Origin of the sequence: Mycobacterium asiaticum, assembly GCF_001673365.1 — a bacterium.
Classification (GTDB): Bacteria; Actinomycetota; Actinomycetes; order Mycobacteriales; family Mycobacteriaceae; genus Mycobacterium; species Mycobacterium asiaticum_A.
On the sequence record NZ_LZLS01000040.1, the window covers coordinates 1 to 56,893 of the forward strand.

58 protein-coding genes and 2 pseudogenes (1 of these 60 cut by a window edge) are annotated in these 56,893 nt (G+C 65.3%); 46 read left to right on the forward strand and 14 right to left on the reverse strand.

What is annotated here, in order from left to right:
- From eccCb to A5634_RS04175, 9 genes are all read left to right on the forward strand, one after another.
- Positions 1-2,512, forward strand: a 2,512-nt coding sequence (gene eccCb / locus A5634_RS04135; RefSeq protein ID WP_065142815.1) for a type VII secretion protein EccCb, incomplete at its 5' end; no start/stop codon positions are given.
- Positions 2,509-3,711, forward strand: coding sequence for a type VII secretion-associated protein (locus A5634_RS04140; protein WP_065142816.1), 1,203 nt, complete (start codon positions 2,509-2,511; stop codon positions 3,709-3,711). The genes eccCb and A5634_RS04140, both read left to right, overlap by 4 nt.
- Before the next feature lie 40 nt (positions 3,712-3,751).
- Positions 3,752-4,060 (forward strand): WXG100 family type VII secretion target, encoded by a 309-nt coding sequence (locus A5634_RS04145; RefSeq protein WP_065142817.1) that lies wholly within the window; start codon positions 3,752-3,754, stop codon positions 4,058-4,060.
- Entirely contained in the window at positions 4,060-4,362 is a 303-nt protein-coding gene (locus A5634_RS04150) for a WXG100 family type VII secretion target (protein WP_065142818.1), read from the forward strand. Before A5634_RS04145 ends, A5634_RS04150 begins: the two co-directional genes overlap by 1 nt.
- A 183-nt stretch (positions 4,363-4,545) precedes the next feature.
- Positions 4,546-4,989 carry a 50S ribosomal protein L13 gene (rplM, locus tag A5634_RS04155; RefSeq protein ID WP_065142819.1) on the forward strand — a complete coding sequence of 148 codons (444 nt, stop codon included), beginning with the start codon at positions 4,546-4,548 and terminating at the stop codon, positions 4,987-4,989.
- Entirely contained in the window at positions 4,986-5,441 is a 456-nt protein-coding gene (gene rpsI / locus A5634_RS04160; RefSeq protein WP_081290188.1) for a 30S ribosomal protein S9, read from the forward strand. The genes rplM and rpsI overlap by 4 nt, the downstream gene beginning before the upstream one ends.
- Positions 5,442-5,559: 118 nt before the next feature.
- Positions 5,560-6,897 carry a phosphoglucosamine mutase gene (gene glmM / locus A5634_RS04165; RefSeq protein ID WP_065142820.1) on the forward strand — a complete coding sequence of 446 codons (1,338 nt, stop codon included), beginning with the start codon at positions 5,560-5,562 and terminating at the stop codon, positions 6,895-6,897.
- Between the two features lie 43 nt (positions 6,898-6,940).
- Positions 6,941-7,228 (forward strand): type VII secretion target, encoded by a 288-nt coding sequence (locus A5634_RS04170; protein WP_065142821.1) that lies wholly within the window; start codon positions 6,941-6,943, stop codon positions 7,226-7,228.
- A 2-nt stretch (positions 7,229-7,230) separates the two neighbouring features.
- A complete protein-coding gene (locus tag A5634_RS04175; protein WP_065142822.1) occupies positions 7,231-8,520 on the forward strand; it encodes a hypothetical protein in 1,290 nt (429 codons plus the stop codon).
- A gap of 14 nt (positions 8,521-8,534) precedes the next feature.
- Here the strand turns inward: A5634_RS04175 and A5634_RS04180 are convergent, their stop codons facing one another.
- The 3 genes from A5634_RS04180 to A5634_RS04190 are packed head-to-tail and all read right to left on the reverse strand — an operon-like array spanning position 8,535 to position 10,786.
- Entirely contained in the window at positions 8,535-9,578 is a 1,044-nt protein-coding gene (locus A5634_RS04180) for an LLM class F420-dependent oxidoreductase (protein ID WP_065142823.1), read from the reverse strand.
- Positions 9,579-9,602: 24 nt separating this feature from the next.
- Positions 9,603-9,950, reverse strand: a complete 348-nt coding sequence (locus A5634_RS04185; RefSeq protein ID WP_065142824.1) for a nuclear transport factor 2 family protein — start codon at positions 9,948-9,950, stop codon at positions 9,603-9,605.
- Positions 9,947-10,786 carry a dienelactone hydrolase family protein gene (locus tag A5634_RS04190; RefSeq protein ID WP_065142825.1) on the reverse strand — a complete coding sequence of 280 codons (840 nt, stop codon included), beginning with the start codon at positions 10,784-10,786 and terminating at the stop codon, positions 9,947-9,949. Before A5634_RS04190 ends, A5634_RS04185 begins: the two co-directional genes overlap by 4 nt.
- A 187-nt stretch (positions 10,787-10,973) precedes the next feature.
- Between A5634_RS04190 and glmS the strand changes: the two genes are divergently transcribed.
- From glmS to groL, 16 genes are all read left to right on the forward strand, one after another.
- Complete coding sequence (glmS, locus tag A5634_RS04195) at positions 10,974-12,839, forward strand: glutamine--fructose-6-phosphate transaminase (isomerizing) (protein ID WP_065142826.1); 1,866 nt, start codon at positions 10,974-10,976, stop codon at positions 12,837-12,839.
- 13 nt (positions 12,840-12,852) lie between these two features.
- Positions 12,853-13,695 carry a DUF4436 domain-containing protein gene (locus A5634_RS04200; RefSeq protein WP_065142827.1) on the forward strand — a complete coding sequence of 281 codons (843 nt, stop codon included), beginning with the start codon at positions 12,853-12,855 and terminating at the stop codon, positions 13,693-13,695.
- 24 nt (positions 13,696-13,719) lie between these two features.
- Positions 13,720-14,598, forward strand: a complete 879-nt coding sequence (locus A5634_RS04205; protein ID WP_253861475.1) for a DUF4436 domain-containing protein — start codon at positions 13,720-13,722, stop codon at positions 14,596-14,598.
- On the forward strand, positions 14,595-15,434 hold the full coding sequence (locus A5634_RS04210) for a DUF4436 domain-containing protein (RefSeq protein WP_065142828.1): 840 nt from the start codon (positions 14,595-14,597) through the stop codon (positions 15,432-15,434). The genes A5634_RS04205 and A5634_RS04210 overlap by 4 nt, the downstream gene beginning before the upstream one ends.
- A gap of 12 nt (positions 15,435-15,446) precedes the next feature.
- Positions 15,447-16,169 carry a rhomboid-like protein gene (locus tag A5634_RS04215; RefSeq protein WP_065142867.1) on the forward strand — a complete coding sequence of 241 codons (723 nt, stop codon included), beginning with the start codon at positions 15,447-15,449 and terminating at the stop codon, positions 16,167-16,169.
- Positions 16,170-16,228: 59 nt separating this feature from the next.
- Positions 16,229-17,644 (forward strand): bifunctional ADP-dependent NAD(P)H-hydrate dehydratase/NAD(P)H-hydrate epimerase, encoded by a 1,416-nt coding sequence (locus A5634_RS04220; protein WP_065142868.1) that lies wholly within the window; start codon positions 16,229-16,231, stop codon positions 17,642-17,644.
- Positions 17,645-17,667: 23 nt separating this feature from the next.
- Positions 17,668-19,053: a glutamate decarboxylase gene (locus tag A5634_RS04225; RefSeq protein ID WP_155769352.1), complete on the forward strand. Its 1,386-nt coding sequence runs from the start codon at positions 17,668-17,670 to the stop codon at positions 19,051-19,053.
- A gap of 139 nt (positions 19,054-19,192) precedes the next feature.
- Positions 19,193-20,332, forward strand: coding sequence for an alanine racemase (alr, locus tag A5634_RS04230; protein WP_065142830.1), 1,140 nt, complete (start codon positions 19,193-19,195; stop codon positions 20,330-20,332).
- 67 nt (positions 20,333-20,399) lie between these two features.
- On the forward strand, positions 20,400-21,464 hold the full coding sequence (locus tag A5634_RS04235; protein WP_253861479.1) for an alpha/beta fold hydrolase: 1,065 nt from the start codon (positions 20,400-20,402) through the stop codon (positions 21,462-21,464).
- A complete protein-coding gene (tsaE, locus tag A5634_RS04240) occupies positions 21,457-21,915 on the forward strand; it encodes a tRNA (adenosine(37)-N6)-threonylcarbamoyltransferase complex ATPase subunit type 1 TsaE (protein ID WP_065142832.1) in 459 nt (152 codons plus the stop codon). The genes A5634_RS04235 and tsaE overlap by 8 nt, the downstream gene beginning before the upstream one ends.
- Positions 21,894-22,532 (forward strand): tRNA (adenosine(37)-N6)-threonylcarbamoyltransferase complex dimerization subunit type 1 TsaB, encoded by a 639-nt coding sequence (tsaB, locus tag A5634_RS04245; protein ID WP_253861480.1) that lies wholly within the window; start codon positions 21,894-21,896, stop codon positions 22,530-22,532. The genes tsaE and tsaB overlap by 22 nt, the downstream gene beginning before the upstream one ends.
- Entirely contained in the window at positions 22,529-22,993 is a 465-nt protein-coding gene (rimI, locus tag A5634_RS04250; protein WP_065142834.1) for a ribosomal protein S18-alanine N-acetyltransferase, read from the forward strand. Before tsaB ends, rimI begins: the two co-directional genes overlap by 4 nt.
- Positions 22,990-24,015 (forward strand): tRNA (adenosine(37)-N6)-threonylcarbamoyltransferase complex transferase subunit TsaD, encoded by a 1,026-nt coding sequence (gene tsaD, locus A5634_RS04255; protein WP_065142835.1) that lies wholly within the window; start codon positions 22,990-22,992, stop codon positions 24,013-24,015. The genes rimI and tsaD overlap by 4 nt, the downstream gene beginning before the upstream one ends.
- A 36-nt stretch (positions 24,016-24,051) precedes the next feature.
- Positions 24,052-24,414, forward strand: a complete 363-nt coding sequence (locus A5634_RS04260) for a hypothetical protein (protein WP_065142836.1) — start codon at positions 24,052-24,054, stop codon at positions 24,412-24,414.
- A 262-nt stretch (positions 24,415-24,676) separates the two neighbouring features.
- Positions 24,677-24,979, forward strand: coding sequence for a co-chaperone GroES (gene groES / locus A5634_RS04265; protein WP_011739140.1), 303 nt, complete (start codon positions 24,677-24,679; stop codon positions 24,977-24,979).
- Positions 24,980-25,071: 92 nt separating this feature from the next.
- Positions 25,072-26,691 carry a chaperonin GroEL gene (groL, locus tag A5634_RS04270; protein WP_065142837.1) on the forward strand — a complete coding sequence of 540 codons (1,620 nt, stop codon included), beginning with the start codon at positions 25,072-25,074 and terminating at the stop codon, positions 26,689-26,691.
- A gap of 93 nt (positions 26,692-26,784) precedes the next feature.
- Here groL and A5634_RS04275 read toward each other — a convergent pair whose 3' ends face one another.
- A complete protein-coding gene (locus A5634_RS04275) occupies positions 26,785-27,756 on the reverse strand; it encodes a LysR family transcriptional regulator (RefSeq protein WP_065142838.1) in 972 nt (323 codons plus the stop codon).
- A gap of 115 nt (positions 27,757-27,871) precedes the next feature.
- Between A5634_RS04275 and A5634_RS04280 the strand changes: the two are divergent.
- The 7 genes and pseudogenes from A5634_RS04280 (at position 27,872) to A5634_RS04310 (ending at position 34,624) form a co-directional block, all read left to right on the forward strand.
- Positions 27,872-28,744, forward strand: a pseudogene (locus tag A5634_RS04280) (SDR family NAD(P)-dependent oxidoreductase).
- 3 nt (positions 28,745-28,747) lie between these two features.
- A complete protein-coding gene (locus A5634_RS04285; protein ID WP_065142839.1) occupies positions 28,748-29,899 on the forward strand; it encodes a sulfotransferase family protein in 1,152 nt (383 codons plus the stop codon).
- A gap of 74 nt (positions 29,900-29,973) precedes the next feature.
- Positions 29,974-30,966, forward strand: coding sequence for a hypothetical protein (locus A5634_RS04290; protein WP_172831617.1), 993 nt, complete (start codon positions 29,974-29,976; stop codon positions 30,964-30,966).
- A 4-nt stretch (positions 30,967-30,970) separates the two neighbouring features.
- Entirely contained in the window at positions 30,971-31,795 is an 825-nt protein-coding gene (locus tag A5634_RS04295; protein WP_065142841.1) for a mycofactocin-coupled SDR family oxidoreductase, read from the forward strand.
- A 32-nt stretch (positions 31,796-31,827) separates the two neighbouring features.
- On the forward strand, positions 31,828-32,601 hold the full coding sequence (locus tag A5634_RS04300) for an SDR family NAD(P)-dependent oxidoreductase (protein ID WP_065142842.1): 774 nt from the start codon (positions 31,828-31,830) through the stop codon (positions 32,599-32,601).
- A gap of 66 nt (positions 32,602-32,667) precedes the next feature.
- Positions 32,668-34,209 (forward strand): adenylate/guanylate cyclase domain-containing protein, encoded by a 1,542-nt coding sequence (locus A5634_RS04305; RefSeq protein WP_065142843.1) that lies wholly within the window; start codon positions 32,668-32,670, stop codon positions 34,207-34,209.
- Positions 34,202-34,624, forward strand: a complete 423-nt coding sequence (locus A5634_RS04310; protein WP_065142844.1) for a Rid family hydrolase — start codon at positions 34,202-34,204, stop codon at positions 34,622-34,624. Before A5634_RS04305 ends, A5634_RS04310 begins: the two co-directional genes overlap by 8 nt.
- Before the next feature lie 22 nt (positions 34,625-34,646).
- On the opposite strand, the gene A5634_RS04315 is transcribed toward A5634_RS04310, so the two are convergent.
- Complete coding sequence (locus tag A5634_RS04315; protein ID WP_253861476.1) at positions 34,647-35,186, reverse strand: hypothetical protein; 540 nt, start codon at positions 35,184-35,186, stop codon at positions 34,647-34,649.
- A gap of 129 nt (positions 35,187-35,315) precedes the next feature.
- Here A5634_RS04315 and A5634_RS04320 point away from each other — a divergent pair, with 129 nt between their 5' ends.
- Positions 35,316-35,516 (forward strand): three-helix bundle dimerization domain-containing protein, encoded by a 201-nt coding sequence (locus A5634_RS04320; RefSeq protein WP_065142846.1) that lies wholly within the window; start codon positions 35,316-35,318, stop codon positions 35,514-35,516.
- A gap of 43 nt (positions 35,517-35,559) precedes the next feature.
- Positions 35,560-36,429 carry an alpha/beta fold hydrolase gene (locus A5634_RS04325; protein ID WP_065142847.1) on the forward strand — a complete coding sequence of 290 codons (870 nt, stop codon included), beginning with the start codon at positions 35,560-35,562 and terminating at the stop codon, positions 36,427-36,429.
- 55 nt (positions 36,430-36,484) lie between these two features.
- Here the strand turns inward: A5634_RS04325 and A5634_RS04330 are convergent, their stop codons facing one another.
- The gene (locus A5634_RS04330) at positions 36,485-36,907 is read right to left on the reverse strand and encodes a hypothetical protein (protein ID WP_216638711.1); all 423 of its coding nucleotides are present in this window, start codon (positions 36,905-36,907) and stop codon (positions 36,485-36,487) included.
- A 125-nt stretch (positions 36,908-37,032) separates the two neighbouring features.
- On the opposite strand from A5634_RS04330, the gene A5634_RS04335 reads away from it, so the two are divergent.
- From A5634_RS04335 to A5634_RS04345, 3 genes are read left to right on the forward strand one after another with little or no spacing between them, the layout of a single operon-like run.
- Positions 37,033-37,578 (forward strand): TetR/AcrR family transcriptional regulator, encoded by a 546-nt coding sequence (locus tag A5634_RS04335; protein WP_065142849.1) that lies wholly within the window; start codon positions 37,033-37,035, stop codon positions 37,576-37,578.
- A 41-nt stretch (positions 37,579-37,619) separates the two neighbouring features.
- Positions 37,620-38,543 carry an LLM class F420-dependent oxidoreductase gene (locus tag A5634_RS04340; RefSeq protein WP_065142869.1) on the forward strand — a complete coding sequence of 308 codons (924 nt, stop codon included), beginning with the start codon at positions 37,620-37,622 and terminating at the stop codon, positions 38,541-38,543.
- 9 nt (positions 38,544-38,552) lie between these two features.
- Positions 38,553-39,545: an alpha/beta hydrolase gene (locus tag A5634_RS04345; protein WP_065142850.1), complete on the forward strand. Its 993-nt coding sequence runs from the start codon at positions 38,553-38,555 to the stop codon at positions 39,543-39,545.
- Here the strand turns inward: A5634_RS04345 and A5634_RS04350 are convergent.
- Complete coding sequence (locus A5634_RS04350; protein WP_065142851.1) at positions 39,539-39,751, reverse strand: hypothetical protein; 213 nt, start codon at positions 39,749-39,751, stop codon at positions 39,539-39,541. The two genes, A5634_RS04345 and A5634_RS04350, sit on opposite strands and share 7 nt — an antisense overlap.
- A gap of 59 nt (positions 39,752-39,810) precedes the next feature.
- Complete coding sequence (locus tag A5634_RS04355) at positions 39,811-40,119, reverse strand: WhiB family transcriptional regulator (protein WP_065142852.1); 309 nt, start codon at positions 40,117-40,119, stop codon at positions 39,811-39,813.
- Between the two features lie 839 nt (positions 40,120-40,958).
- Here A5634_RS04355 and A5634_RS04360 point away from each other — a divergent pair.
- The 3 genes from A5634_RS04360 (at position 40,959) to A5634_RS30260 (ending at position 43,575) form a co-directional block, all read left to right on the forward strand.
- Positions 40,959-41,771, forward strand: coding sequence for a hypothetical protein (locus tag A5634_RS04360; RefSeq protein ID WP_065142870.1), 813 nt, complete (start codon positions 40,959-40,961; stop codon positions 41,769-41,771).
- 81 nt (positions 41,772-41,852) lie between these two features.
- A complete protein-coding gene (locus A5634_RS04365) occupies positions 41,853-42,428 on the forward strand; it encodes a sigma-70 family RNA polymerase sigma factor (RefSeq protein ID WP_065142853.1) in 576 nt (191 codons plus the stop codon).
- Entirely contained in the window at positions 42,421-43,575 is a 1,155-nt protein-coding gene (locus A5634_RS30260) for an anti-sigma-D factor RsdA (protein WP_065142854.1), read from the forward strand. The genes A5634_RS04365 and A5634_RS30260 overlap by 8 nt, the downstream gene beginning before the upstream one ends.
- A 1-nt stretch (position 43,576) precedes the next feature.
- Here the strand turns inward: A5634_RS30260 and A5634_RS04375 are convergent, their stop codons facing one another.
- A complete protein-coding gene (locus tag A5634_RS04375; RefSeq protein ID WP_065142871.1) occupies positions 43,577-43,990 on the reverse strand; it encodes a DUF5319 domain-containing protein in 414 nt (137 codons plus the stop codon).
- 179 nt (positions 43,991-44,169) lie between these two features.
- Here A5634_RS04375 and guaB point away from each other — a divergent pair, with 179 nt between their 5' ends.
- The 3 genes from guaB to A5634_RS04390 all read left to right on the forward strand — a co-directional run bounded on the left by guaB (position 44,170) and on the right by A5634_RS04390 (position 48,701).
- Entirely contained in the window at positions 44,170-45,759 is a 1,590-nt protein-coding gene (guaB, locus tag A5634_RS04380) for an IMP dehydrogenase (RefSeq protein ID WP_065142855.1), read from the forward strand.
- A gap of 11 nt (positions 45,760-45,770) precedes the next feature.
- The gene (locus A5634_RS04385; protein WP_065142872.1) at positions 45,771-46,898 is read left to right on the forward strand and encodes a GuaB3 family IMP dehydrogenase-related protein; all 1,128 of its coding nucleotides are present in this window, start codon (positions 45,771-45,773) and stop codon (positions 46,896-46,898) included.
- Positions 46,899-46,964: 66 nt separating this feature from the next.
- Complete coding sequence (locus tag A5634_RS04390; RefSeq protein ID WP_065142856.1) at positions 46,965-48,701, forward strand: GMC oxidoreductase; 1,737 nt, start codon at positions 46,965-46,967, stop codon at positions 48,699-48,701.
- Positions 48,702-48,714: 13 nt separating this feature from the next.
- On the opposite strand, the gene A5634_RS04395 is transcribed toward A5634_RS04390, so the two are convergent.
- Positions 48,715-49,614 carry a TauD/TfdA dioxygenase family protein gene (locus A5634_RS04395; RefSeq protein ID WP_065142857.1) on the reverse strand — a complete coding sequence of 300 codons (900 nt, stop codon included), beginning with the start codon at positions 49,612-49,614 and terminating at the stop codon, positions 48,715-48,717.
- Between the two features lie 31 nt (positions 49,615-49,645).
- A pseudogene (locus A5634_RS29185) lies at positions 49,646-49,822 on the reverse strand (hypothetical protein); the annotation flags it as partial.
- Between the two features lie 74 nt (positions 49,823-49,896).
- On the opposite strand from A5634_RS29185, the gene A5634_RS04400 reads away from it, so the two are divergent.
- Complete coding sequence (locus A5634_RS04400) at positions 49,897-50,478, forward strand: TetR/AcrR family transcriptional regulator (RefSeq protein ID WP_065142858.1); 582 nt, start codon at positions 49,897-49,899, stop codon at positions 50,476-50,478.
- 109 nt (positions 50,479-50,587) lie between these two features.
- Here the strand turns inward: A5634_RS04400 and A5634_RS04405 are convergent, their stop codons facing one another.
- The 3 genes from A5634_RS04405 to A5634_RS04415 all read right to left on the reverse strand — a co-directional run bounded on the left by A5634_RS04405 (position 50,588) and on the right by A5634_RS04415 (position 54,236).
- Positions 50,588-52,960 carry a glycoside hydrolase family 65 protein gene (locus A5634_RS04405; RefSeq protein ID WP_065142859.1) on the reverse strand — a complete coding sequence of 791 codons (2,373 nt, stop codon included), beginning with the start codon at positions 52,958-52,960 and terminating at the stop codon, positions 50,588-50,590.
- 11 nt (positions 52,961-52,971) lie between these two features.
- Positions 52,972-53,754 (reverse strand): beta-phosphoglucomutase family hydrolase, encoded by a 783-nt coding sequence (locus A5634_RS04410; protein ID WP_155769354.1) that lies wholly within the window; start codon positions 53,752-53,754, stop codon positions 52,972-52,974.
- An 83-nt stretch (positions 53,755-53,837) separates the two neighbouring features.
- Positions 53,838-54,236: a cold-shock protein gene (locus tag A5634_RS04415; protein WP_253861477.1), complete on the reverse strand. Its 399-nt coding sequence runs from the start codon at positions 54,234-54,236 to the stop codon at positions 53,838-53,840.
- Positions 54,237-54,446: 210 nt separating this feature from the next.
- Here A5634_RS04415 and guaA point away from each other — a divergent pair, with 210 nt between their 5' ends.
- Together guaA and A5634_RS04425 are read left to right on the forward strand one after the other, a co-directional pair.
- Entirely contained in the window at positions 54,447-56,024 is a 1,578-nt protein-coding gene (gene guaA / locus A5634_RS04420; RefSeq protein ID WP_155769355.1) for a glutamine-hydrolyzing GMP synthase, read from the forward strand.
- A 54-nt stretch (positions 56,025-56,078) separates the two neighbouring features.
- Positions 56,079-56,893, forward strand: partial view of a phytanoyl-CoA dioxygenase family protein gene (locus A5634_RS04425; protein WP_065142862.1) — the 5' portion only. 112 nt of this gene lie beyond the right edge of the window; only the first 815 of its 927 coding nucleotides appear in the window; its start codon is at positions 56,079-56,081; its stop codon lies beyond the right edge, outside the window.

Sequence of the window (56,893 nt, forward strand, 5' to 3'; positions counted from 1 at the left end):
GGCACACTCCGGCGCCCCGACAGCGCGTTCAGACTGGTTGGACATGCTGGGCCTAGGCGATTCTGATCCGGCCGCGCTGTGGCGGACCCGAGGTCGTCGCGACCGCTTGTGCGTCCCGATCGGCGTCAACCCCGAGGGCCAACCGGTGTACCTCGACATCAAGGAGGCCGCGGAGCACGGCATGGGCCCGCATGGCCTCTGTGTCGGAGCCACCGGATCGGGGAAGTCGGAGCTACTGCGCACGGTCACGCTGGGCATGCTGGCGCTCAACTCCCCGGAGGTTCTGAATCTGCTGCTGGTCGATTTCAAAGGTGGCGCAACCTTTCTCGACCTGGCCGAGGCGCCGCACGTCGCCGCGGTCATCACCAACCTCGCCGAGGAAGCACCGCTGGTCGCGCGGATGAGCGAAGCATTGGCGGGGGAGATGAACCGTCGACAACAGCTGCTGCGCGCGGCCGGATTCGCCAGCGTCTCGGCATATGAGCAAGGACGCGGCCCGGGTTCGGCGCCGCTGCCGACATTGTTTGTCATTGTCGACGAATTCTCCGAACTGCTCAGTCAGCATCCCGATTTCGCGGACATGTTCGTCGCTATCGGACGGCTGGGTCGGTCATTGGGAATGCACTTGTTGCTGGCCAGTCAGCGCCTCGACGAGGGCAGGCTGCGTGGACTGGAGGCACATCTGTCATACCGGCTGTGTTTGAAGACGTTGTCGGCCAGCGAGTCACGAGCGGTGCTGGGCACGGCGGACGCCTACGAGTTGCCCAACATTCCCGGTGTCGGCTTGCTTCGGACCGCGGGCGGCGGACTCATTCGGTTTCAGGCCGCATCCGTATCCGGTCTGACCCAGCCCACGCGCGCTGTCGAATCCAGCTCATTGGTGGTGCGGCCCTTCACCGCCGAACCCGTGGGAGCAGTCGCGCCTGCCGATGTCGCGCCGGGAATCTCCGTCGTCGCTTCGGTATTGGAACGGCTGGCGTCCCATGGGCCACCCGCACACCGGGTTTGGTTACCGCCGCTGGGCACCGCACCGTCGCTGGGCGCGCTGCTGTGTACCAGCCCGCCGGCGCATTTGCAGGTTCCAATAGGTGTGGTCGACCGACCGTACGAGCAGTGCCGCAGCCCGCTACTTGTCGATTTATCCGGTGCCGCGGGCAATGTCGCGGTCGTCGGTGCCCCGCAGTCGGGAAAGTCGACCGCACTGCGCACACTGATACTCGCGCTGGCCGCCACTCACGACGCGGTGCAGTTCTACTGCATGGACTTCGGTGGCGGAGGGCTGTCCGCGCTGCGGGATTTGCCGCAGGTGGGGGCAGTTGCCGACCGAGGCCAACCTGAGCTCGTCCGGCGCATGACCGCCGAAGTGGAGTCAGCGGTGCGGTCCCGCGAAGCTTACTTCCGCCGCCACGGGACGCTGGACTCGTTTCCCGAGATGTTCCTGGTCGTTGACGGCTGGGCTAGTCTGCGCCCGGAGTTCGAAGCGGTCGAAGAGTCGATCACCGCCCTTGCGGCTCAAGGACTTTCCTACGGGGTACATGTCGTGTTGTCGGCAACTCGTTGGGCGGAGATCAGGCCCGCGTTGCGGGATCAGCTGGGCAGCCGTATCGAGTTGCGGCTCGGCGATCCGGCGGACTCCGAACTGGACCGTCGGCGGGCTCGTGAAGTGCCCGGCGAGCATCCCGGCCGCGGCCTGACGCGCGATGGTTCGCACATGATGATCGCGTTGCCCACCGAAGTCGACGTGCGCCAAGACGGACCGCCGGCTCCGCCGATACCGCTGTTGCCGGCCCGCGTGGACTACCGCACGGTTATCTCGGAAAACGAGCATGCCGCCGCGATCCTGCTCGGCCTCGGCGAACGACTCGAACCGGTGGCCGTGGACTTCGAGCATCTATTGGTATTGGGAGACAACGGCTGTGGCAAGACCGCCATGTTGCGCACCCTTTGCCGGGAGATCGTCCGCACCAACACCATCGAACAGGCGCAACTGTTCATCGTCGATTTCCGGCGAAACTTGCTTGGCGTGTTGGAATCCGGATATCTCGGCGGCTTTGCGATGTCACCCGCTGCCTTGGGGACGCTGCTGCCGGGCCTGATCGACGTGCTGAGACAGCGGATGCCCGGCCCCGATGTCAACCAGATGCAGTTGCGGGACAGATCCTGGTGGAACGGACCGGAGCTCTACCTCGTCGTCGACGACTACGACCTGGTTGCCACCCCGGCCGGCAACGCATTACACGAACTGCTCGAATATCTGCCGTACGCAACGGATCTCGGACTTCACATCGTCGTGGCGCGCCGTTGCGGGGGAGCGGCGAGGGCATTGTTCGAACCGCTGCTCGCCGGACTGCGCGACTTCGGCTGTCTGGGACTGATGATGAGCGGGCGTGCCGAGGAAGGGGCGCTGCTCGGATCCAGGCCCCCGGTGCCGCTGCCCCCTGGTCGTGGCGTGCTGATCAGCGCTCCTGGCGTCGAACAGCTCATCCAGGTCGCCTGGAGCCCGCCACCGTGACCTCGCACCGCGCAGTCATTGCCGTCGGTCCCGACCGTGTCCGTCGATTGTGTTGCGGTGCAGGCGAAGTTGGCGCTGATGCGGCGGCGGCACTGGAGGCAGTCGACGACTCGGTGGTGCTGGTGGATGAGCGGCCGGTCGCGGTCGACGAGCTGTGGTCGAGCGTGCTGAGTTCGTTGGCCGCCGGGCACTGCGGCCTTGTCGTCGTGCATCCGTCCTGGTGGCCGGCGGCGCGCGTCGGCGTGGCGCGCAATGCCACGCGGACGCTCGGTGAAGACGTTGACGTACAACCGCGGTCCTGGTTGCTGTCGCAGCCGGGGTCCGAGGCACCGTCGGTCGTCGTGGAGATCGCCGACCGGTTGGTAGCTGTCACCGGGCTGGACGTCGTCGCGGTCTCACGCCGGCGCGGACCCGAAGTGGTCACCGAAGAAGTCGCCTCCATTGTCGCCAGGCGAGCCGCGACGATGCAGCGACCCGAGGTGTTGATCGATGCGCCCAGCGCGGTCGGCGACGCGGCACGGCTGGCGACGTTGATCGCCCGTGCAGTCCCGGAAGGCGCCACGATCATTGACGACGACGCATTGGGGCGTAGGGCTCGAGCCGCCACGATGATTCCCGCCGAGCCAGTCGCCGCGCAGGTGCCGCCACATGCGCGGGGGCGAGCGGTCGCGCGATTCGTCTGCGCGGGCATCGGCGTGTCGGCAGTGGCACTGGCGTTGTCTTTGCTTAGCGGCGAGGACCCGCGGCGCGCGGTCCTCACACCGGCGGCGCCCACCACGGTTCTGGTCGAAGGCAGGGTCGCATTGACAATTCCGGCGAACTGGCTCACCCAGCGCGTCGTCGCCGGACCCGGCTCGGCCCGGGTACAGGTCACCTCGCCAGCTGACCCCGAGGTGGCGTTGCACGTCACGCAAACACCGACGCCGGCAGAGACGCTGGCCGACGCCGCCGATCGGTTGAAACGTGCGATCCTCGCCGAGCCCGCTGGCGTGTTCGTCGACTTCAACCCCTCCGGTTTCCACGCAGGGAGGCCAGTGGTGACCTATCGCGAGGTCAGGGCCGTCCACGACGTTCGGTGGACGGTACTGGTCGATCGGTCGGTGCGGATCAGCATCGGATGCCAGAGCCGGCGCGTCGACCCGGACAGCATTCGCGAGACGTGCGAGCAAGCGGTGCGCTCAGCGCACTCGCTGGAATGAAAGTGGAACCAAAACGGGCACGCCAGCCGTCCAATCGAATATGACTACTTTGAACGCCGACTTCGACCTGATGCGCGCGGTCGCGGCCACCACCGATGCCCGCAACGAGGAGATCCGGACCATGCTGCACGCCTTCGTAGGCCGAGTGAGCAGCGTGCCGCCGTCAGTATGGGGCGGGCTTGCGGCCGCCCGATTCAAGGACGTGCTGGACCGCTGGAACGTCGAGTCGGCCCGCCTGTACCACGTCCTGGGCACTATCGCCGACACCATCCGCTGCAACGAGGCCGCCTTGCGCGAGGCGGGTCAGAGCCACGCCCAGCGCATCGCGGCCAGTGGGGGGAATCTGTGATGGCGGGCGAACCGGTACTTTCCTACAACTTCGACGCCATCGAATGCTCGGTCCGCCAGGAGATTCACACCACATCGGCCCGGCTCAATGCCGCGCTGCACGAGCTGAGGTCTTCGATCGCGCCGCTGCAACATTTGTGGACCCGCGAGGCAGCCGCTGCCTACCAGGCCGAACAGCTCAAATGGCACCAGGCGGCCACCGCACTCAACGAGATACTCGTCGAGTTGGGGCACGCGGTCCGCGACGGCGCCGACGAGGTGGCCGGCGCCGATCGTCGGGCTGCCGGCGGTTGGGCGCGCTAGTCATTTTGACCTGCGGGGATGCCCCTCGGTAAGCTGCACCGTTGGCGTGCGGGTACCTCCGGGTACTTCGGATTCCAGGGTTCCTCGGGTCTACGTCGGTCGCCGAGACGAACCCCAACCGCACGTCTGACCGGCACCCGGGTCGCACCGGGATCCAACCCGAGAGAAAAGAAGGTAAGCGCTGTGCCTACATACGCGCCCAAGGCGGGTGACACCACGCGCTCGTGGTACGTCATCGACGCCACGGACGTAGTGCTTGGCCGCCTTGCCGTCGCAGCTGCCAATCTGCTGCGCGGCAAGCACAAGCCGACGTTCGCGCCCAATGTCGACGGTGGTGACTTCGTCATCGTCATCAACGCCGAGAAGGTCGCCATCAGCGGCGACAAACTGCAGAGCAAAATGGCCTACAGCCACTCGGGTTATCCCGGCGGTCTGCGCAAGCGGAGCATCGGTGAGCTGCTGCAAAAGCACCCCGACCGGGTGGTGGAGAAGGCGATCGTCGGCATGCTGCCCAAGAACAAGTTGAGCCGACAGATCCAGAAGAAGCTTCGTGTCTACGCCGGCCCGGAGCACCCCCACACCGCTCAGCAGCCGGTTCCGTACGAGATCAAGCAGGTGGCACAGTGACCGAAACCAGTCTGGAAACCACCGAAGTGACCGAGACGGTGGTCGAGAGCGAGTCGTTCGTGTTCGAGCGCCCCATCCAGACCGTCGGCCGCCGCAAGGAGGCCGTGGTGCGGGTGCGGCTGGTGCCCGGCAGCGGCAAGTTCGACCTCAACGGCCGCAGCCTGGAGGACTACTTCCCGAACAAGGTGCACCAGCAGCTGATCAAGGCTCCGCTGGTCACCGTCGAGCGGTTGGAGAGCTACGACATCTACGCGCTGCTGCACGGCGGCGGCCCGTCCGGCCAGGCCGGCGCGCTGCGGCTGGGCATCGCCCGCGCCCTGATCGTGGCGAACCCCGAGGACCGTCCGGCGCTGAAGAAGGCCGGCTTCCTCACCCGTGACCCGCGCGCCACCGAGCGCAAGAAGTACGGGCTGAAGAAGGCCCGCAAGGCGCCTCAGTACAGCAAGCGCTGATCGGCGACCACTTTTTGGCTGCGAGCGGGTGTCGCTCGGCGTGTCGCGGGTATAAGACGCACGCTCGCAGCCAACAGTGGGTATCTGCAATGTCGCTATCTGTGAGAGGTTTGTCCGCATGGGTCGACTATTCGGCACCGACGGCGTCCGCGGAGTCGCCAATCGTGAGTTGACCGCCGAACTGGCGCTTGCGCTCGGCTCCGCGGCGGCGCGGCACCTGGCGAGCTCGGCGGGGCCTGGACGTCGCGTTGCGGTCATCGGTCGCGATCCGCGAGCCAGCGGCGAAATGCTGGAGGCCGCGGTGATCGCCGGCCTGAGCAGCGAGGGTGTCGACGCGCTACGGGTCGGGGTGCTCCCGACACCGGCGGTGGCCTACCTGACCGGTGCGTACGACGCCGACTTCGGCGTAATGATTTCGGCCTCACACAACCCGATGCCGGACAACGGCATCAAGATCTTCGGTCCCGGCGGCCACAAACTGGACGACGACACCGAGGACCAGATCGAGAACCTGGTTGCCGCCGGGCCCGGTTTGCGGCCCGTCGGCGCGGAAATCGGCCGCGTGATAGACGCTGCGGACGCCGCCGAACGCTATCTGCGCCACGTCGGCAAGGCCAGCACCAATCGGCTTGACGGTCTCACCGTCGTCGTCGACTGCGCGCATGGCGCGGCCTCCGAGGCGGCGCCGAGTGCTTATCGCGCGGCCGGAGCGCGGGTCATCGCCATCAACGCCGAGCCCAATGGTCTGAACATCAACGACGGGTGCGGTTCCACCCACCTGGACGCGCTGCGCGCGGCGGTCATCGCTGAGGGTGCCGACCTGGGTCTGGCGCACGACGGTGACGCCGACCGCTGCCTGGCCATAGATGCCAACGGTGAACTCGTCGACGGCGACACCATCATGGTGGTGCTGGCCCTGGCGATGAAGGACGCCGGCGAGTTGGCCTCCGACACGCTGGTCGCGACGGTGATGAGCAACCTTGGGTTGCACCTGGCCATGCGTGCGGCCGGCGTGACGGTGCGTACCACCGGCGTCGGCGACCGGTATGTCTTGGAAGAGTTGCGGGCCGGCGAATACAGCCTGGGTGGTGAGCAATCGGGTCACATCGTGATGCCGGCGCTGGGCTCCACCGGTGACGGCATCGTCACCGGACTTCGGCTCATGACCCGCATGGTGCAGACGGGTTCGTCATTGGCTGCGTTGGCATCGGCGATGCAGACGTTGCCGCAGGTGCTGATCAACGTCGAGGTCGCCGATAAGGCCGCCGCCGCCGCGGCACGCTCGGTACAGACCGCGGTTGCGCAGGCCGAGGCCGAACTCGGCGATACCGGTCGGATTTTGTTGCGTCCCTCGGGAACCGAGCCGCTGATCCGCGTCATGGTGGAAGCTTCCGACGAGGAGATCGCGCAGCGGTTGGCTACCAGCGTGGCCGACGCGGTCAGCACTGCCGACTAAATCTTTTTGGAACCTAGACGCCGTTCGCCGCGTCGAACTAGGTATGAGAGTTGAAAGTGCTGCGCTGTACCGGATCGCTGACCGAATTTCCGCGGCGGCCGGGCAAATCGATGATGCGGTAGGAAATCACCTGTCGCACTTGAGTTTTTGTGGAGCCCGCGCCGGCCGCGAATATGCTGAATACGGCGCTGCGGTGCGCGCCGGGCTGGACGGACTGGCCGCCGACCTTTCGCAGTGGTCCCGGGCGGCGCAGCAGATCGCGCTCGCATTGCGCGCCGGTGTCGACCGCTACCAGGACGCCGAGCGGTATGCCGCCGCCCGGATCGACTGACCGTGGCCGAGTGGTTTGATGTCAGCGGGCGGCTGGCGGAAGGACTGCCGGCGGTGGAGCACACGCAGAGCTATGTAAGCGCCTGCCACGATCCAACTCCGATCCGCGATCTGTACTCCAGTGAGGACGGCCTTGATCTTCGCGCGCTCGACGCCGACTGCGCGGCGCTGCGCGCGGCCGCCGCCCTTGCGGCCGAAGCGTTGCGCTTGCAGCGGGATCAACTCGCTGCCGTGCCGGGGGTATGGGCGGGGGCGGGTGCGGACTCCGCGGTTGCGTTCCTGCAGCGTCATTGCGATGCAGCCGTCGCGGTGGTCGCCGAAATCCGGGCGGCGGCCCGGCGGTGCGAGTCGTTGCGAGACGGCTTGTGGGATCTCGTCGACGCAAAGGTCGCGACCGTTATCGCGATCGACGACCGCACGCTGCCGCACCAGCCGGTATGGCTGGCCGCGGCCGCGGCGGCTACCACCGAAGCGGCGGCCCAGAATATCGTCAACCAACAAATAAAGCCGTACGTGGACAACGATATTCGCCACGACTGGCTCACTGCCATGCACTCGAACCGAGCGGGCGTCACGGCCTGCTACGACACGGTCACCGACCAGTTCGCCGCCACGCCGCGAGCACACTTCGAAAGCCCCGTCGACTTCGGTCCCAGCAGTCCGCCACCGCGGTCGCCTGGCAGTCCGGCGCCCGTGGCGGCGGCCGTCGCACCGGCTACATTTTCCCGACCGTCGGTGTCGGCGCCGGTGCAGACGCCGAATTCGCCGCTGGTGCAACCGGAATGGGGGCAGGGGGTGAGCGAGTCCTCCGGCATGGCGAGTGTGGACAGCGGCCTCGGTGACGGCGGCGAGCTTGACAGTGCGGATGGGTCCGGCGGTGCCGGTGGACTCGGCGGTGCCGGTGTGCTCGGTGGCCTCGCGAGCCGCATTGTGCAAGCGATAGACAGCCTGTTGGGAGCGGCCACCGATCAAGCCGGCTACGCGGACGAACCACTGGACGAAGAAGGCGAACAGGACGATCCGGACGAGCCAGAACCCGGTCAGACCGAAAAGCCCGAAGCGACAAAAGCATTCGAGCCCACCGGGCGCGTCGGCGGTCCGGTCACAGTAGCCGCTCAACCGGTGCCGGAGGCGCCACGACCGGTGCCGGAGGCGTCACCGCCGCCGGTGCAGGCCGGGGCGCCGCCGGTGCAGGGCGCCGAGCCCGTTATCGCGCCGGCCAGACCGCCGCTTCCGCCGGGGGCAACGCCGTGCGAGATCGCCGCCAACGAACTGCCGCAGGCCGGCCAGTGAAACTCAGCTGCGCATCAGTGCGATCGAAGCTCCAACAACTCCTCGACATAGCGCACCGCTTCGCGAGGGTCTGCCGTGGCCGGTCGGACCATCAACGTGGTCACCCCAGCCTCGGCGAACACGCTCAACCGCTCGGCGACGAAGCCGCGCGGGCCGATCAGCGACACCCCGCGGACCAGTTCGTCGGGCAACGCCTCGATCGCCTCCCGTTTGCGGCCGGCCAGGTACAGCTCCTGGATACGGTCGGCAACCTCGCCGAAGCCGTATCTGGTGGCCAAATCGTGGTAGAAGTTACGACCCTTGGCGCCCATGCCGCCGATGTAGAGGGCCAGTTGCGGCTTGATCCACGCAAACCGGTCATCGACATCATCGCCGAGGGCCAACGAGGTGCCGACCATCACGTCCAGCGGCCCCAGCGCAGGATCCCGCTTGGCACCGCCGGCCGCCAGCGCTTCGCCCCACACCAGATGTGCCTTGTCCGGATAGAAGAACGCCGGCTGCCAACCTTCGGCGATTTCCGCCGTGAGTTCGACGTTCTTGGGGCCCAGTGCCGCGATCGATATCGGAATTCGTTCTCGCACTGGATGATTGATGAGGTGCAGTGCCTTTCCCAAGCCCGTCCCGCGGTCTGCCGGCAGCGGGATCTGGTAGTGCTTCCCGTCGTACTCAAGCCGCTCCCTGCGCCACACGCGCCGACAGATTTCGACCGCTTCGCGGGTACGGCCCAGCGGGGCGTCGAACTCCACGCCGTGGAAGCCCTCGATCACCTGTGGCCCGGAGGTGCCGATCCCGAGGTGGAATCGGCCGTCGGAGACGTAGTCCAGACCCGCGGCGGTCATCGCCAGCAACGTCGGCGTGCGGATGTACAGCGGCAGCACTCCCGAGGCGAGTTCGACGGTGTTAGTCTTGGCCGCCAAGAAACCCAACTGGCTGATGGCGTCGAACGCGTACGCCTCGGCCACCACGGCAAGGTCGATGCCGAGCTTTTCCAGTTCGACCACGCGTTCGACGGCCTCGTGGAATCCGCCCGAGTAATCCAGTGCTATCCCGATGCGCATCAACGACACTTACCACGGGGTCACCTACCCCGAGGAGGTACCCGTCCAGTACTCGGCGAATCGCCGGCCGTCGGCGGCAAGGCGCAGAATGTCATTGCCGGTGAAGCCAACCGAACCATCGGGGGCCTGCCCGGACCCGGCCCACCGGGCGGCCACCCAATCGCCGTCGCGAAACGGACCGATCTCCACGGTAAAAGTCAAGTCCGTCAACATATTTCGCGTCTGGGCGACGATCTGTTCGAGTTCGTCGGGGCCGTGAATGTCGCGGTCCGGCCAGTGACCGACGAAGTCGTCGGTGACGATCTCAGCGGCGATGGGTCGTCCGGCCCACAGTTCTGTGATCCAGCGTTGATACAGGTCGTGGACGGTCATTTGAGCAGCGCCACGATCTTCTCTTCGGGGGTCACCGGCGGCGCTTCGAGGTCTACTGCATCGGTCTTGGGCAGCGTCACCTCGGGGTCGGCGAAGTCGCGGTAGGTCTTGTCACCAGCCAGGGTGTAGAGCAGGTAGCCGGTGAGTAGAGCGCGGACCGCCCGCTGGGTCTTGCGGTCCGAACCGGCCAGCCCGAGCGCCTTGGGCAGTCGGCGTCCCTCCACCAGACCGCCGGCCTCGGCCTTGCTGACGATGCGCAGCGTTGCCTTCTCCCACGCCAGATCCAATGCCAGCGCGTTGGAGTTAAAAGATTTGGGGTCGCCCGGTGCGCTCAAAATCAGGCCCGGAACGTCCAGCGTCGCGGCAGGTCGCTCAGCAGGGGGCGCTGTCACCGTCGGGAACAACGCCACCGCAGCCGCGGGCTTGTTCGGCATACCGGCCGCTGCGAACACCGCTGCCGAACCTCCGAAGCCGTGGCCGACCACGCCGAGCTTGGTGGGGTGCACGCTGATTTCACCCGGCCCCAGCCGTACCCCCGCCACGATGTCGAGGGCGACGCCCATGTCGAAGGCCAGATTCATCACCGACGGCACGAGGCCGCGCTGGGTATCCGGCGCGCCGGACACAATGCCCCAGGACGCCAGATGCTCGAGCAGACCGGAATACTGCGCAGCGCCAGTCAGCCAGTCGTGGCCGAACGCGATAGCGGGCAGGTTCAGCCCGGCTTCGGGGGTGTACACCACGCCCGGTAGGCCGGCAAAGGCCAGGTCACCACGCAGAACGCGGTGCGGACCGCGGCGGTTGAGGGCGGCGATGAGCTTACGGATCCGAGCCACCCACCGAACGTTAGCGGACGTCAGCAGTGCAAAGGGGGATGGGTAATGTGCCCCCAGCTCGCGCCAACCCGTCCGAGACGCCGGCGTTTGATGCGGATGGGACAAAACAGGCCGTTTGTGCAGGTAGCGAGCTAGCCGTTACCGGCGGTCCCGGTGATAATTCCGCACCTGCACTACCCTGGTCAGAATGTGCGGAATCGTCGGCTACGTCGGGCAGCGCCCTGCCTGCGACGTCGTCATGAACGCCCTACGCCGGATGGAATACCGCGGCTACGACTCGTCGGGCATTGCGCTGGTCGACGGCAAGGGCAAGCTCACGGTACGCCGCCGCGCCGGTCAGCTAGCCAATCTGGAAGCCGCGATCGCCGAAATGACCCCGACCGAACTGGCCGGCACCGCCGGGCTCGGTCACACCCGCTGGGCCACGCACGGCCGCCCCACCGACCGCAACGCACACCCACACCGCGACGCCGCCGGCAAGATCGCCGTCGTTCACAACGGGATCATCGAAAACTTCGCCTCGCTGCGCCATGAGCTGGAAGCCGAAGGGGTGGAGTTCGCCAGCGACACCGACACCGAGGTCGCGGTTCACCTGGTCGCGCACGAGTTCCATCACGGTGAGACCGCCGGTGACTTCGTCGCCTCCGTACTGTCCGTGCTGCGCCGTCTCGAGGGCCACTTCACCCTGGTATTCGCCAACGCCGACGAACCCGGCACCATCATCGCCGCCCGCCGGTCGACGCCGCTGGTCATCGGCATCGGCGACGGCGAAATGTTCGTCGGATCCGACGTCGCCGCATTCATCGAACACACTCGCCACGCGGTCGAACTCGGCCAGGACCAGGCCGTGGTTATCAATGCGGATGGCTACCGCATCACCGACTTCACCGGCAACCCAGAGGTCGAGTACCGCGAATTTCATATCGACTGGGACCTGGCCGCCGCGGAAAAGGGCGGCTACGAGTACTTCATGCTCAAGGAGATCGCCGAGCAGCCCACTGCGGTGGCCGACACGCTGCTCGGCCACTTCGTGGGCAACCGCATCGTGCTCGACGAGCAACGCCTGTCCGATCAGGAGCTGCGCGAGGTCGACAAGGTCTTCGTCGTCGCCTGCGGCACCGCCTACCACTCCGGACTGCTGGCCAAGTACGCCATCGAGCACTGGACGCGACTGCCGGTGGAAGTTGAGCTCGCGAGTGAATTTCGATATCGGGACCCGGTGTTGGACCGCAGCACGCTGGTGGTGGCCATCTCGCAGTCCGGTGAAACCGCCGACACCTTAGAAGCGGTTCGGCACGCCAAAGAACAGAAAGCCAAGGTACTGGCGATCTGCAACACCAACGGGTCCCAGATCCCGCGCGAATGCGACGCGGTGCTCTACACCCGGGCCGGCCCGGAAATCGGGGTGGCTTCCACTAAAACGTTCCTGGCCCAGATCACCGCCAACTATCTGGTGGGCCTGGCGCTGGCCCAAGCGCGTGGCACCAAATACCCCGACGAGGTCGAGCGCGAATACCGCGAGCTGGAGGCGATGCCGGAACTGGTCGCCCGGGTCATCGCCGCGACCGACCCGGTGGCCGAGCTGGCCTACCGGTTTGCCAAGTCTTCGACCGTGCTGTTTTTGGGCCGGCACGTCGGCTACCCGGTGGCACTGGAAGGCGCACTCAAGCTCAAAGAGCTGGCCTACATGCACGCCGAGGGCTTCGCGGCCGGTGAACTCAAGCACGGACCGATCGCGCTGATCGAAGACGACTTGCCGGTGATCGTCGTCATGCCCTCGCCGAAAGGCCAGGCCACCCTGCACGCCAAGCTGCTGTCGAACATCCGCGAAATCCAGACACGCGGAGCGGTGACGATCGTCATCGCCGAGGAAGGCGACGAGACGGTGCGTCCCTACGCCGACCATCTGATCGAGATGCCTTCGGTGTCAACGCTTTTGCAGCCATTGCTGTCCACGATCCCATTGCAGGTATTCGCCGCATCGGTGGCCCGGGCCCGTGGCTACGACGTCGACAAGCCGCGAAACCTGGCCAAGTCGGTAACTGTCGAATAGTCTTCGGAAGCTAATGAGATGGGGCATCGTTAGCTTCGCGGTTTTCGTCGTCGCATATGTCAGCCTTGCTGTGCTGTACGCCATTACCGGCATGGGTCCGCCGCATCCCGTCACCGACGGTCAAGCGGCGGCCGACGGAACGACGGTGACATTGGACATCGAAGGCATCCAGCCGTATCGCAGCGTGCTGGTTGCCAACCTCACCGTCTCGCCCGGGCCCGCACTGCTGGATCCGCGGACCGGCAATCTCACCGAAGACCTCAGCGTCTCAGTCACGTCCGCGGCGACACCGACGAAACACTCCTGGCCCAAAGGCACCCAGCCAGGCGTCTTTCCGGTCCCGCTGAACATCAACGGGGACGTGTCGGATTGGCCGTTCGACGGCTACCGGTCGGGCCCGATCTCGGTCGATCTGTTTCGCGGTGCCGAGCAAGTACCGGAACGCGCGTCGGTCACGTTTGTCGATCGTCTTCCCGGCTGGCACGTCCAGGTGCCCGGCGGAAAGGACGCCGTGCCCTACCGAGTAGAAGTGCAGCGGTCGCCAAGCACCGTCGCCTTGGCCGTCGTCCTGCTCGGGGTGTTGGTCGCGCTGGCTGGTTTCGGCCTCGTCGTGGCCATTCAGACGGTGCGCAACCGGCGTAAATTCCAGCCGCCGATGACAACGTGGTTCGCGGCCATGCTCTTTGCCGTGATACCGCTGCGCAACGCGCTGCCCGACTCACCGCCGTTTGGGGCCTGGGTGGACGTGATGATCGTGATTTGGGTGATCGTGGCGCTCGTGGTCGCGATGGGGGTGTACGTGTTCTGCTGGTGGCGGCATCTGGCACCTGACGCGCAGGCGCCCGCCAATCCCTGATGTGCGCCATGCGAAGGTAATGCCGTGGCGAAGACATCGGTGTCGACACGCAGCATCATCGGTTTGGCGGTCTTCATCTTGGCGTACGTCGCGGCGATCGCGCTTTATGTCAACAGCGGGATGGGCCATCGGCACCAGATTTCCAACGGTTCGGGTGACGGCACCAGGGTGACCGTTGACATCGAAGACATCCAGTCCAACAACGGCACGCTGATAGCAAACATCACCGTCGCGCTCGCGCCTGCCTTGGTCGATCCGGAAACCGGCGCCCTGAAGGAAGACCTCAGTGTCGTCGGCAACTCGCTGGCCCAAGCCAATAAGCGCATTTGGCCCAAAGGCACAGTCCCTGAAGTCTTTCGAGTGCCGATAAGCCTCACCGGCGACATCGCAAACTGGCCTTTCGACCGCTACCAGACCGGACCGATCAACATTCAACTCTTTTCCGGCGATTCGAAAGTGCCCGCACCGGTGACCGTGACTCTGGTCGACCGGCTGCTCGGCTGGGAAGTCGACGTCTCCCGCATCAACATCGGCGAACTCCGTACGCCATACCAATTGCATTTGCACCGCTCGCACAGCACGACGGCGTTCGCTGTGCTGATCCTCGGTGTCCTCATCGCGCTGGCCGGAATGGCATTTTTCGTCGCGATCCAGACGATGCGGAACCGGAGAAAATTCCAGCCGCCGATGACGACTTGGTACGCGGCGATGCTGTTCGCGGTGATGCCCCTGCGCAATGCGCTGCCAGACTCGCCGCCCTTCGGAAGCTGGATGGACGTCACCATCGTCCTGTGGGTCATCGTCGTCTTGACGATTTCACTGGTGCTCTACATCTCTTGCTGGTGGCGGCACACTGCGCCTGAGGACAGCCAAGTTCCGACCGTAGCGGCAGGCAGCACATGAAACTCGGCATCGCGGGCCTACTGCTCTTCATCGCGGCCTATTTCGCGTCGACCTCGCTGTACGGCAGCGCAGGCAAGGGCCCGCATGATCTGACGCAAGGCCAGCCGGCGGCCGACGGGACCACGGTGACGATCGATCTGCAAGACGTTCAGCAGAGCAACACCGTGCTGCTGGCCAACCTGGCGATCTCTCCCGGACCCAAGATGCTGGATCCGCGAACGCACGGCCTCACCGAGGATCTCAGCGTCGTTGTGACGTCCGCGGTGTCGCCCACCAAGCGGACCTGGTCGAAAGATATGCTGCCCGGTACTTTTCCGGTACCGCTCACCCTCAGCGGCGACGTTGCCGACTGGCCATTCGACCACTACGTGTCGGGCCCGATCACCGTCGAACTCTTCCGCGGTCCCGAACAACTTCAGGAACGCGCGGCGGTGCGGTTCGTCGACCGCCTGGCCGGATGGCAGATCAGCGTTCGCGACTCCGGCAACGATCGCGGGCTCGCCCCGTACCAAGTGAACCTGCAGCGCTCGGCCGGCACCGTGGCATTCGCCGTCGTGATCCTCGGCGCGCTGATACTTCTGGCCGGCATCGGCCTCTTTGTGGCAGTTCAGACCGCGCGGGACCGCCGGAAATTCCAGCCACCCATGACGACGTGGTATGCGGCAATGCTTTTCGCGGTGGTGCCGTTGCGAAACGCGCTGCCGAACGCGCCACCGTTCGGCTCCTGGATCGATATCAGGGTTGTTCTCTGGGTGATCGTCGTCCTGGTGCTTTCGATGCTGATCTACATCACGTGTTGGTGGCGACATCTGGCGCCTGACTACGACAAGTCGTGAAAGGGTTGGGTGGTGGCGAACAAGTCGGTGTCGCGGCGGGCGCGGGCCTTGGTGCGTGCCGTCTGGGCATATGTCACGAGCGCGCCACTGACCTACGGCTGGCTGTTGGTGTTGACGATCACCACGATCGTGCAGAACGTCCTCACCGGTCATCAGCTGCACTCGATCCTGCTGCACCGCTACACCAACATTCACGCGCTGGCGACTGACCCGCTCGGCGTGCTGTTCTCCAGCCTGCTGTGGATCGACGGCAAGAGCTTGGAACCGTACTTGCTGATGTTCACCATCTTCCTCGCGCCCGCTGAACGATGGCTGCGTCAATTGCGTTGGCTCACCGTGGGATTGAGTTCACACATATTGGCGACCTATATCAGTGAGGGCCTGCTGTACCTGTCGATCGAGATGCGCGAGGCCTCGGAGAGATCAGTGCGTGCACACGACATCGGCGTCAGCTACTTTCTGGTGGGCGTGATGGGCGTTCTCACTTATCGCATCGCGCGACCATGGCGGTGGGGCTATCTGGCGGTGCTGCTATTGATTTTCGGCTTTCCCCTGATCTTGATGGACCGCATCGAACTGAGCTTCACCGCTATCGGCCATTTCGCGGCTCTGCTGATCGGCCTGGCGTTTTATCCGATGGCCCGCGAGCGCAAGAGCACCCCCTGGAATCCGGCCACACTCAAGGATCTGTTTCGACGGCGCAAGGAACCGGAGGCCTCAGAGGGCGCCTCGTAGCAGCGCACCCGCAAGCGACGTCGGCTCACGAATCTCGGCGGTGTGCAATGCTGGCAATGATGCGGCATTACTACTCCGTAGACGCAATTCGCGACGCCGAAGCGCCGCTGTTGGCCAGCCTGCCCGATGGTGCACTGATGAAGCGGGCGGCCTACGGGTTGGCTACCGCGATCCTCCGCGAACTCAAGGACCGCACTGGCGGCGTTGCCGGACGCCGGATCTGCGCCGTCGTCGGTTCCGGGGACAACGGTGGCGATGCCCTGTGGGCGGCCACCTTCCTGCGCCGACGCGGCGCGGCCGCCGACGCGATCCTGCTCAACCCGGAACGCGCCCACCGAAAAGGTCTCGCGGCGTTTCGCAAGGCCGGTGGTCGGATAGTCGAAAACGTCCAGCCGGCAACCGATCTCATTGTCGACGGAGTGGTGGGCATCTCCGGGTCAGGTCCGCTGCGGGCGAATGCCGCCGAGGTGTTCGAGGCGGCGCCGACCGTGCCCGTCGTCGCCGTCGACATCCCCAGTGGCATCGATGTGGCCACCGGCGCGACCAGCGGGCCCGCCGTGCGTGCCGCGCTCACGGTGACCTTCGGCGGCCTCAAACCGGTTCACGCGCTGGCCGACTGCGGACGCCTCGAACTCATCGACATCGGGCTCGACCTGCCCGAAACCGACGTCCTTGGTTTCGAGGCCGGCGATGTCTTGGCGCGCTGGCCGATCCCCGGATCCCATGACGACAAGTACACCCAGGGCGTCACCGGAGTGCTGGCCGGATCCTCGACCTATCCGGGTGCGGCGGTCTTGAGCGCCGGCGCGGCAGTCGCCGCCACCTCGGGCATGGTCCGCTACGCCGGTAGCGCCAACCATGAAGTGCTCGCGCACTGGCCGGAAGTCATTGCCGCGCCCACCCCCGCGGCGTCCGGCCGGGTACAGGCGTGGGTGGTCGGGCCAGGACTGGGAACCGACGAAACAGGCGCTGCCGCACTGTGGTTCGCGTTGGAGAGCGACCTGCCGGTATTGGTGGACGCGGACGGGCTGACCATGCTGGCCGCCCACCCCGATCTGGTGGCCGACCGTGCCGCGCCGACGGTGTTGACACCGCACGCCGGCGAGTTCGCCCGGCTGGCCGGGTCGGCGCCCGGGGACGATCGGATCGGCGCCACGCGACGGCTCGCCGACACGTTCGGCGCCACGGTTCTGCTGAAAGGCAACGTCACCGTTATCGCCGAACCCGGTGGCCCGGTCTACCTCAACCCGGCCGGGCAGTCGTGGGCGGCCACCGCCGGCTCGGGTGACGTGCTGTCCGGAATGATCGGCGCGCTGCTTGCGTCGGGTTTGCCGGCCGCCGAAGCGGCCGCCGCAGCGGCGTTCGTGCACGCGCGCGCGGCCGCGCTCTCGGCGGCCGATCCCGGGCCCGGTGACGCACCGACCTCGGCCTCGCGAATCCTGCGGCACATCCGCGCCGCCCTGGCTTCCCTCTAACAGCCCCCACCGAAAGGATCGTCGTGTCACGCAGCCACCCGTCCATGGCCACTCACTCCATCGCGCCCGCCTACACCGGGCGGCTGTTCAACGCGCCGGTTCCCGCGCTGCGATTGCCCGAGGAGTCCATGGACCCCGACGCCGCCTACCGCTTCATCCACGACGAGTTGATGCTCGACGGCAGTTCCCGGCTGAACCTGGCCACCTTCGTCACCACGTGGATGGATCCCGAGGCCGGCAAGCTGATGGCCGAGACGTTCGACAAGAACATGATCGACAAGGACGAATATCCGGCGACCGCGGCCATCGAACAGCGCTGCGTATGCATGGTGGCCGACCTGTTCCACGCCGAAAACCTCAGCGACGCCGACCCTTCCAGCGCATGCGGTGTGTCCACAATCGGGTCCAGCGAGGCGGTGATGCTGGGCGGTCTGGCCATGAAATGGCGGTGGCGCGAGAAGGTCGGTAAAGACTGGAAGGGGCGCACCCCGAACCTGGTGATGGGCTCCAACGTGCAGGTGGTGTGGGAAAAGTTCTGCCGCTATTTCGACGTCGAACCGATCTACCTGCCGATGGAAGAGGGGCGCTACGTCATCACCCCCGAACAGGTAGTCGAGGCCGTCGACGAGAACACCATCGGCGTGGTGGCGATCCTGGGCACCACCTACACCGGTGAACTCGAGCCCGTCGCAGCGATCTGCGCGGCCCTGGACAAACTTGCCGCGGGCGGTGGCGCGGACGTTCCGGTGCACGTCGACGCGGCCAGCGGTGGCTTCGTGGTGCCGTTCCTGCACCCCGAGCTCAAGTGGGATTTCCGGCTGCCGCGGGTGGTGTCGATCAATGTCAGCGGCCACAAATACGGCCTGACCTACCCCGGCATCGGCTTCGTGGTGTGGCGCAGTGCCGAGTACCTGCCGGAGGACCTGGTTTTCCGAGTCAATTACCTCGGCGGCGACATGCCGACCTTCACGCTGAATTTCTCCCGGCCCGGCAACCAGGTCGTCGGCCAGTACTACAACTTCCTGCGACTTGGCCGCGAAGGCTATACCCAGGTGATGCAGTCGTTGTCGTCGACGGCGCGCTGGCTGGGGGAGCAGTTGCGTGTCGGGGAGCACTGCGAGTTGATCACCGATGGTTCGGCGATCCCGGTGGTCAGTTTCCGGCTGGCCCGCGACCGCGGCTACACCGAGTTCGACGTCTCCCATGAGCTGCGGACCTACGGCTGGCAGGTGCCGGCCTACACCATGCCCGACAACGCGACGAACGTGTCCGTGCTGCGCATCGTGGTGCGTGAGGGGCTGTCCGCAGACCTGGCCAGGGCACTTCACGACGACGCCGCCAAGGCTTTGGCGTCCCTGGACAAGCTTAAGCCCGGCGGGCACTACGACGCCGAGCACTTCGCGCACTAGCTTTTTGCTCCCCTTTTGCCCGCGAGCCGAACCACACGGCGAAAATCGGCCGGAAATTCCGCAGCCTGGTTCGGCTCGGCGGCGAGATGGGGCGAGCCTGGTTCGGCTCGGCGGCGAGGTGGGGCGATCCTCTGGGACAATGGTCGGCGTGTCCGTTACGCCACTCGCCGAGGCCGTCATCGACCTTGGCGCTATCGCACACAACGTGCGGGTGCTGCGAGAGCACGCCGGGAACGCACAGGTCATGGCCGTGGTCAAGGCCGATGGCTACGGCCACGGCGCCACCAAGGTGGCCTACGCCGCGCTGACCGCCGGGGCATCGGAGCTCGGTGTCGCCACCGTGGAGGAGGCACTGGCACTACGCGCCGACGGCATCGCCGACCCGGTGCTGGCCTGGCTGCACCCACCCGGTTTCGACTTCGGCCCCGCGCTGGCCGGCGACATACAGATCGCGGTCTCCTCCCAGCGCCAGCTCGAGGAGTTGTTGGAGGCGGTGCGGCGCACCGACACGCCGGCCACCGTCACCGTCAAGGTCGATACCGGTCTGAACCGCAACGGGGTGGCCCCAGCCGAGTACCCGGCGGTGTTGGCCGCGCTGCGCAAGGCGGCTGCCGATGAAGAAATCACGCTGCGCGGCCTGATGTCGCACATGGTTTTCGCCGACGCGCCCGACGAATCCATCAACGACGTGCAGGCCAAGCGGTTTCGCGAAATGCTCGCCTATGCCCGCGAGCAGGGCGTGGAGTTCGAGGTCGCGCACCTGTCGAACTCGTCGGCGACCCTGGCCCGTCCCGACCTGACCTTCGACCTGGTGCGCCCGGGCATCGCGGTATACGGACTGAGCCCGGTACCTGAGCTGGGGGACATGGGGCTGGTGCCGGCTATGACAGTCAAATGCCCTGTGGCACTGGTCAAGTCGATCAACGCGGGAGAAGGCGTGTCCTACGGGCACACCTGGACGGCGCCGCATGACACCAACGTGGCGCTGATGCCCATCGGTTACGCCGACGGTGTGTTCCGCGCGCTGGGCAATCGTCTCGAGGTGCTGATCAACGGCCGTCGCCGGCCCGGGGTCGGACGGATTTGCATGGACCAGTTCGTCGTCGACCTGGGACCGGGCAAGCCAGACGTCACCGAGGGCGACGAGGCCATTCTGTTCGGGCCCGGCACACAAGGCGAACCAACTGCACAGGACTGGGCCGATCTCGTCGGCACCATCCACTACGAGGTCGTCACCAGCGTCCGGGGTCGGATCACCAGAACCTATCGCGAGGCGTAAACCGTTGAGTGCTGACGAATCCAATCGCGTCCAGAAAGGCAAGGCGTGGCTTGCCGGGGGAGCCGGAATCAGCGCCGTGGCTACCTTGGTCGGAGCCTCGGCCCGCAAGTCGCTGGCCGAACGTACCAACATGTCCGAAGACCCTTGGGCCGACGAGGATTTCGAGCGGCTAGACAGCGACCGTGCCCAGGTGGTGACCACGAGCGACGGGGTGCCGTTGGCGGTGCGCGAGGCGGGGCCTCCGGACGCTCCGCTGACCATGGTCTTCGCGCACGGATTCTGTCTTCGCATGGGCGCCTACCATTTTCAGCGGGCGCACCTCGGGGAGGTGCTGGGCGATCAGGTGCGGATGGTGTTCTACGACCAACGCGGTCACGGTCAATCCGGTGAGGGCGAACCGGATTCGTACACGCTGACCCAGCTTGGGCAGGATTTGGAGACCGTGCTGCAGGTGACAGCGCCGCGCGGACCGGTTGTGTTGGTTGGTCATTCGATGGGCGGCATGACGGTGATGTCGCACGCCCGGCAGTTCCCCGAGCGGTACGGGCGCCGGATTGTCGGCGCGGCACTGTTGTCCTCTGCAGCCGAAGGGGTCACCCGTTCTCCGCTGGGGGAGTTCCTGAAAAACCCTGCCCTGAATGCGGTTCGGTTCACCGCCAAGTCGGCGCCGCGCCTGGCACACCGCGGGCGCAACGTGTCGCGATCGCTGATCGGTCCGATTCTGCGTGCCGCTTCCTACAGTGACCTGCAGGTCAGCCGCAGCCTGGACGCGTTCTCCCAGCGAATGATGAACGGCACTCCGATCGCCACCCTGGTCGGCTTCCTGCACGCGCTGGAAACCCACGACGAAACAGCGGGCTTGTGGACGCTGCTGAAGGTGCCGACGTTCATCGCCTGTGGTGACCACGATCTGCTGACTCCGGACGAGTACTCGCGGTTGATGGCGGAGTCGTTGCCGCAGTCTGAGCTGGTGATCGTAGAAGGGGCCAGCCATCTGGCGCTGCTGGACAAACCCGAGGCCATCAATGACGGGCTGATTCGGTTGGTGCAGCGGTCGCTGCCGGGCAAGATGACGCTGCGCTACCGGCGGTTGAGCGATCGGTTGCGAAAGCGGTTCCGGCGCAATGGTTAACGGCAGCGCGACCCTTGAGCGCGTCGAGCACACCCTGGAGCTGGGAGCGCAGCTCGGCGAGCAACTGCGCGCCGGTGACGTCGTGGTGCTCACCGGACCGTTAGGCGCCGGAAAAACGGTGCTGGCCAAGGGAATTGCGGCGGCAATGGACGTCGACGGGCCGGTGACTTCGCCGACCTTCGTGCTGGCGCGGGTGCATCCGGCACGCCAAGCGGGCAACCCGTCTCTGATCCACGTCGACGTCTACCGACTGCTCGACCAGCACGGGGCCGATCTGCTGGGCGAGTTGGACTCACTCGATCTCGACACCGATCTGCAGGACGCCGTGGTGGTCGTGGAATGGGGGGAGGGGCTGGTCGAACGCCTCGCTGAACGCCACCTCGATGTTCGACTCGAACGCCTCACCGGATCCGATGTGCGGATCGCCACCTGGGAGTGGGTGCAGACGTGATCGTCCTGGCCCTCGACACCGCCACGCCGGCGGTCACGGCGGGGATCGTGCGCGTCCCCGACTTCGTCACGTTAGCCGAGCGGGTTACCGTCGACGCGCGCGCACACGCCGAGCGATTGACACCCAATGTGATTGCGGCACTTGGCGATGCGCACCTGAAGATGGCCGACTTGGACGCTGTCGTGGTGGGCTGCGGACCGGGCCCGTTCACCGGGCTACGGGCCGGGATGGCCACGGGCGCCGCCTACGGGCACGCCCTGGACATCCCGGTATACGGCGTGTGCAGCCTGGACGCCATCGGCCGGCTCACCAACGGTGACACCTTGGTAGTCACCGACGCCCGCCGGCGAGAGGTGTACTGGGCGCGCTACCACGACGGAATCCGCACCGAGGGTCCGGCGGTTAACGCCCCGGCCGATGTCGATCCCGGCCCGGCGCGCGCGGTGGCCGGCTCGCCCGAGCATGCCGCACTGTTCGGTCTGCCGGTCTGCGGGCCGGTCCACCCGACACCGGCCGGCTTGGTGCGCGCCGTGCCCGACTGGTCCGCCGACCCCGAGCCGCTGGTGGCGTTGTATCTGCGCCGGCCTGACGCCAAGCCCTTGGCGGCCCGGACATGACCACCCTGCAGCCTGTGACGATCGGCGCCCTGACCCACGCGGACGCGCGCCGGTGCGCCGAATTGGAGGCGCTGCTGTTCGACGGAGACGATCCGTGGCCGGCCGTCGCGTTCCGAAGGGAACTGGACAGCAAGACCAATCACTACGTCGGGGCCCGCTGCGACGGCACCCTGGTCGGCTACGCCGGCATCTCCCGGCTGGGTCGTGTCGCGCCGTTCGAGTATGAGGTGCACACCATCGGGGTAGACCCCGCGTATCAGGGGCGCGGCATCGGTCGTCGAATGCTCGACGAGCTACTGGACTTCGCCGACGGGGGAGTGGTCTTTCTGGAGGTCCGTACCGACAACGAGGCCGCGATCGGGCTGTACCGCAGCGTGGGATTCGAGCAGATCGGTCTGCGCAAGCGGTATTACCGAGTCAGCGGTGCCGACGCCTACACAATGCGGAGGGCCGCGCGGTGAAAACCATCTTGGCTATCGAAACCTCTTGTGACGAAACAGGTGTCGGCATCGCGCGGCTCAACGCCGACGGAACTGTCGCCTTGTTGGCCGACGAGGTCGCATCCAGCGTCGACGAACACGTACGGTTCGGCGGCGTGGTGCCCGAGATTGCGTCGCGCGCGCACCTGGAGGCGTTGGGACCGGCGATGCGCCGCGCGTTGGCGACGGCGGGACTGGACCGGCCCGACATCGTCGCGGCCACCATCGGACCCGGTCTGGCCGGCGCTCTGCTGGTGGGAGTTGCTGCCGCCAAAGCGTATTCGGCAGCGTGGGGGGTGCCGTTCTACGCCGTGAACCACCTGGGCGGACACTTGGCCGCCGACGTCTACGAGCACGGCCCGTTGCCGGAGTGCGTGGCGCTGTTGGTCTCCGGCGGGCACACGCATCAGCTGCACGTGCGTTCGCTCGGCGAACCGATCGTCGAACTCGGCAGCACCGTCGACGACGCCGCCGGCGAGGCCTACGACAAGGTGGCGCGGCTGCTGGGATTGGGATATCCGGGCGGGCGGGCGCTCGACGAACTGGCCCGCACCGGTGATCCGCAAGCGGTCGTATTCCCGCGCGGCATGACCGGACCCAACGACGACCCGTATGCATTCAGCTTCTCCGGACTCAAGACCGCCGTGGCTCGATACGTGGAGAGCAACCCGGAGTTCAGGCCAGCCGACGTGGCAGCGGGATTCCAGGAATCGGTCGCCGACGTGCTGACCCGCAAGGCGGTGCGCGCGGCGAACGAACTGGGAGTCTCGACGCTGCTGATCGCCGGTGGAGTCGCCGCGAACTCCCGGTTGCGCGAACTGGCCACCCAACGCTGCGCGGACGCGCGATTGACGCTGCGGATCCCGAAGCCGCGGCTGTGCACCGACAACGGGGCGATGATCGCCTCCTTTGCGGCGCATCTGGTCGCTGCGGGGGCGTCGCCTTCACCTCTGGATGCGGCCAGCGACCCGGGGCTGCCGGTGGTGCGGGGACAGGTTGGCTGAGCCGAGGATCGGGACCACCGAGATGTCGTTCGTCCCATGACGGCCGACCGTGAGTGGCGACAGCTCTTGAGTGACGAGCGGGCAATTCTGACCGCGGTGATATCCAACTTGAAGCTGCCCGCGAAGCAGTCCCTGCTCGACGAGGTGGACGAGACCCTGGCGTCGAATTCCACCGCGTGGATCGTCGACCTCAAATCAGCCGCCGATGTGCCCGGCGCCGAAGTTCCGGACGGACCCCTGCCGGTACGAACCTACGTGCCCAACAAAGCCGCCTACCGAGGTGAGATTCTCGTCTGGATCAAGAACGGCCGCCTCGACGGGTTGGAATACGCCTGGGTCACCGATGACCCGCCGAAGCGGTGGCCGCAACCCGCCGAGGTTGAGATCCATCCGGAATAGTTCTGCTGTGGGACCAGGTGGTTTGCCGCAGCGCGCAAGAAGCACCATGCCGCCCTTGAGTGCTAGCACTCTCATGTATAGAGTGCTAGGTGGCAGTCGGAGGACCCCCTTGTGTCGGCACCCGCGACGACGGCACTAGGGCTAGGACGAATGCCGAATCACCTGGTAATTCGGACGGTTCGGGGGGTTCCCCGGACCGACCGCCAAACTCTGGTCGGGGCGAACGCCCTGGACCCGATCTAACTAGTGGAGGGCTCCAATCGTGGCGAAGGTGAACATCAAGCCACTCGAGGACAAGATTCTCGTACAGGCCAACGAGGCCGAGACCACGACCGCGTCTGGTCTGGTCATTCCTGACACCGCCAAGGAGAAGCCCCAGGAGGGCACCGTCGTCGCAGTCGGCCCCGGCCGTTGGGACGAGGACGGCGAGAAGCGGATCCCGCTTGACGTCGCCGAGGGTGACACCGTCATCTACAGCAAGTACGGCGGCACCGAAATCAAGTACGGCGGCGAGGAATACCTGATCCTGTCGGCACGCGACGTGCTGGCTGTCGTTTCCAAGTAAGACACCGTGTTCCGCCCCGGCGATCCCCGCGCCCCGCGCGGGTGATTTCCGGGGCGGCATGCGTCGGTGCCTAGATCGGGTGAAGGAGCCTGATGAGCAAACTTATTGAGTTCGACGCGACCGCGCGTCGCGCGATGGAAGCGGGCGTGAACAAGCTCGCCGACGCGGTCAAGGTCACGCTTGGGCCGGGAGGCCGGCATGTGGTGCTGGCCAAGGCATTCGGCGGACCGCAGGTGACCAACGATGGGGTCACCGTCGCCCGCGAGATCGACCTGGAAGACCCGTTCGAAAACCTGGGCGCCCAGCTGGTTAAGTCGGTGGCCACCAAGACCAACGACGTCGCCGGTGACGGCACCACCACCGCGACCGTGTTGGCGCAAGCCCTGGTCAAGGGCGGACTGCGGCTGGTAGCGGCCGGCGCCAACCCGATCGCGCTGGGTTCGGGCATCAGCAAGGCCGCCGACGCGGTGTCCGAGGCACTGTTGGCCTCAGCCACACCGGTGTCCGGCAAGGAAGCCATCGCGCAGGTGGCCACCGTGTCCTCGCGCGACGAGCACATCGGCGAACTGGTCGGCGAGGCGATGAGCAAAGTCGGCCACGACGGCGTCGTCAGCGTGGAGGAGTCCTCGACACTGAACACCGAGCTGGAGTTCACCGAGGGTGTCGGCTTCGACAAGGGGTTCCTGTCGGCCTACTTCGTCACCGACTTCGACTCCCAGGAAGCCGTGCTCGACGACCCGCTGATCTTGCTGCACCAGGACAAGATCAGCTCGCTGCCTGACCTGTTGCCGCTGCTGGAGAAGGTCGCCGAATCGGGCAAGCCGCTGCTGATCATCGCCGAGGACGTCGAGGGTGAGGCGCTGGCGACGTTGGTCGTCAACTCAATCCGCAAGACGCTCAAGGCAGTCGCAGTCAAGTCGCCGTACTTCGGCGACCGGCGCAAGGCCTTCCTGCAGGATCTGGCGGCGGTCACCGGTGCCGAGGTGGTCAACCCCGACGCCGGCCTGCTGCTGCGGGAGGTCGGCCTGGACGTGCTGGGTTCGGCCCGCCGCGTCGTGGTGAGCAAGGACGACACGATCGTCGTCGACGGTGGTGGTTCTGCCGAGGCGGTCGCCGCGCGCGTGCACCTGCTGCGCACCGAGATCGAGCGCAGCGACTCGGACTGGGATCGCGAAAAGCTGGGCGAACGGCTGGCCAAGCTGGCCGGCGGGGTTGCCGTCGTCAAGGTCGGTGCGGCAACCGAAACGGCCTTAAAGGAGCGCAAGGAAAGCGTCGAGGACGCGGTCGCGGCGGCTAAGGCTGCGGTCGAGGAGGGCATCGTCGCCGGCGGTGGCTCGGCGCTGATCCAGGCCCGCCACGTGCTGGAGTCGCTGCGTGCGGAGCTCACCGGCGACGAGCAGCTCGGCGTCGACGTCTTCTCCGAGGCGCTGGCCGCTCCGCTGTACTGGATCGCCACCAACGCCGGACTCGACGGGGCTGTGGTGGTCAGCAAGGTCAGCGAGCTGCCAACCGGTCAGGGCCTCAACGCCGCCACCCGCAACTACGGGGACCTGGCGGCCGACGGCATCGTCGACCCGGTCAAGGTGACCCGCTCTGCGGTGCTCAACGCATCCTCGGTGGCCCGGATGGTGCTGTCCACCGAGACGGCGGTGGTCGACAAGCCGGCCGAGGCCGCAGACGACGGTCACGGGCATCACGGGCACGCCCACTAAGAAATACTGCATTTCGGGACGTCCTCGGCCTGCAAAGGCCGAGGGCGCTTCCGTCTGTAGCGGACAGCGGATTGCGTTGTGCCGCCGGGGATCTCAGTCATCGGCTGTCGAGGAGTCTGGCACGTTCGGATCCCACGGCTGTGGCGCTAACAGTCGCGCCGGCCAACGACCGGATCGTATGAGTTCAGCAATTTCCTCGCGCAGCACCTCGCCGATCTTCGCAGTAAACTCGCGCGGCAACTCCAAGCGTGCCGTCGCGGCCACTCCCACTTGTTGTTTGAGGACGGGGTTGCATGGGGCGCAGCGCAAGCGGCCGATAGACACGTCGTGTCCACATGCGGATAGCGGCAGCACACCGTACGCAGTGCCTGCTGCAATGAGTGACTTGGTTACCGCTATGGAGTCGGTGGACGTCCGGTAGCCGATTTTGACTTTAGTTCGCAGAGCAGCGTTTTCGAGAATTGCTCCGATGCCGGTGGGAGAATGCGGAATCACTAGTGGCCAGTTTGTGAGTTCTTCGAAGTCGACGGGCTTGTCGGGTTGCAGAGGTGATTGCCCGCCGCCCACGACGACCAGCTCTTCTTCAAGAAGCGCGCGATAGAACACCCTGTCGTCGGGAACAGGGTTGATCAGTGCGACGTCGACGGTTCCCCTCAGCATGGCTTCGACGAGATGGTCAGTGCTGCCGACCGTTACGGAGAAGACCGCGTTTGGAAACGCTGCGCTAAGGCTGCCGATCAGCGGGGCGGCGAGTAGGTCGACGGCCGTCTCGGGTAAGCCAAGCAACATGTTGCGCTTGAGCCGTGCCAACGGCGACGCCGCATACTTCACGGCCAAGTCCAGCTGACGCAACGGCGCCGCAGTCGATGCGCGCAGGCGTTCGCCTGCATCTGTCAACTCGACCCCGCGACGCGTTCGCCGGAACAATTCGACGCCGAGGTCGGCTTCGAGCATCTGCAGCTGACGACTCAATGCGGGCTGGGCAATGCCAAGCATCTCCGCCGCGCGGGTGATCGACCCCTCTTCCGCGATACGTAAGAAGTACTTCAGCCGATGCGTGTCCATATGCTTCGACGTATACCAGCCATCGAAAAAAGGCATGACTGAACGCCGCAATTGGTATTACCGCCCCTGCAGGCCCCGGCCATATCGTCGCCATCGAACCCTGTGAAGGAGCGCCATGACTGTCGACGACGCCGAGGCCGTTGCCGCACTGAACCTCGATAAGTTGCCGACCCATATTGTCGGCAAACGCGTAACAGAGTTGATGGACCTGACCGGGAAGAAGGCGTTTTGCACCGGCGCTGGCGGCGATGGCTTGGGGCACGCGATCGCCAACCGGTTGGCTGGGTCCGGTGCCGACATGGCGCTGGTTGGACGAACACTGGAGCCGTTGCAGCGCCGCGCCGAAGAGATCGCGCAGCGGTGGAATGTGAACACGGTGCCAGTACAGGCTGACATGTCGAATTGGGACCAGATACACAACGCAGTCGCTGAAGCGCACGACAAGCTCGGCGGGTTGGACATCATGATCAACAACCCGGTCATGGTCGCGGCGGGGCCATTCGAGTCGCAGACCAAAGCCGACATCGACCTCACTGTGTTGGGCAGTTTGACCATGATGATGTACGGCGCTCATGCCGCGTTGGAGTACCTGCTGCCGCAGGGGTCGGGGACCATCATCAATATCGGCTCTGTCGGTGGTCGCATTCAACAGCGCGGACTGGTCGCCTATAACGCGTGCAAAGCCGGAGTCATCGGATTCACCCGCAATCTGGCTCACGAGGTGGCATTACGCGGCGTGAATGTGTTCTGCGTAGCGCCGGGCATCATGATCTAAGAACAGATGAAGCAGTATCTCTATGATCCGCAGACTCCGGCGCATTACGCCGGTCGAGGCGCGATCTTAGAAGCGATCACCACCCAGGTCCAGTTGGGCCGGGCATCGCTGCCGGAAGAGGCCGCCAACATGGTCGCCTTCTTGGCTTCCGAAGCAGCCAGTTACATGTGCGGACAAACTATCGACGTCGCCGGCGGACAATGGATGGGCTGAAACATGCTCTCGCTGAATGAGATACAGGACACCGCGGTCGCTCAAACCGGCCTGAGCGACTTCGGTGACCCGTCCTATCAAGAGGGCCTGACCGTACTGCTGACGGCACTGAATGACGAGGCTCGGCTGAACTCTCGCGGTGACGCATTCATCACCCAGCGCATCGTGGGCTATCTGGCGCAGCGTCTGCAGGTTGAGGACTGGTACCGGCGCCACCCCGAGATCGAGGACGTGCCCATCGAGGCGCCGCTGATCGGGCTCGGTCTGCCTCGCACGGGTTCGACGGCACTGTCCATGCTGCTCGCCCAGGATCCCGAGGTGCGTTATCTGCGGAGATGGGAGTCCGTGCAGCCTTGTCCGCCGCCGTCCACTGTGCAGGGCATCGACCCACGGATCCCTCCAGACAAAGGCGAGATGATCGGTACGCGATACCACGTGCCGGGCGATACGCACGGCCCGATGGAGTGCCACGAGCTGATGGCGTTGAGTTTTGCTTCCCACATCTTCCAGTCGTTCGCCCAGGTGCCGTCCTACTCTCGGTGGCTGGTCGAGGACGCCGACCTGACACCGACACTGCGCTACCAGCGCCGCGTGATGAAGCTGCTGCAGTGGGGCGAGGCTGCCCGTACCTGGCGACTGAAATGCCCCTCACACGTGTTGTGGCTTGATGCGCTCGACTCGGTCTTCCCCGACGCCCGCTACGTGATGACTCACCGAGACCCCGCCGACGTGATCCTGTCGGTGGCCGAGTTGTACGCCGACATCATCGGGTCGTTCACCGACAACATCGATCGGCCCTACATCGGCCGTCTGAACATCGAGCATTGGTCACTAGGAATGCGACGAGCCCTCGAATTCCGTAGTGCTGGCGCCGACAACCGGTTCTACGACATCGACTTTCGCGCGATGCAGGCCGATCCCATCGGAGAGGTCAGCGGACTGTACGAGTGGCTCGGGGACGCGTTGACCGATGAGTTCACCGCCCGCATGCACAGCTGGTGGGAGCAGGCCGCCGCCGAACGTGAACCGAGCCACTGCGCCGACCCCGCGGAGTTCGGCATCAACCTCGACCATGTGCGTCCGCTCTTTGCGGACTACGCCGATGCTGCTGTCCGGTGGACAACGCACAACCCAATTGAAAGGCGGACGAACTGATGGCGGTCGACCTGACCGGCGGCATAGATCCGACTCGCGAGCACGTGTTCGACCATCGCCCCGACAACCCGGAAATGCGCGACTCAGTGAGCTTCTGGACTGTCGACGACCGCGGCGAGGTGGGACTGCCGCGCATCGGTATCGAGGCGGTCGCCGCGAACTGGGACGCTCACGACATCCAGGTCAATCTCGCCTACCCCGACGGCCGGGTGTATCGACTACGCACTAATGGCCCTTCGATGCCCGCAACAGGACCCGATGGCAAGCCCACGATACTGGGCGCCGGGGGGCTCGCCTTCCGCTGCATCGAGCCATTCTCGGTATGGACGATGACCTTCAAAGGCAAGGCGCTGCAAACCTCTTCGGAAGATCTGATCGCGGGACGCAAGGAAGGTCCAATGGTCGACGTCGAATTCGATGTCGAGGCGACGATGGCTGTTCCGCCCTGGGTCCAAGGAAGCTTGCACTCCGATGCAGGTGAGCAACTCAAAACCTCAATTGAGGGCGGCCTAATGGGCGGCCCGCGCTACGAGCAGCTTTACACCGCAACAGGATCGGTCACCATCGACGGCGGCGCACGTAAAGCGATTACCGGCAGCGGATTGCGGATTCGCCGCCAAGGTGTGCGCAAACTCGGCGGCTTCTGGGGCCACAGCTGGCAGTCGGCGGTGTTTCCCAGCGGCAAAGCATTTGGATACATCGCCTACCCGCCTCGACCCGATGGTCAACCCACCTTTAACGAGGGCTACCTGTTCACCGGGGACGGTCCACTAATCCCAGCGCGTGTCATCGAGGCGCCATGGCTGACCAAGCTGCAGGCGCTGGGGGAGGACGTATCGATGGTTCTCGAAACCGCCGACGGGACAACACGTATCGAAGGAGAAACAGTCTTCTCCGCTCACGACATCCACCACGACGACGACATGTATTCCATGCATGCACTGAAAAAGGAGATGCCCTCCTTCCCCGCGCTTCAGCAGGCGGGCGTGCGCTACCGATGGGACGGCGAAGAGACGTACGGCATGCTCGAGCGATCAAATCCACTCGACAAGATCAAGCGTGGTTAGGGCGGTGGGCCAAGATCTATCGGGCAAGGTGGCGCTTGTCACGGGAGCCGCGCGGGGACAAGGCCGGGCACATGCGCAAAGGCTCAGTGCCGAGGGCGCTGACATCATTGCCCTCGACATCGCCGGGCCCCTTCCCGCGAGTGTTCGCTACGCCTCGTCAACGCCCGACGACCTCGCGGAAACTGCGCGTCTGGTCGAAGCGAACGGCCGACGGGTCGTGCTGGCTGCCAACGATATTCGCGATCTCGACTCACTCGTCGCGGCCGTCGACCGGGCCGTCACGCAATTGGGTCGCCTCGACATAATCGTTGCCAACGCCGGGATCTGTACGCCCGCGCCATGGGATCAAATTACTAAAGAGGCCTTTCACGAAACCATCGAGACGAACGTGACGGGCACCTGGAACACCGTCATGGCCGGCGCTCCGCACATCGTCCGCGGTGGGCAAGGCGGTTCGATCATTCTCATCGGATCCGCGGCCGGGGTGAAGATGCAGGCGTTCATGATTCATTACACGGCAAGCAAGCACGCGATCACTGGTATGGCACGTGGTTTCGCAGCTGAACTCGGTATGCACAACATCCGCGTGAACAGTTTGCACCCTGGTTCGGTCGCCAGCCCTATGGTGACCACCGGAGGCTTACGTGAGGCACTCATGGAGGCGCGTGAGACCAATCCTCACCTTGCAAACCTCCACACGCCGCTGCTACCGCAGGGCATCGCACGCCCGGAAGACATCGCCGACGCGGTGGCCTGGCTGGCATCGGACCAGTCGAAGTTTGTTACGGCGTCTGCGATTTCAGTTGATATCGGCGTCGCAAATTGCTGATCGAGCCGCCACACTGTGACTGAAGGAGATCCATGCGCGGCCTAGCCAATAAGACGTTCATCGTCGCCGGTGGCGCCACCGGTATCGGAGCTGGAACAGCGCGACGTTTGGCCGAAGAAGGTGCAAACGTCGTCATCGGAGACATCAACATAGTTGGCGCCACTCACACTGCCGAGGCGCTCAACGCCGCCGGTGGTCGCGCCATCGCGGTCGAATTCGACTTAGCGGACGAAGCCTCCGTGAACCAGTTAGTGGACAAGACAATCGTCGAATTCGACTCTCTGAAGGGCCTATTCAACGTCGGCGCAGACTTGTCTGCCGAAATCAACGGCAGCGACTTCACCGTGCTCGACACGAGTATCGATATCTGGCGACGCACCCTAGAGGTCAACTTGCTCGGCTATGTCCGAACCATCCGGGCGGTGCTGCCACACCTGATCGAGCAGGGAGCCGGCAGCATCGTCAACACCTCATCGGGTGGATCGCTGGGCACCGGAGACCCGATGCACGTCGCGTACAACGCCTCCAAGGCCGCCGTCAACCAGTTAACCCGCCATGTCGCAAATAATTACGGCAAGGACGGTGTGAGAAGCAACTGCGTAATGCCGGGCCTGGTGTGGGGCGAAACGCAAGAACGCGCCGGCCTTCATGTTTTGCAGGAGATGTTCGTGGTCGCGGCTAAGACTACCCGCGTGGGTCAAGCTTCCGACCTCGCTGGGATAACCGCGTTTCTTTTGTCTGACGAGGCCGAGTGGATCAACGGTCAATGTTGGTACATAGGCGGCGCGGCACATATGCGCCAGTAGATCGCACAAGTCGGCAGCGACGATCTGGCACCTTCCTCGGCGTCGTCCAGGGGCTACTCTCACGCCATGGACCGCATCTTGCAGGCGGCGTGGGACCGTCACGGCGCGAAATACTCATGGGCACTTGCCGTGGTCGTTCTTGTGCTCGCCTGCCCAATCTTCTTCTTGTTGTCGTTCGTCATTGTCGCCGTTGAGAATTCGAGCCGATTCGTCGAGGCCACCGGCGTCACTACAGTCGCCGTCCTAGCGTTCGCGATTCTGCTCGGTGCTCCCAGCCACGGCGTATGGCGGCAGTTCGAACGCTGGGCGGCCGGTGCAGAGGTTGATCGCTTCAAGACGTTGGAGGCCACCTACGTCTTGGCGCGCAAACTGCCGGCTCGGTTGGTTAGCGTCGGTGCCGTTACGGCGGCCGCCCTGTCGATCGCGGTGGGTATGGTCGCCGGAGCTTCCCCATCACGGCTTATTCAGTACGCGGTGGTGGGCGCCACGATTCAGGGTCCTTGCCAGCTGATTGGGGTGCACAGTCTGGTCGAGGCGATGATGCGCCCGGTGCGAATATCTTTGGTCGATCACACCGGAATCGGGGATTCGCTGCCCCGTGCCCACCCAACATTCGCCACGTGGTCGAAGGTGTCCATGCTCGGCGTTTCGTTGGCGTTCGCTGTCGAAAGCGCAATGCTGTCAGCGGTTTTCGACGAGGCGAGCCAGGAGCCCATCTTGTGGGTGGTGATCGGTGGTGTGCTGACATTGGTCATCGGCGTGCCGATAACGGTCGGCGCTGCCTTTGCTCCGTCGCTTCGGCCGATCCGGGATCTTGCCGAGGGCACCCAACGAGTCGCGGCCGGGGACTACAACGTGCGATTGCCGGTAGTTCAGGATGACGACCTCGGAGCCTTGGCGGCGTCATTCAACCGCATGCAGGCGGGTTTGGCTGAGAGGCAACGACTTCAGGCCGCATTCGGCACGTATGTCGACCCGGTCCTGGCGGCGCGGCTGCTTGAGCAGGGTGACGACGTGTTCAGCGGTGAGCGTCGAGAGGTGACGGTGATGTTCATCGATATCCGTGACTTCACACCGTTTGCTGAGACCAATTCCCCTGAAGATACCGTGGCTCGGCTCAACGCATTGTTCGAGATCGTGGTGCCCGCAGTCGTCAACGCCGGTGGGCACGTCAACAAGTTCCTCGGCGACGGTGCCCTGGCGGTTTTTGGCGCCCCGAACGATCTAGCCGATCATGCGGATGCCGCGGTGGGCGCGGCGTTGTCGATTCATCGGCTCGTCGCCGACCGATTCGCCGGCGAGCTTCGAATCGGCATCGGCATCAATACCGGTGTGGTGATCGCGGGCACCATAGGTGGCGGAAGCAAGCTTGAGTTCACGTTGATCGGCGACACCGTCAACGTGGCCGCGCGCGTCGAGCAGCTCACCAAGAACACTGGTGACGCAGTCCTGCTCACTGGCCACACCGTCGACGCACTGACATCGCGACCGTCCGCACTCACCGACCGGGGATCGCACGCCTTGAAGGGCAAGTCAGCCGAGACGCAGGTCTTCGGACTTGACCCGACAGGGCTGCAATTCAGCACTGAAAATGGCACACATGGATAAGCCGATCTTTTTTGTCACTCCTGGCTATGGGAAACGCCAGCTGCGGGACTTTCACTACTCACAAGCCGTTCGGTGCGGCAACCGGGTAGAGACCGCCGGTCAAGGAGGGTGGGACGACGACTGGTGCTATCCGGAGGCAGTCCACGACGAAGTCATTCAGGCCTTCGACAACGTCGAACGGACGTTGGCAACGGCCGGAGCATCCTGGCTGCAAGTGATAACCGTGCACTCCTACCATGTGCCGGGCTCAGACGGCCGGATCGGGCCTGAGCACCTTGACACCATGGTCGAACAGTTGCGCCTACGTACGGGTGATCGCGCACCGTTGTGGACATGCATCGGTGTCGCCGCGCTGGCGGGTCCAAAGATGCGCGTGGAGATTCAAGTCGCTGCGATCGTTGAGAACGAAAACTGAGTGCGTTGGCCGCGCGCCCAAGCTACCGAGGTGTCGGCTGGATAGTTACCAGGCGAAACCAGCCGGGCTGGGCATCATCAGGGGTGAACCGGACCAGCAGGGTATCGGGCGGAAATTGGGCGGCCAGGTCATTTAGCGTCCGGGGCAGAAACGCCTTGGCCTTGGCATTTCCGTACCAGTTGGGATCGGATTGGTCGACGCTGAGTTCACTCACGCTTTCGATCGCAGCGTCCCACCGCTGAACGGCGTCCGGCCGGGCGTTCCCAAATCCCGCCGACATTTGGTAGGCGTCACCTTGTCCGGCCAAGGTGACCGCCGTCCCGCCGCCGACGGGCGTCCCGGTGATCGTGCCGTCGACGACGTTGGCCGTCACCGAGGTCAGCCGCGCCGTGCAAACGTTGTCGACGACGCTGGACGCCACGCAGAAGGCCGGCAGTGGCCCAGCGTGAGCCGTGGCGGCGTTCAGGACGGCCGGCACCGCCAGGACGGATATTGCGGCGCTGATAGCGGCCGTCGCACGGCTGCGATCGTTGGGCATCAGGATGTGTCCCCTGCTCGTCACGAAATCGGATTGACCACCAAATTTACGCGACCCGCAAGACGCCGACCCCCATCAAGACACGCGCGGCCGCAGCTCTTGTGAGCAACCGCACGTTGACGCTCGCAAGCGGTCGGCGAGAAAATAGTTAGCGTGGGTAATAAAAGCGAGGAAGAACTGATACGCGAGGTTGAGCAGCGCCTCATGGCAGCCTTCGTTGAGTTGCCCACGGACCTGGTCGCCAACGCTGTGCAGGACGCTTACGCCCGCTTCGACGAGAGCGCGATCCGCGACTACGTTCCGCTGCTCGTCGAACGCCGCGCCCACCGCGACTTGACCCGGGCAGCTGCCTGACCTGCTCGCCCGTAGCCCGTAACACGCCGCATACGCTGCGGACATGCAGACGTTGCCCGAAGCACGTATTCAAGCGGGTGCCGAGTCGGCCGCTTTGTCCCAGGGGCTTACCGCGTACCGCGTGGCCGGGAAACGCGGCCCCTGGGTGGTATTGGTGCACGGTCTGATCACGCCCAGCTATGCGTGGGAGCCGCTCGCGGAAACTCTTGCCGGCCAAGGGTTTCGGGTCCTCCGCTACGACCAGTTCGGTCGGGGGCTGTCGGACCGCCCCTCGGTCCGATACGACCTCGACTTGTACGTCGCACAGTTGCGCGAACTGCTCGATGCGTTGAGCATCGAGTCCGCGCATTTCATCGGTTGGTCGATGGGTGGCTTGATCCTGACCCGCTTCGCCGCCGAAGACCCCGAGCGCGCAACCAGTCTCACGCTGATCGCGCCCGGTCTGTACGCGGGTGGGGCGCTTGCGTATCTTGCCAAGCTGGTGTCACGGTTGCCCGGTGCTCGAAAACTGTTGGCGCGGCGCGTCGGTGACGCGATCAACCGCCTGGACAAACAGCACCTGAGCCGGCCCGAACGATTCCCCGATTACAACCGGCGTGCCAGTGAACAACTGGGGTTCCCCGGGATGGCGGAGTCCTTCGCATCGACGGTGACCAACTACCCCGCCAATGCCGGTGATCAGTGGGCTGCGGTAGGTCAGCACCCGCGTCGCGTCCTGGTGGTCTGGGGCACCCGCGACCGCGTCACGCCGTATGAAAACAATCGCCGCGTCACGCAGTTGTTTGTCCGCTCGGAGTTGCTCAGCGTCGACGGCGCGAAGCATGCCCCGCATGTGGACCACGCGGAGGTCGTATTTCCGGCGATCTCACGGCACCTGGCGGGGGCAGCTAACCAGGCCGAGAATCAGTCCTGAGCATCAAACACCCCCGGCGCAATTCGCCGGGGGTGCTGACGCAATCTGCGTCGGTCTACCGGGCCGATGCGGTTAGGGCAGGTACGCGCTCGTCTTCAACCACTTGCGCGACATCGTATTTCGGCGCCCGACCGCCCACCAGAACGGTCAGGCCCGAGTCCGCCTCCGAACTGGCTTCCTCAGCGCGACGGTAGGAGTCGAAGTAACGATCGATCTGCTCCCGGCGCAGTGGCGTCGAGAAGATGCTGATGTTGTTGCTCGGATCGTCGGAGTCCTTGAACAGGGCGATTTTGCGGCCACTCGCGCGGAACCCGGCGACCGCCCCTACAAGGCATGCGATCAGACCAATTGCGGCGGCGATGGCCAGGCTGCTGCCGGCCGCTAAGGCCGCGACCAACCCGCCGAGAAAAGCGAACGCCAGCAACAGCGATACGACCGCCAGGCCGGGGACGTAGAAATGCCGGACATGCTTGAACACAGTCACCACCCTCTTCGAGAACCTCTTGGAACCAATAACAAAAACGATACGCGTAGCGTAGCGATACGTATAGTGTAGCGCATCTCGGTCGATGAATATTCCCGTGCAGACGAAGGAGCTTTGAGATGCCACAGCGTCAGCCCGTCGAGGACGTCATCGCGGAAGCCGCACTTCGTCTGCTGCGCACCGGCGGACCTCGGGCGGTGACCGTAGAGGCGGTCGCGGCGCACTCCGGGATTGCGAAAACGACCATCTACCGGCGTCATCCCAATCGACGGGACATGCTGTCTACCGCTCTGTCGCGGGTGGCGTCACCGGAACCACTGGGTTCTGAGGCCGGGGCGCCCGAACGGCTTCGGTGGCTGATCAAGCACGCGGTCGAGATGATCGACGAGGGCATCGGGCTAGGCGGGGTGGCGGCGCTGCTTACCGAGGACGATCCCGAGTTCAACGCTTCCTTCCGGCAGATCCTGGCCGAGCAGCGACGGAAATTGACAGCTGCGATCGATGCGGGCAAAGCTGACGGCTCGATGCGGACCGACTTGGCCCCCGAGGCGCTGATCGACGCGGTGGTGGGTGCCTACATCGCCGAGCGTGCGCGCACGGGGGAAATCGCGCGCGGTTGGCAAGAGCGACTGTTCGACCTCTTCTGGCCGACGGTGCAGGCATGAACGTGGAATGAAATCCGTGAATGTCGCCGTTGCACCAATGCGTGACTATTCGACTCGGCTTGCAGATTCCCAATTTCTCTTACGGCGCCTCAGTCGCCGACCTTTTCCCGGCCGTCACGGCCCAGGCGCAGGAGGCCGAAGCCGCCGGCTTCGACACGGTCTTGTTGATGGACCACTTCTATCAGCTGCCGGGCCTGGGTGAACCCGATGAACCCATGCTGGAGGCCTACACGGCCCTCGGTGCTTTGGCCACGGCCGTGCAGCGAGTCCAGCTGTCAACGTTGGTGACTGGCAACACTTATCGCAATCCGGCCCTACTCGCCAAGATCATCACCACGCTGGATGTGGTCAGCGCGGGACGGGCAATCCTGGGCATTGGAGCCGGCTGGTTCGAGCTCGAGCACCGGCAGCTGGGCTTCGATTTCGGCACCTTCACCGAACGCTTCGAGAAGCTCGAGGAGGCTCTGCAAATCATCGTCGGGATGCTGCACGGTGAGCGACCTACGTTCTCCGGCAAGTGGTATCGCGCCGAAAACGCGGTCAATGAACCGCGCTACCGCGACCACATCCCGATCATGCTCGGCGGCAGCGGCGAGAAGAAGACGTTTCGCCTGGCCGCCCGCTACGCCGACCATCTCAACATCATCGCCGACATAGACCAGCTCCCCGCCAAACTCCAAGTGCTCCAACAGCGCTGCGCCGAAATCGACCGCGACCCAGCAACTTTGGAAACCAGCGCATTGTTGACGCTCGTGGTCGACGGCTATGGTGCCCACCGGGATATCGCCGAAGCACAGGGTGGCCGCGCGGTCACCGGCGCTATCGATCAGATCGCCGACGAGATCAAACGCCGAGTGCTCGACGTCGGCATCGACGGTGTGATCGTCAACCTGCCGACACACCGCCACACACCCGGAGTAATCACCGAGGTCGGTCAGGCACTCAAAGGGCTGCTCGACGGTTAAGCTCCCGATGTGAAGCGGCTCGCAATGATTGCCGTGCTCGGGTTGACCGCGTTGGCGGTGCGCCGTTACCGGGACGCCCGGGACGCGTTGGCCGCCGTCGCCCCCGATCTTCGAAGTCCGTTGCTGCCGTTCATCTCTGAAACGCGGCACGCTTGGTTGCTGCCGTTGTTTCGGCTCAATGCGCGGATCCCGACGCGCTCGGGTCCCGGCGTAATCGTGACCGAGCGTCACGTCGGGCAGCCCGCCGTGCGAGTAATGATCACCACCCCGGCCGGCGGACAGGCGCCGCGCCCGGGCGTGCTGTGGATACACGGCGGTGGCTACGTCGTGGGTTCACCGCAGCTGGAGGCGTTCGCAACCGCTCACCTGGCAAGGGATCTCAACGTCGTCACCGTGTCACCGGACTACCGGTTGGCCCCCGTCCACCCGTTCCCGGCCGCGCTGGACGACTGCATGGCCGTGCTGCGCTGGATGCGTAGCAACGCCGAAGAATTGGGCATCGACCCGACCCGCGTCGCGGTCATGGGCGCCAGCGCCGGAGGCGGCTTATCCGCTGCAGTAGCGCAGCGCAGTCACGACGAGGGAATCCCGTTGCGCGCTCAGGTGCTGGCCTATCCGATGCTCGACGACCGCACGGTGCTGCGCCTCGATCACGAGGGGCGTGGCCGGTTCATGTGGACGCCGGCATCCAATCGGCTGGGCTGGAGCAGTTACCTCGGGCGGGAGCCACGGATGTCGGACGCGCCGCAATACGCTGCGCCGGCGCGCCGCACGGATCTGACCGGCCTGGCCCCGGCCTGGGTGGGCGTCGGCGAACTCGACTTGTTCTACGACGAGGATGTTGCCTATGCGCAGGCGTTGAAGGACAGCGGGGTGGACACCACGCTGGTCATCGTTGCGGGCATGTATCACGGCGCGGATGCCATTCGGCGAAAATCTCTGTCAATGAAGGACTTTCGGGCAAGCATGCACAATCATCTGCGCACCTACCTGGCTCAGTAACCCTCGCCGTCGTCGGCCAGGTAGGTGACGAGGTACCAGCGCTGGGGCGGGGTGTCGAACTCCTCGGTTGCAGTCGCTTGATCAAGCCGAACATCGGTCAGCTGCGGATTGTGCGCCCGGACATAATCTTCGAGCGCAGCGGTAAGAGCGTCGCCTCTAAGAGTCGAATCGGCAAGGGCCTTCGCCTCGTGCTTGTTCCAGCTCACGCCCTAGCAGAACACAGGCCCGGGCAGTGTTCCACCCGGGCCTGCGTCGTCTAGAGCGATTACGCCGAGCGCCGAATCCCGCGGTTGCGTCCGATCGAGCCCTTGAGCAGCATGTCGCGTTCGGCCTCCGACAGGCCACCCCACACTCCGTAGGGCTCGCCTACGTCCAATGCATGGGTGCGGCACTCGTCGATCACCGGGCAGCTCCGGCACATCTCCTTGGCGCGCTGTTCGCGTTGCATGCGCGCGCGTCCGCGTTCACCGTCGGGGTGGAAGAACATCGACGAGTCGACACCGCGGCACAATCCCTGCAACTGCCAGTTCCACATGTCGGCGTTGGGTCCAGGTAGCTCTTCCGGCTGTGGCATTGCTGATCCTCTCTGCACGGCACACCTGAAGCAGGCTGGCGGACGGGGCGAGTTGTGCAACTGAATTGGCGGTGGCGTCATCGATGACTACACCGAACACGGTAGACGCTAGGTGGGCTATCGAATTTCAGTCAATAGGTCTGTGTTGTGGCCAAAAACGTACCGGTTGTTTGAGAATTAACGTTGCGTTCATCTGTGACGCCTTTACTGACGGCTAGGTGTGCTAACCGGATCGGACTGTTATGTCAAAACCCCAGTTCAGCTGGGTACCAACGAGTTGCTCTAATGCCCAATCGGGCGCCTGTTAGTAATGATTTGGTAACACAGAGCGCACGAACTTTTTACGATTCATTTGCAGCCAATCACGCTGATTGAAACCCTTCCGGTTGGGCAGAACGGCCGGCGCTTAGCCCCAGCCGCGTAGCCAACGTCATTAGTTGAGCCGCCAGCGGCGGGTTGCCCGCCGCCGGAGCCAGCACGTCCGCCCCCGCGTCCGCCACGCCGAATGCGCGGCGGTACTGCGCCCCGCACCGGGAGTCGCCGCAAACCATTTCGCACCACCCCTTTCTGGCGGCTGATCCGTGGACTCGAGAACGGCGGAATGAAAGTCGCATTCTGGGGTTCTGTAGAGAACCGGCGCGCCCTGGGGCGCTGAGAAGTCAAGTGCGCGTTCGCTTCCCGTGCCGCTGAGCACAGATCGGCCCGCATTACGTAACAGCAGTTGCGAGGGGGCTATGCAATAATCCCGAGCTGGAATATTGATTAATACCGGCGGGGGCACAGCAATTACCGTGAGTGAACCTCCAGGCGTCAGCGATGTTGAGTCCGACGACGCAAAGCTGGTCTGCCGGCTAAATGAAGCCGCGTTCGGTCCCCACCCGGGCAGCTGGCCACTGCCGACCGCGACCTGCCCGCGCCAGTTGTGGTTACGTGCCGTCGCCGCCGGAGGTCAGGGCCGCTACGGCAGCGCCTATGCCGACCTTGCCCTGCTGCGCCGGCAGGTCAACGCAGGACCGCTGGCCTCACTCGCGCACAGCACGCAGGGCTCGTTTCTGCGCCAGCTCGGCTGGCACGCCCGGGCGCGCGGCTGGGACGGGCGCGCATTGGCGCTGGCCGGCGACGATCCCGAAGCGCAAGCCGACGCGTTGGTCGGGTTGGCAGCCGACGCACTGGGCATCGGCCGCCTCGCCGCGGCCGGCGCATTGTTGACGCGCGCCGACGCGGCGCTTGACGGGGTCGAGTTGCCGGCAGCGACGGCGGAGCGATTGACCGTGCGTCGGGGCTGGGTGGGCGCCGAGTTGGCGATGGCCTCCGGTGACGGCCCGACTGCCGTCGCCCGCGCCGAAGAGACTCTCCGACAGGCCCAGGCCATGACCAACGCGTCGGCGCGGCACCTGATCAAGAGCGAGGTGGTGCTGGCGGCCGCGCTGTGCAGCGCCGGTGCCGTCGAGCGGGCCCGCAGTGTCGCGCAACGGGCACTTCAGGCCACCGGACCGCACCGTCTGTTGCCGCTGCGTTGGGCTCTCGCTTGCTTGCTGATGGATACCGGAAACGTCACGGTTCCGGAACAAGGGCTGCCCGAACTGGCTGAAATTAGAGATATTTGCGCAGGTGAGGTGCAACGCGCCGGTGGCAACTGGCGTACCGCTTGAAAATCCTGTCCGGCCGTTACTACTGATCAGCGAGTTAGCCCGGGATGTGTCCCGTTCGTGACTTTGGAGAAACCAGCGTCGATGACAATGCAGAAAGAACGTCTCGATGCTGTGGTCGTGGAGGCCGCTGCTGGGGACCGAAACGCGCTTCGGGAGGTGCTGGAAACGATCCGTCCGATCGTCGTCCGCTACTGCCGAGCACGCGTCGGCACGGTCGATCGGGGCGGGCTGTCAGCAGATGACGTGGCTCAGGAGGTGTGCTTGGCCACCATAACGGCGCTGCCGCGCTACCGGGACCGAGGACGCCCGTTCCTGGCCTTCCTGTACGGCATCGCAGCACACAAAGTCGCCGACGCCCATCGTGCCGCCGGCCGCGACCTGGCCTACCCCGCCGAAGAGGTGCCCGAACGTCGGTCATTCGACGCCGGCCCTGAGCAGCGGGCCATCGAGGCCGATTCGGTCAGCCGGATGAGCGAACTGCTCGAGATATTGCCGGCCAAGCAGCGCGAGATCCTGATCCTGCGGGTGGTGGTGGGTCTTAGTGCAGAGGAGACGGCGGCGGCCGTGGGCAGCACGACCGGCGCGGTCCGGGTGGCCCAGCACCGCGCACTTCAACGATTGAAAGACGAGATCGTCGCGGCAGGTGACTATGCGTAATTTCGGTTCTGATTTCGGCGCTCCTCGCGGGGAGCAGCCCGCGCTCGACGAGGTTTCCCGAACCGACCTACTCCTGGACGCTCTGGCGGCCCGTACCGAGAGCCAATTCGGTCCGCCCGGCGAATTCGACGACTTCGACGACCAAGCGCTGACCGCGCTGCTCGGCGACTGGCGAGACGATCTGCGGTGGCCACCGGCCAGTGCACTGGTCTCGCAGGACGAGGCCGAAGACGCACTGCGCGCCGGGATGATGGCCCGCGGCCATGGCCGGCGCGGTTTGGCCGCGGTCGGGTCGGTGGCCGCGACCCTGTTGATGCTCAGCGGGTTTGGCGCCGTGGTGGCCGACGCCAAACCGGGCGACCTGCTGTACGGCCTGCACGCCATGATGCTCAACGAGCCGCGCGTCAGTGACGATTCAATCCTGTTGTCCGCCAAGGCAGATCTGGCCAAGGTTGAGCAGATGATCGCGCAGGGCCAGTGGGATCAGGCGCAGAGCCAGCTGGCCGAGGTGAGCAGCACCCTGCGGGCCGTCAACGACGGCGGCCGCCGGCAGGGCCTGCTCGATGAGGTCAACCAGCTCAACACCAAGGTGGAAAAACGCGACCCGAACGCGACGGTGCGGCCCGCCACCCCGCCCACCACCGAACTCGCCGTTCCCAGCGCTCCGGCGAAGTCGTGGACGCCGCTGGCTCCCGCCACCGAGCCCGCCATCCAGTCGCAGCCCCCGGCGGCCACCGCACCAGCCACAGAACCATCCACTGATGCCCCGGAGCCGACTGAACCCGCCAACCCGGAGGTTTCGGCCACCCTGACACCGACGACCACGCCACCGACGACCACCAACCCGAGCTCGACTACCAGCCCGACTACAACGACCAAGCCGAAGTCCACGACCACGACGCCTTCCACGGGGCCGTCCACCACGACCACGACGCCGTCCACGGTTTCGCCGCACACCACACAACCCAGCTCAAGCAAGCCCGGGACCAGCGCGTCGGCGACACCGAGCGGCACGCCTAATTCGCCGGCGGCAGCAGCGAGCTCACCGGTTCCCACGTCACAGTCGGGGCAACTTTGGGATAGAACGACCGGGCCGGCGAGTCCAACCGGGCCGCGAACACCGTTCCCGAAGGGGACGGCGCCTTAACTCACAGGTGGCGGCGGAAGCCGTCGGCGTCTGACGTCGCCTCGTTCAGCGATGCGTCGGCGTACCCGCGGCAGTAATCCCACGTGACGTAGGCGTCCGGTTCCGGGTCGTAGGCCGGCTCGTGGGGGCGCACGGTGCCGTCGATCAACAGCTGCAGCAGATTGGCGCGCAACATGTCCCAGTCGTGGTAGTGATCCTGCTGGCACTCGTCGCAGCACACCACCAGTCCGCGAATGCCTTTGTGCGCCAGCAGGGCTTCATATACCGCTAGGTCCGCGAGGTCCGCTTCGACGGCCATCCGCTCTTGCTGATCGAGTGGCTGACCAGGCTCGACGGCTTCCAGCGCTGCCGACGGGTCACAGGGGTCGTCGGCGAATGGATCGGGCGGCAAACCCGGCGGGAGGTGGTCACGCACCCCCATAGCCTACGCAGGCCGGTAGGGAATACGCCAGAAATTGTCCAGGCACGCCGTTACACCGCTGTTTCTGGCTGAGCATGCCCCGAAAGACACGACAGAACTCGCGAGTCGGGGTGTCCGTGGAAGCCGATAGGATGAGTTTCTTACCCCCAGCATGCGTATGGAAGGCCTCGCCGATGTCCCGTGGCATGTCCGGCCTCGAAGACAGCTCCGACCTGGTCGGTAGCCCCTACATGCGTATGGGCGGCCTGGCCGAGGATTCGGTGCCCACCGGAGGCGACGACCCGCACAAGATCGCCATGCTCGGCCTGACTTTCGATGACGTGCTGCTGTTGCCCGCGGCCTCCGATGTGGTGCCTGCCACCGCCGACACCTCCAGTCAGCTGACCAGGCGGATTCGCTTGAAGGTGCCGCTGGTCAGCTCGGCGATGGACACCGTCACCGAGTCCCGGATGGCGATCGCGATGGCCCGCGCCGGCGGCATGGGCGTGCTGCACCGCAACTTGCCGGTCGCCGAGCAGGCCGGCCAGGTCGAGATGGTCAAACGTTCCGAGGCCGGCATGGTCACCGACCCGGTCACCTGCCGCCCGGACAACACATTGGCCGAGGTAGATGCGCTGTGCGCCCGGTTCCGGATTTCCGGCCTGCCGGTGGTCGACGACGACGGCGCGCTGGTCGGCATCATCACCAACCGGGATATGCGGTTCGAGGTCGACCAGAACCGGCAGGTCGCGGAGGTGATGACCAAGGCTCCGCTGATCACCGCCCAGGAGGGCGTCAGCGCGTCGGCGGCGCTTGGCTTGTTGCGCCGCAACAAGATCGAGAAGTTGCCCATCGTCGACGGGCACGGCCGGCTGACCGGGCTGATCACCGTCAAAGACTTCGTCAAGACCGAGCAACACCCGCTGGCCACCAAGGACCGCGACGGACGGTTGCTGGTGGGCGCGGCCGTCGGTGTCGGCGGCGACGCTTGGGTGCGCTCGATGATGCTGGTAGACGCCGGCGTGGACGTGCTGATCGTCGACACCGCGCACGCGCACAACCGGCTGGTGCTCGACATGGTCAACAAGCTCAAGCTCGAGGTCGGCGATCGGGTGGACGTGGTCGGCGGCAATGTCGCTACTCGTTCGGCGGCGGCGGCCCTGGTCGATGCCGGCGCCGACGCGGTGAAGGTCGGGGTGGGGCCGGGTTCGATCTGCACCACCCGCGTGGTGGCCGGGGTCGGTGCACCACAAATCACCGCGATTTTGGAAGCCGTCGCGGTGTGCCGCCCGGCGGGGGTTCCGGTGATCGCCGACGGGGGTCTGCAGTACTCCGGCGATATCGCCAAGGCGCTGGCTGCGGGCGCGTCGACCACGATGCTCGGCTCGTTGCTGGCCGGCACCGCCGAAGCGCCGGGCGAGCTGATCTTCGTCAACGGCAAGCAGTACAAGAGTTACCGCGGGATGGGGTCACTCGGTGCCATGCAGGGACGCGGAGGCGCCAAGTCCTACTCCAAGGACCGCTACTTCGCCGATGATGCGCTGTCCGAAGACAAGCTTGTCCCCGAGGGCATCGAGGGACGTGTGCCGTTCCGCGGCCCACTGGGCTCGGTGATCCACCAGCTGACCGGCGGTCTGCGCGCCGCGATGGGCTACACAGGGTCACCCTCTATCGAGGTGTTGCAGCAAGCGCAGTTCGTCCGGATCACTGCGGCGGGTCTGAAGGAAAGCCACCCACACGACGTCGCCATGACCGTCGAAGCACCCAACTACTACGCACGTTGAGCGAACCGAACATGGTCGAGATCGGCATGGGCCGCAGCGCCCGTCGCACCTATGAACTCAGCGAAATCAACATCGTGCCGTCGCGACGCACCCGCTCGTCGCAGGACGTGTCTACGGCCTGGCAACTCGACGCCTACCGGTTCGAGATCCCGCTGCTGGCCCATCCGACCGACGCGCTGGTGTCACCGGAATTCGCCATCGAACTCGGCCGCCTTGGTGGCCTGGCGGTGCTCAACGGCGAGGGGCTGATCGGGCGCCACGCCGACGTGCAAGCCAAGATCGCCCAGCTGGTGGAGGCGGCCAGTAAGGAACCGGAACCGTCGGCGGCGATCCGCCTGCTGCAGGAGTTGCACGCCGCACCGCTCGACCCGGAGCTGCTCGGCGCCGCGGTGGCCCGCATCCGCGAGGCCGGCGTCACCACGGCGGTACGGCTCAGCCCGCAGAGCGCCCAGACGCTCACCCCGGTGCTGGTACAGGCCGGCGTGGATCTGCTGGTCATCCAGGGCACCATCGTCTCGGCCGAACGGGTCGCCAGCAACGGCGAGCCGCTGAACCTGAAGACCTTCATCTCCGAGCTCGACATCCCCGTCGTCGCCGGCGGCGTGCAGGACCACCGCACCGCGCTGCACCTGATGCGCACCGGCGCGGCCGGCGTCATAGTCGGCTACGGATCGACCAGGGGAGTGACCACCACCGACGAGGTGCTGGGCATCAGCGTGCCGATGGCCACCGCGATCGCCGACGCCGCCGCCGCGCGGCGTGAGTATCTCGACGAAACCGGTGGCCGCTACGTGCACGTGCTGGCCGACGGCGACATCCACACCTCCGGCGAGCTGGCCAAGGCCGTCGCGTGCGGGGCCGACGCGGTAATGCTGGGCACCCCGCTGGCCGAAGCCGCCGAGGCCCTGGGCGAGGGCTGGTTCTGGCCGTCCGCCGCGGCGCACCCGTCGCTGCCACGTGGGGCATTGCTGCAGATCGCGGTCGGCGAACGTCCGCCGCTCGAACGCGTGCTCAACGGGCCGTCCGACGACCCGTTCGGCACCCTGAACCTGGTCGGCGGTCTGCGGCGCGCCATGGCCAAAGCCGGGTACTGCGACCTCAAAGAGTTCCAGAAGGTCGGACTGACGGTCACCAGCTGAACCTCCGGCATCTCGCGGTCGGTGGCTGGTTGACCACTCCGGTGTAAAGCGGGTCATACTGCACCGATGAAACCGGATTACGACGTTCTGATTATCGGTTCGGGGTTTGGCGGTAGCGTCAGCGCGCTGCGGCTGACGGAAAAGGGTTACCGGGTCGGTGTGCTCGAGGCGGGCCGCCGGTTCTCCGATGAGGAGTTCGCCAAGACCTCCTGGGATCTGCGTAAGTTTCTGTGGGCCCCCCGGCTGGGCTGCTTCGGCATCCAGCGCATCCATCCGCTGAAGAACGTGATGATTCTTGCCGGTGCGGGTGTGGGCGGCGGTTCACTGAATTACGCCAACACGCTCTACATCCCGCCGGACCCATTCTTCAACGACCAGCAGTGGAAGCACATCACCGACTGGCGTGATGAGCTGATGCCCCACTATGAGCAGGCGCAGCGAATGTTGGGCGTCGTCTACAACCCGACGTTCACCGACGCCGACCGGATCGTCAAAGAAGTTGCCGACGAGATGGGTTGCGGCGACACGTTTGTGCCGACCCCGGTGGGTGTCTTCTTCGGTCCTGACGGCACCAAGACCCCGGGCCAGACGGTGCCCGACCCCTTCTTCGGCGGCGCCGGTCCGGCCCGCACCGGCTGCCTGGAGTGCGGCTCGTGTATGACCGGCTGCCGCTACGGCGCCAAGAACACGTTGGTGAAGAACTACCTTGGTCTGGCGGAATCGGCTGGGGCCGAAGTGATTCCGATGACAACCGTGAAGGGGTTCGAGCAGCGATCCGACGGACTGTGGGAGATCAAGACCGTCCGTACCGGCAGCTGGCTGCGCCGCGACCGCCGCACGTACACCGCGGCGAACGTGATTCTGGCCGCCGGCACCTGGGGCACCCAGCACCTGCTGTTCAACATGCGCGACAAGGGCAAACTGCCTCGGCTCTCGGAGCGATTGGGCGTACTGACCCGAACCAACTCCGAGTCGATCGTCGGCGCCGCGACGCTGAGTGTGAAGGAAGACCTAGACCTCACTCACGGGGTGGCGATCACGTCGTCGATTCACCCCACATCCGACACACACGTCGAACCGGTTCGTTACGGCAAGGGCTCCAACGCTATGGGACTGCTGCAGACCCTGATGACCGACGGGGCCGGACCGAAGGGCACAGATGTGCCGCGCTGGCGACAGTTGCTCAACGAGGCGCGCTCGGATCCCAAGCTGATGCTGCGGATGCTTTATCCGCGGCAGTGGAGCGAGCGCACGGTGATCGCGCTGGTGATGCAGCACCTTGACAACTCGATCACCACGTTCACCAAGCGCGGCAAGCTGGGCATCCGCTGGTACTCGAGCAAGCAGGGCCACGGCGAGCCGAACCCGAGCTGGATCCCGGTCGGCAACGAGGTGACCCGGCGCATCGCCGAGAAGATCGACGGCGTGGCCGGCGGCACCTGGGGCGAGCTGTTCAACATCCCGCTCACGGCGCACTTCCTCGGCGGCGCGGCGATCGGCGACAGTCCGTCCAACGGGGTCATCGATCCCTATCACCGGGTTTACGGTTACCCGACGTTGTTCGTCGTCGATGGCGCCGCCATCTCGGCCAACCTCGGCGTTAACCCCTCGTTGTCTATCGCCGCGCAAGCCGAGCGGGCGGCTTCGCTCTGGCCGAACAAAGGCCAGAACGATGAACGGCCGCTGCAGGGAGATCAGTATCAGCGGCTGAACCCGATCGAACCGGAGAATCCGGTGGTGCCCGCCGACGCCCCTGGCGCCCTGCGGTGGCTGCCGATTGACCCGGTCGGCAAGACCGGCTGATTCAGCTCGCTTGTTAACTCGCTAAAGCCAGCGGCGCCCCGCTCACAACTCGGCTGCGCTGTCCGTGCTTGTTGACGGGGACGTCGCCCATCAGCGTGACCCGGTGCATCAGCCGGTGCTGGTCGTCGTAGTCGTCGACGGCGCGGTGCTGAGTGGCGCGGTTGTCCCAGATGGCGACGTCGCCGGCCTGCCAGTTCCATCGAACCGTGTTCTCGGGCTTGGTGATTCGCCGCTGGAGCAGTTCGAACAGCGCATTGGATTCGTAGTTGTCCAGACCAACGAAGCTGCGCACGAAGTCACCGGCGACCAGCGTGCGCTCGCCGGTCTCGGGGTGCACCCGCACCAGGGGGTGCACGGTCTGAAAGTCCGGTGTCTCGAACGCCTGCCGGAATGCGCGCTGCAGATCGGTCATCTGCTCGTTCGTGGCCGCGCTTGCCGCGTAGTCGTAGCGGTTGGTGTGCAGGGCCCACAGGTTGTCGACCAGACATTTCAGCGGCTCAGGCAGTTCGGTGTAGGCCGTTGCGGTGTTGGCCCACAGCGTAGAGCCGCCGTAGCTGGGCAGCGTGATCGCGCGCAGGATCGAAGCCGCTGGGTAATTCGCCGCGAAGGTCACATCGGTGTGCCAGCGGTTGGCTTTGCCGAACTCGGAGTTGATCGGCGTGATGATCGAGGCGTCGGGTGCGATCGACGTCGCCGCGGGGTGCCCGATCGGGGTCCCGAGCAGCGCTGCGAACCCGAGTTGCGCCTGGTCGTCGAGGTGGTGCTGGTCGCGGAAGAAGATCACCTTGTGAGTCAGCAGGGCCGCGCGGATTTCCTCGACCGCTGCGTAGGGGAGGTCGCCGTGCAGGCGCACTCCGCTGACCTCGGCGCCGATGCGGCTGCCTAGCTTCTGCACTGCGATGTGGTCTGTCATGCTCTGGTCCTTTGTGCCTCAGCGTGTGTAGTCAACTGACTACGCATGCTGACTGTAGTCGATTGACTACGCCACGGCAAGGGGGTGCTCCACTGAGCACCCGACTGGCCCTGCCCTGGGTATCGACCGGGACGTCGCCAAGCAGGGTGACGCGGTGCATGAGCCGGTGCTCGTCGTCGTAGTCGTCCACGGCGCGGTGCTCGGTGGCCGTCTGTCATGGGTGTGGTCCTTTTCCGGCGAGGCCTGGTGTAGTCATTTGACTACCTCGGTTAACGTAGGCGGGTGACTACACGGTCGGCAAGCGTTTCGCGCGGCGAAATTCCCACCGGACGCGAACAGGTCGCGGCTGCGGTATTGCAGGCCGCCGCCGAGCTGTTCGCCGAGCGTGGCCCCGCGGCGACATCGATCCGCGACATCGCCACGCGCTCAAAAGTCAACCACGGCTTGGTTTTCCGCCACTTCGGCGCCAAAGAGAAGCTGGTCGGCGCCGTGCTGGACTACTTGGGCGCCGACCTGACGGGACTGCTGCAGTCCGGTGCTGCCCCCGATGTCATCGAGGGCGCATTGGACCGGCAGATGCGGGTATGGGCTCGCACCCTGCTCGACGGCTATCCGGCCGAGCAGTTGCAGACCCGGTTTCCCAACATCGCCCCGCTGCTCGACGAGGTGCGTGACCGCTTCCGCGAAAACGGCCAGCCCGACTCGGCTGCGCGGCTGGCCGTCGCCAATGCCCTTGCGTTGCAAATGGGTTGGCGGCTTTTCGAGCCGATGTTGCGCTCGGCGACCGGACTTGAAGAGCTGGACGACGCCGAGCGCCGGCAGGCGGTGCTCGCCGAATCCGCCCGCATGATCGCCCCGGACTGACGGTGGCCGTCGAGTCCCGTTGCCGAGTCCCCGCGAGAGTGCATTTCTCGACAGCAGACCGGCGCGTCGCGTCGTGAAATCCACACTCGGCAGGGGGGTTTCGGCGAATTTAGTCGGGCGCCATCCTCGCCAGGCTCCGACGATGAAGCGGTTCGCGGTTCGGCGGCTGTGGTGGCGGGGGCAGCAGCGCCTCTTGCCGTCGCACCGCGATGGTCGACGGCTCCTCGGTGGTCAAGGTGACTTCCTCACCGGCGTGCTTAATGGTCAACTCCCCGTCGGGACCGTCGCGCAATGTGTAGGTGACGTTTTCGTGGTCGGCATCGACCGTCAACCGGCAACCTCGCCAGCGCACCCGGAACCGGAGCCGCGAAATGCCCTCGGGCAGTTGAGGATCGAGGGACAAGATGCCCTCGTCGTCGCGCAGGCGCCCGAACCCGACGACCAGGGCCATCCACGCCCCGGCCAGCGAGGCCATGTGTAGACCGTCGCGGGTGTTGTGGTGCAGGTCGCGCAGGTCGATCAGCGCGGCCTCGTAGGCGTAGTTGTGGGCCAGCTCCAAATGGCCGACCTCCGCGCACATCACCGCCTGGGTGCAGGCCGACAGCGACGAGTCGCGCACGGTGCGCCGCTCGTAGTAGTCGACGTTGCGGGCCTTCTGCTCTGGGGTGAACGCGTGGCTCTGCCACTGCATGGCCAGCACCAGGTCAGCCTGTTTGATCACCTGAGAGGGGTAGAGCCGCACATAAGCCTCGTGCAGCAGCAAGGGGTAGGTGTCGTTGGCCTCGAAATCCCATTCGGCGAAGTTGGTGAAGCCTTCGCACTGCTCGTGGACGCCCAACTCCTCGTCGTAGGGGATGTTGACGGCGTCGGCCGCGTCGCGCCAGGCCGCCATCTCTTCGTTGGTGACACCCAACGCGCTTGCCTTGTCGGGATGGCGCTTGGCGGCGTCGGCGGCGATGCGCAGGTTGTTGGCCGCCATCAGATTGGTGAACACGTTGTCCCGCACGATCGCCGTGTACTCGTCGGGACCGGTGACGCCGTCAAGATGCCAGACGCCTTCGCGGTCGTGATGTCCCAGCGAGATCCACAGCCGTGCGGTCTCGATGAGCACCGGCAATCCGCATTCCTCTTCCAGTGACTCGTCCCCGGTGACGATGCGGTAGCGCTCGAAGGCCATGGCGATGTCGGCGTTGATGTGCCAGGCCGCGGTACCGGCCGGCCAGTACGCCGAGCACTCCTGCCCCCGAATGGTTCGCCAGGGAAAACTCGCGCCGTCCAGGCCGAGTTCGGCAGCCCGCTCCTTGGCCAGGTCCAACGTAGAGGCCCGCCAGCGTAGCGCGTCGGCGACCGCATGCGGGACCGTGTAGGTGAGCACCGGAAGCACGAAACCCTCAGTGTCCCAAAAGGCATGGCCGTCGTAACCGGTTCCGGTAAGCCCCTTGCTGGGAATGGCCCGACGCTCGGCGCGCGCACTGGCCTGCAGCAGGTGGAACAACCCGAACCGGACCGCCTGCTGGCTTTCCGGGTCGCCGTCGACCTCGACGTCCGCGGCATCCCAGAACAGATCCAGATAGGCCCGCTGGCCGTCGAGCAGGCCCTGCCAGCCGCTGTAGCGTGCACTGGACAGTGCCGCGGCGGCCTGATCGCGCAGCGCCGGACGCGACCGCAGACTGGACCAGCCGTAGGCAAGGTATTTGACGATGCGCAGCTTCTCCCCGGGGCGCAGTCCGCAGATCACCGTTGTGCGCGCCAGGTCGGCGCGGGCGTCGGTGGTGACGTCGACGCGCCCCGGAACGTCGACTTCGTGATCCATCGCGGCGGCCATCATCAGTGCACTGCTACGCGTCCGGTGCATGAGAAGCGCTCTGCCCTTGGTGATTTCGTGATCGACTGCCTCCAGCGGGTTCTCCAAGATGGCCGACACGCGTGGGTCGTCGGAGGTCTCGGGCTGGTCCTCGTTGGTCACCAACTCCGACTGCACGGTGACGCGGGCGAAATCGTCGATCGCCTCGACTACGTACTCGATGGCCGCCACACTGCGGTGCACCAGCGAGACCAGCCTGGTCGAGACCACCTTGACCTGCTTGCCGGTGGGGGAGCGCCAGTGCGCGCAGCGCGTCATCGTGCCGGCTCGTAAGTCGAGAATTCGCTCGTGGTCCAGTAATTCGCCGTAGCGGACGTCGAAGGGCTCGTCGTCGACCATCAGCCGAATGATCTTGCCGTTGGTGACGTCGACGACGGTCTGGCCGGCCTCGGGATATCCGTAGCCGGCTTCGGCGTAGGGCAACGGGCGGATTTCGTAGAACGAGTTCAGGTAGGTGCCGGGTAGTCCGTAGGGTTCACCCTCGTCGAGGTTGCCGCGTAATCCGATGTGCCCGTTGGATAATGCGAACACCGACTCCGATTGCGACAGCAGGTTGAGGTTGAGCTTGGTCTCGCGGATCTGCCACGGCTCGACCGGGAATGCCTCCTCCGAGATCATGCCAATTTCCCCTATCCATCAGCGAGCAGTTCGGCGAGATCGGTGACAACCACATCGGCGCCGTTGTCGCGCAGATCCTGCGCCTGGCCGATGCGGTCCACCCCGACCACGAGTCCGAAGTTACCGGCTCGGCCGGCCTGGACGCCGGATATTGCGTCTTCAAAAACGGCGGCCGCGCCGGGTTCGACCTCGAGCAACTCCGCCCCGCGCAGATAGGAGTCGGGGGCCGGCTTGCCGGCGATGTTCTCCTCCCGCAGCGTCACACCGTCCACGCGCTGCTGGACGAACCGATCCAGGCCGGTGGTCTCCAGGACATCGCGCGTGTTGGCGCTCGAGGAGACCACCGCTATCGCCAGGCCCGCCTCCGAGACCGCCTCCAGGTATCGGCGTGATCCTTCGAAAACTTCGATCCCGTCGTCGTGCAAAACCTTCTGAAACGCATCGTTTTTGCGGTTGCCCAACCCATGTATCGTCTCGGCGTCATCGGGATCGTCGGGGCCGCCGTCGGGCAACTCGATGTCCCGGCTTGCCAAGAATGATCGAACGCCGTCTTCGCGTTTCTTGCCGTCCACGTACTTGCGGTAGTCGGCGGCCGGATCGAACGGGACGAATTTGTCGCCGGTGCGCTCTGCTCGCTCGGACAGGTAGGAATCGAACATCTCTTGCCACGCCTTGGTGTGCACGCTCGCGGTGTCGGTTAACACACCGTCGAGGTCGAACAGGCAGGCACGTACGTTATCTGGCAGGCCCAACTCTGAGTGACTCACGGGTACCTCGTGTCCTGGATGGTTAATGGCTTACCTGTTCCCCATGCCCTCCCGATCGAATTCAGAAACCCGATGCGGTCTTTGCACAGGTCCGGACGCGTAAGTACGGCTCAGGAGTCAATTAGGCCGTGCTTGCGTGCCACTTCCTCGAAGCTGCTCCGCACCGCGAGGATCTGCTGGGCGCTCAGCGCCGGAGTGATGTGCAGTAGCTTCTCGGTTATCGTGTGGCGAAATTCGTCAGCCGATAGCACGTCGAAGTACTCGTCGCCACCCGGAAACGCTTCGTCATCGTCCTTATGACGCGGCTTTGCCGATCCCGCGTCAGTTGCCAAATGGACCTGCGTTGCAAATTTGCCCCGTGCTCCTTCTTCAATTTCAAAAGAAACCCGAGCACCGGCACGGGCTTGACGTTTGTCCATTTCTAGATCGTTAGCGTGCAAGAAAACATCTTCGCCACCGACATCCGGAGTTATGAAGCCATAGCCCCGCACATCGTCAAACCGCACCACTTTCCCAGTAACCCGCACCTCGACCTCTCAACGCTCGTCGCCGCCCGGCGAACCATTGCCGACAATAAAGAAGGGTACTGTTTCCGGCGCTGCATTTGACAGGTGAGAGTTTTCCATTGTGGTGCTGGAGAAATCCCTGCCGCGGAAGGCCTCTCGGCGCAACGCGAGGCCGGAGGGTGCGGCCAGGGCCAGCGGCTAAACTGACTCGCCGTGACCGAGCCTGCTGACCTTGATGTGCCTGGGGCACCGGTGCGCCCGGTGCTTGTCGTGGATTTCGGTGCACAGTATGCCCAGCTGATCGCCCGGCGGATCCGCGAGGCGCGGGTCTTTTCGGAGGTCATTCCGCATACCGCCTCGATCGAGGAAATCCGGGCTCGCGACCCGTTGGCGCTGGTGCTGTCCGGCGGACCGGCCAGCGTCTACGTCGAGGGTGCCCCGCAATTGGACCCGGCGCTGTTCGAGCTTGGTCTGCCGGTATTCGGCATCTGCTACGGATTCCAGGCGATGGCCCAGGCGCTCGGTGGCACCGTGGCGCATACCGGCACCAGCGAGTATGGCCGCACTGAACTGAAAGTCGTTGGCGGCGAACTGCATTCAGATCTTCCCGAGGTTCAGCCGGTGTGGATGAGTCACGGGGACGCGGTTACCGCCGCCCCGGATGGATTTACCGTGGTGGCCACCAGTGCGGGTGCGGCGGTGGCAGCGTTCGAAGCTCGGGATCGTGGCCTGGCTGGCGTGCAGTACCACCCTGAGGTGCTGCACACCCCGCACGGGCAACAGGTGCTCAGCCGGTTCCTGCACGAGTTCGCCGGAATCGGCGCGCAGTGGACCCCCGCCAACATCGCCAACGCGCTGATCGAGCAGGTGCGCGCGCAGATCGGGGACGGCCATGCGATCTGCGGCCTGTCCGGCGGAGTGGACTCGGCCGTGGCCGCCGCCCTGGTGCAGCGAGCCATCGGCGACCGGTTGACTTGCGTCTTCGTCGACCACGGGTTGTTGCGCGCCGGTGAGCGTGCCCAGGTGGAGCGCGACTTCGTCGCCGCCACCGGCGCCAATCTGGTTACCGTCGACGCGGCGCAGACGTTTTTGGCCGCGCTATCCGGTGTCAGCAATCCAGAAGGCAAACGCAAGATCATCGGCCGCCAATTTATTCGCGCGTTCGAGGGTGCGGTGCGAGATGTCCTGCACGGCAAGGAGATCGACTTTCTGGTGCAAGGGACGCTCTACCCGGACGTGGTGGAGTCCGGCGGGGGCAGTGGCACGGCCAACATCAAGAGTCACCACAACGTCGGCGGCCTGCCCGATGACCTGAAGTTCACCCTCGTCGAGCCGTTGCGGCTGCTGTTCAAAGACGAGGTGCGCGCGGTCGGACGGGAATTGGGCCTGCCTGAGGAAATCGTTGCGCGCCAACCATTTCCGGGCCCGGGGCTGGGAATCAGAATCGTCGGAGAGGTGACCGCGCAGCGGTTGGAGACGCTGCGTCGCGCGGACTCGATCGCGCGCGAGGAGCTGACCGCGGCGGGCCTGGACAACCTGATCTGGCAATGCCCGGTGGTCTTGTTGGCCGATGTCCGCTCGGTGGGTGTGCAGGGGGACGGCCGCACCTATGGACATCCGATCGTGCTGCGACCGGTGTCCAGTGAGGACGCCATGACCGCCGACTGGACCCGGGTTCCCTACGAGGTGCTCGAGCGCATTTCCACCCGCATCACCAACGAGGTCCGCGAGGTCAATCGCGTGGTGCTCGACATCACCAGCAAACCACCTGGCACCATCGAGTGGGAGTAGCCCGACCTGCGCTGATCGCACTCCGGGCGGTCGGTCCTGGGTTACGATATCGCGATGATCGGTACCCTTTCTGCTGCCCACGTGGAGCGCCGCGAGTTCTGGGGGGAGCTGTGCCCGGGGATGTCCATCGAGGCGGGCAATGTCGCCAGACCCGCCTCGGTCGGTGAAACCGCCCCGCTGTTCGCCGACCTGAAGCGCGAGGGTTACGTCCAGGTGGCCGACGCCCTGTCGGAGGCCATCACCGCACCGATCCGCTACGCCGTTTCGACGTTGTTCCAGCGCGGGATTCCGCTGGCGTTCGCGTTCGTCTACGACGAGTTGTGGCTTGCCTTCCAAGGACTTTCGGACTTCCTGACGTCCGTGCTCGGCGAGGGTTACCTGGCGCTGCCCGACTTCTGGGTATGGCACGTCAACCCCAACGAGAACGCAGTGGGCTGGGGGCCGCACCGCGACCGGTTGATGCCGACCCTGGATGCCGACAACTCGCCGCACACCCTGACCGTGTGGCTTCCGTTCACCGACGCCACCCCGCTCAACGGCTGCATGTACATGCTGCCCGCCCATCTCGACGACCGCTTCCGGCAACGCAGATGGGATGGCGCCGACAACACCGTCGTTTACAACCCGCAGGACATCCGTGCGTTGCCGGCGACGGCCGGGTCCATGCTGGCCTGGAACCAGGCGGTCCTGCACTGGGGCGGTCGGGGCAGCCGGCTGGGGACGGCCGCGCGGATCAGCGCCGCCTTCGAGTTCCAGCGTGCCGACCGGCCGGCGTTCAACAATCCGCTGCTGGATCCCGCTCGGGTGCCGACTTTCCACGAACGGCTCGGACTGATCGGAAAGCAGGTGCTGCAGTACCGGCACATGTA

Bases quoted from the DNA above. Each gene is read 5' to 3' on its own strand.
- A5634_RS04145 (WP_065142817.1), top strand. From the start codon at position 3,752: ATGACTACTTTGAACGCCGACTTCGACCTGATGCGCGCGGTCGCGGCC.
- A5634_RS04150 (WP_065142818.1), top strand. From the start codon at position 4,060: ATGGCGGGCGAACCGGTACTTTCCTACAACTTCGACGCCATCGAATGC.
- glmM (WP_065142820.1), top strand. From the start codon at position 5,560: ATGGGTCGACTATTCGGCACCGACGGCGTCCGCGGAGTCGCCAATCGT.
- A5634_RS04170 (WP_065142821.1), top strand. From the start codon at position 6,941: ATGAGAGTTGAAAGTGCTGCGCTGTACCGGATCGCTGACCGAATTTCC.
- A5634_RS04180 (WP_065142823.1), bottom strand. From the start codon at position 9,578: ATGCGCATCGGGATAGCACTGGATTACTCGGGCGGATTCCACGAGGCC.
- A5634_RS04185 (WP_065142824.1), bottom strand. From the start codon at position 9,950: ATGACCGTCCACGACCTGTATCAACGCTGGATCACAGAACTGTGGGCC.
- glmS (WP_065142826.1), top strand. From the start codon at position 10,974: ATGTGCGGAATCGTCGGCTACGTCGGGCAGCGCCCTGCCTGCGACGTC.
- A5634_RS04200 (WP_065142827.1), top strand. From the start codon at position 12,853: ATGAGATGGGGCATCGTTAGCTTCGCGGTTTTCGTCGTCGCATATGTC.
- A5634_RS04210 (WP_065142828.1), top strand. From the start codon at position 14,595: ATGAAACTCGGCATCGCGGGCCTACTGCTCTTCATCGCGGCCTATTTC.
- A5634_RS04220 (WP_065142868.1), top strand. From the start codon at position 16,229: ATGCGGCATTACTACTCCGTAGACGCAATTCGCGACGCCGAAGCGCCG.
- alr (WP_065142830.1), top strand. From the start codon at position 19,193: ATGGTCGGCGTGTCCGTTACGCCACTCGCCGAGGCCGTCATCGACCTT.
- tsaE (WP_065142832.1), top strand. From the start codon at position 21,457: ATGGTTAACGGCAGCGCGACCCTTGAGCGCGTCGAGCACACCCTGGAG.
- rimI (WP_065142834.1), top strand. From the start codon at position 22,529: ATGACCACCCTGCAGCCTGTGACGATCGGCGCCCTGACCCACGCGGAC.
- A5634_RS04260 (WP_065142836.1), top strand. From the start codon at position 24,052: ATGACGGCCGACCGTGAGTGGCGACAGCTCTTGAGTGACGAGCGGGCA.
- groL (WP_065142837.1), top strand. From the start codon at position 25,072: ATGAGCAAACTTATTGAGTTCGACGCGACCGCGCGTCGCGCGATGGAA.
- A5634_RS04275 (WP_065142838.1), bottom strand. From the start codon at position 27,756: ATGGACACGCATCGGCTGAAGTACTTCTTACGTATCGCGGAAGAGGGG.
- A5634_RS04285 (WP_065142839.1), top strand. From the start codon at position 28,748: ATGCTCTCGCTGAATGAGATACAGGACACCGCGGTCGCTCAAACCGGC.
- A5634_RS04290 (WP_172831617.1), top strand. From the start codon at position 29,974: ATGCGCGACTCAGTGAGCTTCTGGACTGTCGACGACCGCGGCGAGGTG.
- A5634_RS04300 (WP_065142842.1), top strand. From the start codon at position 31,828: ATGCGCGGCCTAGCCAATAAGACGTTCATCGTCGCCGGTGGCGCCACC.
- A5634_RS04305 (WP_065142843.1), top strand. From the start codon at position 32,668: ATGGACCGCATCTTGCAGGCGGCGTGGGACCGTCACGGCGCGAAATAC.
- A5634_RS04310 (WP_065142844.1), top strand. From the start codon at position 34,202: ATGGATAAGCCGATCTTTTTTGTCACTCCTGGCTATGGGAAACGCCAG.
- A5634_RS04325 (WP_065142847.1), top strand. From the start codon at position 35,560: ATGCAGACGTTGCCCGAAGCACGTATTCAAGCGGGTGCCGAGTCGGCC.
- A5634_RS04335 (WP_065142849.1), top strand. From the start codon at position 37,033: ATGCCACAGCGTCAGCCCGTCGAGGACGTCATCGCGGAAGCCGCACTT.
- A5634_RS04355 (WP_065142852.1), bottom strand. From the start codon at position 40,119: ATGCCACAGCCGGAAGAGCTACCTGGACCCAACGCCGACATGTGGAAC.
- A5634_RS04365 (WP_065142853.1), top strand. From the start codon at position 41,853: ATGACAATGCAGAAAGAACGTCTCGATGCTGTGGTCGTGGAGGCCGCT.
- A5634_RS30260 (WP_065142854.1), top strand. From the start codon at position 42,421: ATGCGTAATTTCGGTTCTGATTTCGGCGCTCCTCGCGGGGAGCAGCCC.
- guaB (WP_065142855.1), top strand. From the start codon at position 44,170: ATGTCCCGTGGCATGTCCGGCCTCGAAGACAGCTCCGACCTGGTCGGT.
- A5634_RS04385 (WP_065142872.1), top strand. From the start codon at position 45,771: ATGGTCGAGATCGGCATGGGCCGCAGCGCCCGTCGCACCTATGAACTC.
- A5634_RS04390 (WP_065142856.1), top strand. From the start codon at position 46,965: ATGAAACCGGATTACGACGTTCTGATTATCGGTTCGGGGTTTGGCGGT.
- A5634_RS04395 (WP_065142857.1), bottom strand. From the start codon at position 49,614: ATGACAGACCACATCGCAGTGCAGAAGCTAGGCAGCCGCATCGGCGCC.
- A5634_RS04405 (WP_065142859.1), bottom strand. From the start codon at position 52,960: ATGATCTCGGAGGAGGCATTCCCGGTCGAGCCGTGGCAGATCCGCGAG.